The organism is Ruegeria sp. YKSD163 (assembly GCF_059612905.1).
The window spans coordinates 1-57,671 of record NZ_JBXWRM010000002.1; the positions used below are offsets into that span (position 1 = coordinate 1).

General features: G+C 61.6%; 46 protein-coding genes and 1 pseudogene (1 of these 47 running past the window's edge). 18 read left to right on the plus strand and 29 right to left on the minus strand.

All coding sequences use genetic code 11. The annotated features are described in order from the left end of the window. Nucleotides 1–87: pseudogene (locus tag AC2FNA_RS02805) on the minus strand (IS6 family transposase); the annotation flags it as partial. Here AC2FNA_RS02805 and AC2FNA_RS02810 point away from each other — a divergent pair. Next, entirely contained in the window at nucleotides 86–805 is a 720-nt protein-coding gene (locus AC2FNA_RS02810) for a plasmid partitioning protein RepB C-terminal domain-containing protein (RefSeq protein ID WP_496824319.1), read from the plus strand. The pseudogene AC2FNA_RS02805 and the gene AC2FNA_RS02810 overlap by 2 nt on opposite strands. A 286-nt stretch (nucleotides 806–1,091) precedes the next feature. On the opposite strand, the gene AC2FNA_RS02815 is transcribed toward AC2FNA_RS02810, so the two are convergent. Both AC2FNA_RS02815 and AC2FNA_RS02820 read right to left on the minus strand, forming a co-directional pair. Next, nucleotides 1,092–4,064: an SNF2-related protein gene (locus AC2FNA_RS02815; RefSeq protein WP_496824321.1), complete on the minus strand. Its 2,973-nt coding sequence runs from the start codon at nucleotides 4,062–4,064 to the stop codon at nucleotides 1,092–1,094. Then, nucleotides 4,064–7,036: a hypothetical protein gene (locus AC2FNA_RS02820; protein WP_496824323.1), complete on the minus strand. Its 2,973-nt coding sequence runs from the start codon at nucleotides 7,034–7,036 to the stop codon at nucleotides 4,064–4,066. The genes AC2FNA_RS02815 and AC2FNA_RS02820 overlap by 1 nt, the downstream gene beginning before the upstream one ends. 294 nt (nucleotides 7,037–7,330) lie before the next feature. Between AC2FNA_RS02820 and AC2FNA_RS02825 the strand changes: the two genes are divergently transcribed. From AC2FNA_RS02825 to AC2FNA_RS02840, 4 genes are read left to right on the plus strand one after another with little or no spacing between them, the layout of a single operon-like run. Continuing rightward, entirely contained in the window at nucleotides 7,331–9,541 is a 2,211-nt protein-coding gene (locus tag AC2FNA_RS02825; protein ID WP_496824325.1) for a UvrD-helicase domain-containing protein, read from the plus strand. 29 nt (nucleotides 9,542–9,570) lie between these two features. Beyond that, nucleotides 9,571–12,729 carry a helicase-related protein gene (locus AC2FNA_RS02830; RefSeq protein ID WP_496824327.1) on the plus strand — a complete coding sequence of 1,053 codons (3,159 nt, stop codon included), beginning with the start codon at nucleotides 9,571–9,573 and terminating at the stop codon, nucleotides 12,727–12,729. After that, complete coding sequence (drmB, locus tag AC2FNA_RS02835; RefSeq protein ID WP_496824329.1) at nucleotides 12,726–14,546, plus strand: DrmB family protein; 1,821 nt, start codon at nucleotides 12,726–12,728, stop codon at nucleotides 14,544–14,546. Before AC2FNA_RS02830 ends, drmB begins: the two co-directional genes overlap by 4 nt. A 2-nt stretch (nucleotides 14,547–14,548) precedes the next feature. Then, the gene (locus AC2FNA_RS02840; protein ID WP_496824330.1) at nucleotides 14,549–16,225 is read left to right on the plus strand and encodes an NERD domain-containing protein; all 1,677 of its coding nucleotides are present in this window, start codon (nucleotides 14,549–14,551) and stop codon (nucleotides 16,223–16,225) included. A 78-nt stretch (nucleotides 16,226–16,303) separates the two neighbouring features. Here the strand turns inward: AC2FNA_RS02840 and AC2FNA_RS02845 are convergent, their stop codons facing one another. Beyond that, nucleotides 16,304–17,866, minus strand: a complete 1,563-nt coding sequence (locus tag AC2FNA_RS02845) for a DNA cytosine methyltransferase (protein ID WP_496824332.1) — start codon at nucleotides 17,864–17,866, stop codon at nucleotides 16,304–16,306. 68 nt (nucleotides 17,867–17,934) lie between these two features. On the opposite strand from AC2FNA_RS02845, the gene AC2FNA_RS02850 reads away from it, so the two are divergent. Beyond that, on the plus strand, nucleotides 17,935–18,399 hold the full coding sequence (locus AC2FNA_RS02850; protein ID WP_496824333.1) for a very short patch repair endonuclease: 465 nt from the start codon (nucleotides 17,935–17,937) through the stop codon (nucleotides 18,397–18,399). On the opposite strand, the gene AC2FNA_RS02855 is transcribed toward AC2FNA_RS02850, so the two are convergent. The 13 genes from AC2FNA_RS02855 to AC2FNA_RS02915 all read right to left on the minus strand — a co-directional run bounded on the left by AC2FNA_RS02855 (nucleotide 18,360) and on the right by AC2FNA_RS02915 (nucleotide 27,925). Then, nucleotides 18,360–20,336 carry a toprim domain-containing protein gene (locus AC2FNA_RS02855; RefSeq protein ID WP_496824335.1) on the minus strand — a complete coding sequence of 659 codons (1,977 nt, stop codon included), beginning with the start codon at nucleotides 20,334–20,336 and terminating at the stop codon, nucleotides 18,360–18,362. The genes AC2FNA_RS02850 and AC2FNA_RS02855 overlap by 40 nt on opposite strands. A gap of 8 nt (nucleotides 20,337–20,344) precedes the next feature. Then, nucleotides 20,345–21,664: an ATP-dependent DNA helicase gene (locus AC2FNA_RS02860; RefSeq protein WP_496824337.1), complete on the minus strand. Its 1,320-nt coding sequence runs from the start codon at nucleotides 21,662–21,664 to the stop codon at nucleotides 20,345–20,347. After that, complete coding sequence (locus AC2FNA_RS02865) at nucleotides 21,661–22,410, minus strand: hypothetical protein (protein ID WP_496824339.1); 750 nt, start codon at nucleotides 22,408–22,410, stop codon at nucleotides 21,661–21,663. Before AC2FNA_RS02865 ends, AC2FNA_RS02860 begins: the two co-directional genes overlap by 4 nt. Then, a complete protein-coding gene (locus AC2FNA_RS02870) occupies nucleotides 22,407–23,258 on the minus strand; it encodes a hypothetical protein (protein ID WP_496824341.1) in 852 nt (283 codons plus the stop codon). Before AC2FNA_RS02870 ends, AC2FNA_RS02865 begins: the two co-directional genes overlap by 4 nt. After that, complete coding sequence (locus tag AC2FNA_RS02875) at nucleotides 23,255–23,470, minus strand: hypothetical protein (RefSeq protein WP_299365204.1); 216 nt, start codon at nucleotides 23,468–23,470, stop codon at nucleotides 23,255–23,257. The genes AC2FNA_RS02870 and AC2FNA_RS02875 overlap by 4 nt, the downstream gene beginning before the upstream one ends. A gap of 11 nt (nucleotides 23,471–23,481) precedes the next feature. Further along, nucleotides 23,482–23,709, minus strand: a complete 228-nt coding sequence (locus AC2FNA_RS02880) for a DUF6511 domain-containing protein (RefSeq protein WP_496824343.1) — start codon at nucleotides 23,707–23,709, stop codon at nucleotides 23,482–23,484. A gap of 140 nt (nucleotides 23,710–23,849) precedes the next feature. Beyond that, nucleotides 23,850–24,080, minus strand: a complete 231-nt coding sequence (locus AC2FNA_RS02885) for a hypothetical protein (RefSeq protein WP_496824345.1) — start codon at nucleotides 24,078–24,080, stop codon at nucleotides 23,850–23,852. Nucleotides 24,081–24,159: 79 nt separating this feature from the next. Continuing rightward, complete coding sequence (locus AC2FNA_RS02890) at nucleotides 24,160–24,927, minus strand: hypothetical protein (RefSeq protein WP_496824347.1); 768 nt, start codon at nucleotides 24,925–24,927, stop codon at nucleotides 24,160–24,162. 22 nt (nucleotides 24,928–24,949) lie between these two features. Next, nucleotides 24,950–25,807: an ATP-binding protein gene (locus tag AC2FNA_RS02895; protein ID WP_496824349.1), complete on the minus strand. Its 858-nt coding sequence runs from the start codon at nucleotides 25,805–25,807 to the stop codon at nucleotides 24,950–24,952. Nucleotides 25,808–25,911: 104 nt separating this feature from the next. After that, nucleotides 25,912–26,394, minus strand: a complete 483-nt coding sequence (locus tag AC2FNA_RS02900; protein ID WP_496824351.1) for a hypothetical protein — start codon at nucleotides 26,392–26,394, stop codon at nucleotides 25,912–25,914. Nucleotides 26,395–26,429: 35 nt separating this feature from the next. Continuing rightward, nucleotides 26,430–26,783 (minus strand): hypothetical protein, encoded by a 354-nt coding sequence (locus AC2FNA_RS02905; protein ID WP_496824353.1) that lies wholly within the window; start codon nucleotides 26,781–26,783, stop codon nucleotides 26,430–26,432. Beyond that, on the minus strand, nucleotides 26,777–27,043 hold the full coding sequence (locus AC2FNA_RS02910; RefSeq protein WP_496824355.1) for a helix-turn-helix transcriptional regulator: 267 nt from the start codon (nucleotides 27,041–27,043) through the stop codon (nucleotides 26,777–26,779). Before AC2FNA_RS02910 ends, AC2FNA_RS02905 begins: the two co-directional genes overlap by 7 nt. Nucleotides 27,044–27,241: 198 nt before the next feature. Then, nucleotides 27,242–27,925, minus strand: a complete 684-nt coding sequence (locus AC2FNA_RS02915; protein ID WP_496824357.1) for a hypothetical protein — start codon at nucleotides 27,923–27,925, stop codon at nucleotides 27,242–27,244. Between the two features lie 115 nt (nucleotides 27,926–28,040). Between AC2FNA_RS02915 and AC2FNA_RS02920 the strand changes: the two genes are divergently transcribed. The 11 genes from AC2FNA_RS02920 (at nucleotide 28,041) to AC2FNA_RS02970 (ending at nucleotide 42,747) form a co-directional block, all read left to right on the plus strand. After that, complete coding sequence (locus AC2FNA_RS02920; RefSeq protein WP_496824359.1) at nucleotides 28,041–28,718, plus strand: LexA family transcriptional regulator; 678 nt, start codon at nucleotides 28,041–28,043, stop codon at nucleotides 28,716–28,718. Nucleotides 28,719–28,720: 2 nt separating this feature from the next. Beyond that, complete coding sequence (locus AC2FNA_RS02925) at nucleotides 28,721–30,067, plus strand: AbiJ-related protein (RefSeq protein ID WP_496824360.1); 1,347 nt, start codon at nucleotides 28,721–28,723, stop codon at nucleotides 30,065–30,067. Nucleotides 30,068–30,382: 315 nt separating this feature from the next. Further along, nucleotides 30,383–30,835: a DUF2924 domain-containing protein gene (locus AC2FNA_RS02930; protein WP_496824362.1), complete on the plus strand. Its 453-nt coding sequence runs from the start codon at nucleotides 30,383–30,385 to the stop codon at nucleotides 30,833–30,835. Further along, a complete protein-coding gene (locus AC2FNA_RS02935; RefSeq protein WP_496824364.1) occupies nucleotides 30,832–32,142 on the plus strand; it encodes a recombinase family protein in 1,311 nt (436 codons plus the stop codon). The genes AC2FNA_RS02930 and AC2FNA_RS02935 overlap by 4 nt, the downstream gene beginning before the upstream one ends. Then, entirely contained in the window at nucleotides 32,139–32,522 is a 384-nt protein-coding gene (locus AC2FNA_RS02940) for a hypothetical protein (protein WP_496824365.1), read from the plus strand. The genes AC2FNA_RS02935 and AC2FNA_RS02940 overlap by 4 nt, the downstream gene beginning before the upstream one ends. 123 nt (nucleotides 32,523–32,645) lie before the next feature. Further along, nucleotides 32,646–34,277 (plus strand): DUF262 domain-containing protein, encoded by a 1,632-nt coding sequence (locus AC2FNA_RS02945; protein WP_496824367.1) that lies wholly within the window; start codon nucleotides 32,646–32,648, stop codon nucleotides 34,275–34,277. Further along, a complete protein-coding gene (locus AC2FNA_RS02950; protein ID WP_496824369.1) occupies nucleotides 34,274–35,821 on the plus strand; it encodes a type I restriction-modification system subunit M in 1,548 nt (515 codons plus the stop codon). The genes AC2FNA_RS02945 and AC2FNA_RS02950 overlap by 4 nt, the downstream gene beginning before the upstream one ends. After that, nucleotides 35,818–37,326 carry a type I restriction-modification system subunit M gene (locus AC2FNA_RS02955; RefSeq protein ID WP_496824371.1) on the plus strand — a complete coding sequence of 503 codons (1,509 nt, stop codon included), beginning with the start codon at nucleotides 35,818–35,820 and terminating at the stop codon, nucleotides 37,324–37,326. The genes AC2FNA_RS02950 and AC2FNA_RS02955 overlap by 4 nt, the downstream gene beginning before the upstream one ends. After that, entirely contained in the window at nucleotides 37,319–38,491 is a 1,173-nt protein-coding gene (locus tag AC2FNA_RS02960; protein ID WP_496824373.1) for a restriction endonuclease subunit S, read from the plus strand. The genes AC2FNA_RS02955 and AC2FNA_RS02960 overlap by 8 nt, the downstream gene beginning before the upstream one ends. After that, nucleotides 38,488–41,448: a type I restriction endonuclease subunit R gene (locus AC2FNA_RS02965; protein ID WP_496824375.1), complete on the plus strand. Its 2,961-nt coding sequence runs from the start codon at nucleotides 38,488–38,490 to the stop codon at nucleotides 41,446–41,448. Before AC2FNA_RS02960 ends, AC2FNA_RS02965 begins: the two co-directional genes overlap by 4 nt. A 57-nt stretch (nucleotides 41,449–41,505) precedes the next feature. Further along, complete coding sequence (locus tag AC2FNA_RS02970) at nucleotides 41,506–42,747, plus strand: hypothetical protein (protein WP_496824377.1); 1,242 nt, start codon at nucleotides 41,506–41,508, stop codon at nucleotides 42,745–42,747. A gap of 550 nt (nucleotides 42,748–43,297) precedes the next feature. Here the strand turns inward: AC2FNA_RS02970 and AC2FNA_RS02975 are convergent. The 11 genes from AC2FNA_RS02975 to AC2FNA_RS03025 all read right to left on the minus strand — a co-directional run bounded on the left by AC2FNA_RS02975 (nucleotide 43,298) and on the right by AC2FNA_RS03025 (nucleotide 55,967). Continuing rightward, entirely contained in the window at nucleotides 43,298–43,954 is a 657-nt protein-coding gene (locus tag AC2FNA_RS02975; protein ID WP_496824379.1) for a DUF3299 domain-containing protein, read from the minus strand. 20 nt (nucleotides 43,955–43,974) lie between these two features. Next, nucleotides 43,975–45,279 carry an ABC transporter permease gene (locus AC2FNA_RS02980; protein ID WP_496824381.1) on the minus strand — a complete coding sequence of 435 codons (1,305 nt, stop codon included), beginning with the start codon at nucleotides 45,277–45,279 and terminating at the stop codon, nucleotides 43,975–43,977. Next, nucleotides 45,279–45,965: an ATP-binding cassette domain-containing protein gene (locus tag AC2FNA_RS02985; RefSeq protein WP_496824383.1), complete on the minus strand. Its 687-nt coding sequence runs from the start codon at nucleotides 45,963–45,965 to the stop codon at nucleotides 45,279–45,281. Before AC2FNA_RS02985 ends, AC2FNA_RS02980 begins: the two co-directional genes overlap by 1 nt. Before the next feature lie 60 nt (nucleotides 45,966–46,025). Beyond that, on the minus strand, nucleotides 46,026–47,369 hold the full coding sequence (locus tag AC2FNA_RS02990) for a metal-dependent hydrolase family protein (protein ID WP_496824384.1): 1,344 nt from the start codon (nucleotides 47,367–47,369) through the stop codon (nucleotides 46,026–46,028). Nucleotides 47,370–47,457: 88 nt separating this feature from the next. Next, nucleotides 47,458–48,876 (minus strand): serine hydrolase domain-containing protein, encoded by a 1,419-nt coding sequence (locus AC2FNA_RS02995; RefSeq protein ID WP_496824385.1) that lies wholly within the window; start codon nucleotides 48,874–48,876, stop codon nucleotides 47,458–47,460. Between the two features lie 211 nt (nucleotides 48,877–49,087). Beyond that, nucleotides 49,088–50,086, minus strand: coding sequence for a class A beta-lactamase (bla, locus tag AC2FNA_RS03000; protein ID WP_496824387.1), 999 nt, complete (start codon nucleotides 50,084–50,086; stop codon nucleotides 49,088–49,090). Continuing rightward, nucleotides 50,083–50,214, minus strand: coding sequence for a hypothetical protein (locus tag AC2FNA_RS03005; RefSeq protein ID WP_496824389.1), 132 nt, complete (start codon nucleotides 50,212–50,214; stop codon nucleotides 50,083–50,085). Before AC2FNA_RS03005 ends, bla begins: the two co-directional genes overlap by 4 nt. Before the next feature lie 31 nt (nucleotides 50,215–50,245). After that, entirely contained in the window at nucleotides 50,246–51,835 is a 1,590-nt protein-coding gene (locus AC2FNA_RS03010) for an amidohydrolase family protein (RefSeq protein ID WP_496824391.1), read from the minus strand. A 199-nt stretch (nucleotides 51,836–52,034) separates the two neighbouring features. Then, the gene (locus tag AC2FNA_RS03015; protein ID WP_496824393.1) at nucleotides 52,035–52,700 is read right to left on the minus strand and encodes a DUF3299 domain-containing protein; all 666 of its coding nucleotides are present in this window, start codon (nucleotides 52,698–52,700) and stop codon (nucleotides 52,035–52,037) included. A gap of 31 nt (nucleotides 52,701–52,731) precedes the next feature. Continuing rightward, nucleotides 52,732–54,381: an amidohydrolase family protein gene (locus AC2FNA_RS03020; protein WP_496824395.1), complete on the minus strand. Its 1,650-nt coding sequence runs from the start codon at nucleotides 54,379–54,381 to the stop codon at nucleotides 52,732–52,734. 29 nt (nucleotides 54,382–54,410) lie between these two features. Further along, nucleotides 54,411–55,967, minus strand: coding sequence for an amidohydrolase family protein (locus AC2FNA_RS03025; protein ID WP_496824397.1), 1,557 nt, complete (start codon nucleotides 55,965–55,967; stop codon nucleotides 54,411–54,413). Nucleotides 55,968–56,143: 176 nt separating this feature from the next. Between AC2FNA_RS03025 and AC2FNA_RS03030 the strand changes: the two genes are divergently transcribed. Continuing rightward, nucleotides 56,144–57,247, plus strand: coding sequence for an AraC family transcriptional regulator (locus tag AC2FNA_RS03030; RefSeq protein ID WP_496824398.1), 1,104 nt, complete (start codon nucleotides 56,144–56,146; stop codon nucleotides 57,245–57,247). 117 nt (nucleotides 57,248–57,364) lie between these two features. On the opposite strand, the gene AC2FNA_RS03035 is transcribed toward AC2FNA_RS03030, so the two are convergent. Continuing rightward, nucleotides 57,365–57,671, minus strand: the final stretch of a protein-coding gene (locus AC2FNA_RS03035; RefSeq protein WP_496824400.1) for a mechanosensitive ion channel family protein. 716 nt of this gene lie beyond the right edge of the window; only the last 307 of its 1,023 coding nucleotides appear in the window; its start codon lies beyond the right edge, outside the window; the stop codon is at nucleotides 57,365–57,367.

Here is a 57,671-nt window from a genome sequence, read left to right on the forward strand (position 1 = left end):
AAGCGGAAACCTGATGTACAGCATAACTGCCAGGCGGATGATCTCCGGACTGGTCTTGAAATAGCGAAACGGGGATCTCGTAGCCATGCTGCAAGGCTACGAAACCGCCCTGCCCGGCTCAAGCTGGTTTCCTTTGACAGCACCCGCGGGCAAGAGCGAGGTGGAATGCCTCGTTTCCACCGACGACGAGGCCTTCACCTACAATAGACAGGTCAGCCGCCTCGCCCCGATCCAGGAACACAAGATGATCCGCAAGGCGATCGAGCGCGGCGTTCCCGAAGAGAAGATCGCGCTCGCGCTCGACCTCAACATGAGCAGCATACGACGCAAGGCGCGCCTACTGGACGGCATCTGCGAAGAAGCTGTCGCGATCCTGAAAGACAAGCCCTGCACGAATGCCGTGTTCGATGCGCTTCGCAAGATGAAGACCATGCGCCAGATCGAGGCGGCTGAACTGCTGGTCAACGCGAACAACTACTCCGTCGCCTACGTGAACGCGATCCTTGCGGGAACGCCACAGGCCCAACTGGTCGAGTCCTCCAAGCCGAAGAAGGTCAAGGGGATCACGCCCGAGGCGATGGCGCGCATGGAACAGGAACTGGCCCGCCTGCAGGAGGGGATCGCCTCGATCCAGGACACCTACGGCCAGGACCACCTGCATCTGACCGTGATCAAGGGCTATGTCGGCAAGCTGCTCGGGAACGCCCGAGTCGTACGCTACCTGGCGCAGAACCATCCCGAGTTCCTCGGCGAGTTTCAGACCATCACCGAGATCACGCCGGCCGAGGCCGCCGAGGCCGAGTAGCCGTTCGCGGCGAATAAAGGGGACCCGGACCCGATAAGCGCGGGGACCGCGGGAGACGCCGGACTGTGGGCCGGATCGAGCGCGGCGGTGGGGATGGCGGCGAACCCGCTCGGAGCCCACCAGGCCGGCTCGAGTTTTCGCCGGCTGCGCGGCCGCGCGTCATGTGGCTGCGGTCAATTCGGGGCGTGTCGGAAACAGGGCTACTCCGGCACGCCCATTTACTGCGTTTCGGGTGCGTTTTCCCAGTCAGCCAGCCGAAAAGAAGTGTTCCGCCATTGGTTAACCTTCACTCGTCGGTGATGAGCGCCAAGAGAACCGAACAAGGTTGGACCCCGCTCATGATGAGTTGCCCGGCTGCAATTTCCTGGATGAAGGTCTTCGCTTCCGAAAAGTTCAGACGGGCCATGGCCAGCGATCTTTCCAATGCTGCCACCTGACCTTGCCAAAGCTCGACTGGACCTGCTTCAGGGGGTGAAGCCTTGCGACGCTGCAAGGCCAGTTCTCTGTTCATGATTTCGGCCTGAAAATAGGTGCTTACTTGCAGCGCGAAGCCTGCAAGTTCTTGTCGAACAGTATTCAAGACCGACGCCTTGTGCCGCTCCAACTTTGAGTTGATCGCAGCCATCTGTCGAGACCGGATCAGGTTCATAACCTCTTGCTTTTCGAGAGGTACAAGCGGAGTCCTACCCTTGGCCAACGCTTTGTTGGTTGATGGGGGCATTGGCTCAAGGCACAGGTCCAAGTCATCTTCTGCCAAGTCTTGCCAATTGTCGCGCGCCTTCCACGAGCCAACACGAATGAGCTCAGCTGGTGCTGCGATCCTCACCTTGCGCTGGAGAGCGCGAAAAAGGGATTGGAGCGCATTTCGGTCTGCGGTGAGTGCTCGCCTCTGCACATCAGTCGGCGCGGATTCAAGCATCTCCTTTGCGTTTGGCGTCCACAGCGATGGAAGCAGTGTATCCGGAAACGGGTCCACCAGTGCTGCCGAAATTAGCACAAGTGGACCAATCCCTCTTGCTGGGTGACCTTCTGGCAACCTGACGCTTGCCTGTACAACCGGCTTTGCCGTCCCAAAATCCTTGAGACAAGCTGAAATGTACCCGGCAACCATGGCGTCGTGAAGCTCGGCCCCGTGGTCGAAAAAGCGGAGTGGGCGTCCCGATTTTTCACCTTCTATGGAACGCTCTCCATCGTCCGTAAAGACACTCTTCCGAGGCGGTGCAGCGATGTGCGATCGCCGATAGATGAAGGGGACGTGACCAGACATCCAGGTTTCGCGGGAAACGCCAGGGAGTGCGAAAGGGCTGTCGCCGGCGCGCCCTCGTTCCCCGACACCATGATACCAGAGAGTATTGAACCCGTAGCCGTCGACCTTGTCACGTCGGAAACCGATGTCGAAGTCGCCGGAAGCCGTGATTGTCTTCAGCCAAGCACCAATTGATCGCTCCTCTCGCCGAACTGGCGTTTCTTTCTGGCTCGCGAGTTCGGAAAGCATGGCCGGTTCCGGACAGGCTTTCTCACTCCAAAGTTCGAATTCAGCCGCCGCTTGTCGCGGTGAATGAGGATCTGCGTCCTTGAAACGAGAATTCATGCCTGTGCCGTTTCCAGAGAGTGGACCGACGGAAGGAGCCGCCTTTCGCCTGATGGCAGCACGTCCGAGCACTGTCTGCAGCTCAGCCAGTTCAGAGGGTGAAAGCGGTGGCAGCGGACTGTCGAACACGCCCAGCGCTGCCACCGTGTCGGCGATTGCCGCTTCTTGAGAACCTTCAATCAGGATGCGCCAGATGTCGATGATGCGCCTTGATCGTTTGCGATCGCCAGCGGGGCCAAGACGATCGACACGACCGATCAGCTGGTCTATGCCGTCGATTTCCCACGGAAGGGAAAAGAAAATTATCCCTTGCGCTACGTGATGGAGGTTCAGCCCAGCCTGGACCCAGTCGCCTACAAGCAGAAGTCGGTTCTCGCGGGACAACAAGGGTGCAAGTGTTTCCTGGATTTCGCGAAGGTTGGTCACCCCTTCCACTTCGGTAGCTGCGGGGCGCCGCAGCACTGAGATTCCATCTGCAAGGAAAGGGAAGTATCTTGGAAGTGCCGCACGCAGCATGTCGATGGTTGGATTGTCTCCGCAGACAATGATGAATGCGCGATCCTCATCGTGACACCATTGCTCCGAGAGGATGTCGAGCAAGGCTTCCAGTCTGCTATCGCCCGGATCTTCAAGAGACTTGACGCGAGCAGCTTCTGCCATCTGAGCTAGGGCACCTCCCCGTGTTGCAAGTTCCGTGAGTACCGTTCTTGCAGCTCTTGCGCTCCGTTGAAGGGCTCGCGCAGCTGTCCAGGCGGGACCCTGGATGCCTTCGGCGGGGTCCGCGCCCTCAAGGACCATCGCAGCTATCTCATGCCGCATTCGTTCGGACTCAAGGGGTTGCAGCCGAACTTCGTGATTGCGTCGTTGCGGCAAATACTCATTCCATTCGGATCGACCGTTCCTAATGATCCGACGTGACGCTCCCGACTGCAGGAACGCTCGGGTCCAGTCGTCTGGACCATCCGATCCGTTCAGAGATGCAATCGCTGCTTCCTCACGGTCTTGCAGCATATCGGCTACACTGCGACCTTCCATCCTGGCAAGTGCAGCAGCCTCCGGCTCAATCATCCGCAAGATCGGTTCGCGCCAGGCAGGATCGCCGAGTCTCGGAGTCGCGGATAGAACAAGAACTTGCCGGAACTCGTCCGCTGCTTGCGATATGGCCTGAATCGCGTCTCGCGGCATCGTTTGGGGCTCGTCAACGATCAAGAGATCGAACACAGCAGGATCCGCGCTTATTGTTCGCGTGCCCTGTCCAGGACGTGTCATCAGATCGCGCGGGCGCGCCAGCGTGACTGGCGACAGTTCGTCGTGAGTGCCATCTCCGATCGAACCGGCGATAGCAGGCATCACGTGGCCTCGGATCCAGCATTCCTCCTGCCACTGCGCCAACAGATTGTCTGGTGCAATCACGAGGGATCGGTGTGCCGTATCTTGCCAGCGCAGGGCATTCACGATCATCAATGCCTGCACTGTCTTGCCGAGTCCCACCTCGTCCGAAATCAAGTGACGAATGTGGGCGTCTCCAAGGACCCGGCGCACAGTTGCAATCTGGTAGGGCAAGGGATCAGCGGCGACCCCGAGGGCGCCACCCAGACCAATATCGAGAGCGGAAACCCTTCGCCGCAACGCCTGAACGCAATTCACGAATCTTAGGTAGTGGTCCATCAGATGGCACTCTCGATCGGCAGGTCTCCAAGCGCGAGTTTGCGTCGAAGCGCAACGTAGCGAACGGCTCTACTGGTTCGGACATCCGAAAGCCCCTTTGCCACGAACTCTCGCCAACCTTCGGTTTCCACCATGGCCTTAGGCGAAAGCCATAGCTGCAACATGGTTCGGATTTCAGAACGTCCGAGCCAACGGAGCCCGGGTCGTCTGGAGGCGTCAACATGGGTAGAGTCAAGAAGATCGACCAGGTCGTCCTCCGTAAGCTCGCCATAAAAGGGCTTGATAAGTGCCGACCACCTCGCCTCCGGCAGAATGAACGGGCGGAACATCGGAAGCAGCGGGATTTCGCGCGAGCGTTCCAGCGCATCGCGCCACGAGTCTGCGGGACGGGCCATGTCCACGTCGTCGAAGGCTTCAATACCTTCCGCTTCCAATTTCTGTCTCAAGTCTTCATACGCATCGATCACCGCAAGATCGAGTTCTCCTGCCAGATCTTCAGTCCACTGCAACAGCGCTTCCGGAATGTCCGGTACAGCCTCTTGAAGGCGGACGACCAATCGCTCTCGCAGAAACTCCCGATCGCGGGCAGTCTCAATGTTCGGCAAGTCCTCGCCGGAGACCAAGCCAAGGGCGTCGGCACAACGAAGTAGCGCGCCATGCGGGGAAAGAATCGAAAGGTCGATACCTGCTTCCAACCTGCGCCATCTCGCTCCGCAAAGCTGTTCGATCAACGCGGCTTCAAGCTCCTCGACCACCGACCATCGTTGCCAGTTTCCGAGAAGGTCATTCGCTTCTGCAAGTTGCCACGCAACATTCGCGCGGGCCAATTCGATGATTCCAACGCCCTTCTCACTCGACGTCGGTTCCCGAAGTAATGCAGGAAGTGAAACTCTCCTGCGATCTCCCAGGCCAAGCCGAGTGGACTCCGATCCAGAAAGAATCAGGCCCGCCGTCAGCGCCTCGTGGTCGGCCGCATCCGGCAGTACCAGCCGGGTTTCTCCCGAGCTGCGGTCACCTTCTGCCCCGAGAAGAGGCGCAACGACCGTCGCAGTGATCGAAGGGATCGCTCCTGCGTCATCGCCGCTCCTTGTCCACTCGCGCGTTTCCCCGTCATAACGTATCTCGCGGCGTACCGGTGGAAGCGAAAACACCTTCTCCAGAAGACCCTCGGCTTCGACATGCAGTCGCAAGCCGTTTTCGTTTGCTCGCTGCCCAGCCAACTTTGTCTGGATTTCATGCAGCACCGGAGAACGTCCCGTTAACCTCGCCGGAAGGCGGTCGATCACACCTTGAGCCACGAGCGCCGGCTCGTTCGGGGAAACCACTCGAATGCGGATCGGAACAGCCTCAAGCGCAAGGGGAGCAGTCACTCTGATCTCAAGTCGGCCTGTCTCGAGATCGGAGGCATTTGCGTTGGCCGGCAACAATTTCACCATGGCCGGTTCTATGTCCGGCGGCTCCACTACTTCGAACTCCAGCCTGTCGAGTTCTCGACCCTCGGCCGGTTCGATCAGATGAAGACCAACGTCCGGTCTGATTGCCTTCCATTCGGTGCCGCCGATACTCAGAGGATCGCCTGAGGTCACCGCCCCATCTAGAAGGAATTCAGCGTCCGCCACGCCCCACTGCGATACCAGAACTGGAAAGTCATCAATGAACCTGCTTGAAGCCCCGGGCGCAGGCAATCCAGAAATCCGCAGAGTTGGAACGCGGTCCGCTATCACAAACCCGCGGCGACGCAAGAACTCGATATCCGAGGGGTTGGATGTTTCGAGGGTCCGCGTTTCGACGCTACCGTCCTCACCTGCATGAATGAGCTGCAGAATCCTGGAATCGGGTTGAAGCTTTTCGCCTGGAAAAACGGCGTTAGCTGCAAGGCCATTGGACTCGACAGCGAAATACTCCGGTTCAAGCGGCTGCAAACGTTCCAGAGTGGTCTTTGCAATGCCCTCATCAAGATCGACAGCGTCGCCGCGGCGCAACGGAGATATCGGGAAAGGAGCAATATTCTTTAGGACGATTTCACCACCGGCAAGGAATGCGCGAAGCGAGATCACATGAATCCCATCAACCGCCCGTATGCGGTCACCATGTATGCGCAAAGCGGCGATCACTTCATCTCGCAGCTGGGCCGGCAACGTTGGCCCACGAATGCCCAGATGTCTTGGCTCGCCGTCCCTCAGCGCAAGAACATAGCGGGATGCCGCAATCTGGGTTAGGCGTGCCGTTCTTCTTGCGACCGTCTTCCTTGCCTCGGTGATTGCTCGAAGCGCACCCCAATCCTTTCGGATATCCTGATCAACTCTCGCGAGAAGGCTCCCAGACAGCCAGCCTTCCGACTCGGGGTCAAGTAGCCTGCGCATGACCTCGAGGGCAACATCCCTTTGAAGGAGCCAGTTCTCGAAGCGACGACTTGCATGCCCCGCCGCAAGCGCTCTCAGGTAGTCGAGCAGCCGGTCCGTATCATCGGCTGAGACTCCTGCTCTGACAGCACGTCTGAGGGCGTCTGTAAGCTGGGGCTGAATCTCAAGAGGCACCACCGAGTTGCCGATAGGCCATGAGATATGAGGGAAATGGCGTTCCCAGGTGCTGTCTCCTGGTCGCGCGAGGCGAAACTTGTTGTGTCCGAGTTCGAACAGCCGAGACAGACCGGAACGGAATGCAGGCCCCGCATCTACCCCGAGTTCTTGAGCGAGTACCGGCCAGAAATCGGTTCCGGTGCCGCGGTATCGGTACCCCACCTCCGTTGCGATCACCAGCAACGGAAGATAGTTCCACGCCCACACTGCTCCCGCGAGTTGCGGATCCTCCTCAATCAGTCGCGAGACCGTCCTTCTCAGTGCTTCCAGCGCTGGCTCGTCAAGCCCGTGCTCGATAGCAAATACCGGCAGTTGGCCTCGTGTCTGAGCAAGGTCGACAAAGCGCTCGGCAAGTGCCCGATGTTGGTCGGTCAGCAAATTCGCACCATGCATCTTTCCATCCGGGTTCGTACAACATCGCGGAACACGATCACCGCAGAGACCGTCCGCGGAAACCATCTCAAGGTTGACTACTAACTATCTGAACGTCAATCATAATTGGGAGAGTGTTGAGAGAGGTGCCGTGTGACGTCTGAAACTGCGTTTGCGCCCGGCCGGTACGTGCCAGACGTACCGACCAACGGCAGCACAAGTGCGATCGCGGATCTGGTCCGGCGCATAGTCCATGCGCGCCGTGGCCTCAGCCGCGCCGAAGTTGTGAATTGGGTTTTGCAGTTCCTCGATGACATGGACCGCGTTGACGCCACCGTCCGGGTAGCCGGAGTGATCGACATGCTGTGCGAGTTGAGGGACATTGGCTACGGCACGATGCGCGACGAGCCAGTTCTGGTCAGCCTGCCGGAGCGTCGGGTTGCACTGCCTGACGGAACGATCGTAGCCCTCGGCGATCATGGTATCTCCGTCGGAACTGGCTCCGAAAAACTGTTTCCGGAAGTCACTGGAGGCGCGACCGAGAGTCTGGTCGAGGTTCTTGCGTCATTTGATGAACCCGTGTCGCTGATTGGCCACAAGGCAATTGAGCCCATCGGGCACCGGACTGGAAACGGCAAGATGCCTGCTGCACTGCGCAGGGCACTTTCGCTCTGCGGAACCTTCGATCCAGTCGAACAGAAATGGTCGATAAGTGAAGAGAACGCCTCCTTCCTGAATGAATGGTTCGGCCTCGCCCCCCTCGATTCTTCGGATCTGGACTCTGTGCCCGATGAGACCCAGCTTCGCGTGGCGAAGGCTCCTGCCGGACTGAGAATGGTGGTTGAGGCTGGCCCCGGGAGCGGCAAGACCCATGTGGCCTGTGAACGTGTTATCTCCCTGGTGGAGGCAGAGGGTCTCGCCCCTTCGCGTATACTGCTACTCAGCTTCACGCGTATCGCGGTCGCAGAGCTTCGAGACCGGATCGGTCGCCGCCTTGGTGAATTACCTAACGCCGCCGCGCTGCAGGTCAGGACATTCGACTCTTTCGCGGCGCGTCTGCTTGCAAATGCTGGTTTGAGTACTTCAGGCGGCCATGATGCCGGCATTCGGGCTGCGACAAGACTGATGCGATCGGACAACCCACTCGTTGCAGATGCACTTGGTCAGCTGGAACACGTAATCATTGATGAAGCGCAGGATCTCGTCGGCGACCGCAAGGAAATGTGCGAGGCGCTTCTTGCGTTGCTCGATCCCGCCTGCGGTGTAACCGTCTTCGGGGATTTTGCACAATCGATCTACGGCTACCAGCGCAGGGGCACTACAGGTTCCACATTGCTCGCAGAAATCGCGACGCGTGCCGATTTCACTTGCGATCAGCTTGTGCGCGACCACCGCACCCGGACGGAAGCCTTGAAGGAAATGTTCTCCTCAGTTCGCGAAACATTGAGAGGGGATCCGGTAGGTTCACGGGAGGGCTACTTTCATGTTCGCGAGCAGATCAGAAGTGCTGCGGTTGAAAATGACATCACGGGGTTTGCTTTCCATCCGTCTACAACAGGCGGCCTGATCCTGACACGAAGCCGTCGAGGCCTGTTCACGGCTGCCGAACAAATGCGCACTGCCGGCAGAAGCTTCCGGCTCCGTCTGCCCGACCGCCCACCAAGGATTGAGGCATGGATCGGCGCGCTTCTGGGGGGCCTTCCGGCCTCGACCCGTATGTCGCAGAATGACTTTCGTTCCCTCCATGAGTCACTGAGCCCGGCGCCATGGCGGAGCGTTGAGGATTGCTGGGAGATCCTGCTCGACCTGGATGCTTCGGGTCGAGACTTGATTTCTGTTGGCAACATCGCCGAAGGTCTGGAGGATCCCCCCCTCGAGCTCCTCAGCGACCATGAGGGAAGCTCGGGACCCTTGCTCTCGACGATCCATGCGATCAAGGGCAGAGAAGCCGAAAGGGTCATGCTCCTGCTCATGCGGGCACCGTACGGCGACCGCGTTAACTGGGCGGAGGAAGCCCGCACCTTGTATGTCGGAGCAACCCGCGCAAGCACGGAACTGCGGACAGGGTGGATCAGCCCAAGAAAATTCTACAAGATCGGGGACCCGGAGCGCTATTGGGCTGCGCATCCCGATCACAGGATGATCGAGATCGGACTTGAGGGAGATCTCGTCGACTGGGCCGAGTTCGTGCGTTCGGGCCATGTCGTCAATGAGGCGGAAGCAATCTCGTGCATTTGGCGTGCATCGATCAATGAACCGAGAGTGGCGGCCTATCCTGATAAAGACGGAAGTCTGGTTCTGAGGATCGGAGATCAGGACGGAGCTGCGATCGGGTGCCTGTCGCATGACTTCATCGACTTGATCCAGGCTCTACGAAAGGTCGATCGGGATTCCACGCTTCCAGAGGTCGTCGCGGGAATTTCTGTCGTTGGAGCGACTACAGTTGTTGTGTCCGGGCGGTCCGGAGAAGCCCCGAGCCTTGCGCTCATGCCACTGCTTGGCGGCTTTGGCAGCATTCCTCGCTGAGCGATAATTCTGGTGTCTGGAGAACGTAAATGATTGATGCGCGTGACACGCTCCTCGAACGGATGAAGGTCGATCTCATCGGCCCGGAGGAGCCGAATGAACTGATCTCGGATCGGCCGACTGATCGATATCTGACCGGAATCCTGTTCCCGCCTCGTACGACGATTTCGCCGGAAGACGACGACGAAGCGAGCGATGCTGACGATGCGGATGCGGTGGGAACCGCGCTGGATGGGGTCAAGGCAGCCTCAGCATTCCGACCAAGTTCGGCTGGTCTTTCCTTTGCCATCCGACCGAGCGGTTCGGCGCCCAGACTGCGGGTTCGGGTGGATGGGGCTCGTTACAGGCCCGAAAGCGCGGCCGATGATAGCGCCAGTTCATCCAGGAAGCGGGTGCAGAGCTGGCGGCGAGATCCTCAATTCGCCGAGGTTTCACTTGAACTCGCGGAACTGAGCGAGCAAGCGGCCCCCGTGATCAGCCTTGCGGGCAGCGGGCTTGCCGGAACGTCCTTGCACTGCCGCATCGCCCCTTGGGGTGACATTCTGCTCGTGACGCTTGCGGTGACAAACGACGCAAGGCCAACCGAAGCAAGAAGTCGCGCAGCCAACGAGGAAGCCGCGCTTTTTCAGTTTTCGCTGAGTGTAGAATGCGAAGCTGAATGCAAATTCGTTCCAAAGCCGGACAGGGCCGGATTGGCGAGCGACGAAGACGATGCCCTGGCGTCTGCCTTGCTGTATCGGGACGTCCAGCAATTCGCAGTGGGTCACACCTGTTCCGCGATGTGGGACGAGCCCGTTGATGGGACGGTATGTCAGGTGAGGACCAGCTGGTTTCCGGAAGCCACCGTCCATGTCGTCAGCGCAGAAGGCGATATCGAGTTTAGGCAGGGCGACGCTCGATTGCCGCTTGCGGCGTCATGGCTTGCATCCGAAGACGCCCCCAGTCTCGTCGCAGGGCTGAAATCGTTCGTTGCCGCCTACACAAAATGGGTTGCGAGGATGGAAGGTGCAGCGCTTGACATGCCGCAGGAGCACGTCAAGCAGGCGCAAGTGCATATGCGGCGCTGCAGAACTGCTGAACAACGGATGCGATCTGGTATTGCGCTCCTGGAGTCATCACCCGAGGTGCTGACCGCGTTCAGGCTCGCGAACACCGCTCTTGCGCTTCAGTACTCATGGCGCATCAATCCACAACCCCCCGAACTGATCTGGCGCCCGTTTCAGCTCGGTTTCGCGCTCCTGTGTCTGGAGTCGATTGCGAACCCCGATTCCTGCGATCGCGAGACTATGGATCTGCTTTGGTTTCCGACCGGTGGTGGAAAGACCGAGGCCTACCTTCTTCTGACAGCTTTCACGATCTTCCTGCGTCGTCTCCGCGCAGCGGGGAACCCGAGCGGCGCGGGCGTGACAACGTTCATGCGCTACACCCTCAGACTTCTGACCATCCAGCAGTTCGAGCGCGCAGCTGCTTTGATCTGTGCCTGCGAGATGGTCAGGCGCGGCAAGGTCGAACTGCGAAATGTCAACCTGCCTGCACACTTCGCTACGGATATGCCAATTTCCCTCGGACTTTGGGTCGGAGAAGGTGCCACACCAAACACGGTTTTGCAGGCGGAGCAGGTACTCGGTACGGAGGCGGAAAGCTCGCCGGCTCAGTTGCGCAGTTGCCCATGCTGTCGTGAAGTCCTCGACTGGAAGATCTCGTCGGACAAGAGCCGTGTGGAGGTACGCTGCCTGACGAAGTCATGTGACGTGGGGCAGGAATTGGCATTGCTCCCGATCTGGACCGTTGACGAGGATGTCTATCGAGAGCGGCCGACATTGTTGATCGCCACAGTCGACAAGTACGCGCAGATCACGAGAAATCAGAACACTGGTTGCCTTTTCGGCATCGGAACGGCGGCGGATTCCCCAGAGTTGGTGATCCAGGACGAACTGCATCTGATATCTGGCCCCTTGGGCAGCCTGGCTGGACTATATGAGACCGCGATCGATGAATTGTGTCGCTCAGGTGCGGGCATAAGGGCAAAGATCATCGGGTCAACGGCAACAATCCGCAGAGCAGAAGACCAGATAAAGGCCCTGTTTGACCGCAGATCCTTTCAGTTTCCCCCGCCTGGGCTCGATCACACCAATTCTGGTTTTGCGATCGAAAATCGTGACGTGCCGGGCCGTCGCTATGTTGGCATCTCGACGGTCGGTCGCTCGGCCAAATTCACTCAACAGGCTGTCGCGGCATCTTTGCTTCAGGCGGCTACCGACGCCACGTTACCGGAAGACAGACGCGACGGATACTGGACCCTCGTCAATTACTTTAATTCGCTCAGGGAGCTGGGTGGCGCACTCGTTCTAATGCGTGACGACGTTGCGCGCAGTATCCAGGATTACGCCGCACGCAGACCGGGTGAGGCCGAACGCGACGCGGGGATGCAGATCGAACTCACCAGCCGCGTCCGTTCCAGCGACATTCCGAAATACCTCAAGGATCTGGAGCGTAACTGGAGCGATCCCGACCACGTCGATATCGTTCTGGCGAGCAACATGATCTCGGTGGGGATGGATGTTTCTCGTCTGGGCCTGATGGTAGTAAATGGTCAGCCAAAAACGATTGCCGAGTACATTCAGGCCACTAGCCGGGTTGGCAGAAGCCAGCAGGCGCCCGGACTTGTGATCACCTTGTTCAATGCTGCCAAGTCCCGCGATCGCAGCCGGTACGAGACCTTTGCCAGTTGGCATCGCAGTCTATACCGTGATGTAGAAGCTACGAGCGTAACGCCCTTCGCCCCGCGAGCGCGCGACCGAGCACTTCATGCTCCATATGTCGCAATGGTGCGCCATCTGGTTGACGGAATGGAGAATCCGGGTGCGATCGAACACCATCAAAAAGAAGCAGAAACACTTCTGGAAACCGTAATCGCCCGCATCGAGCGGATTGATCCGGTGGAGGCAGATGCTGCGCGTGCGCAACTCAACTCGTTCCTTGACGACTGGTTCGACCGGCACGGCCTGAAGGACTATTGGCAAGACTACGGAGAAGCTCTTCTGACTTCGGCAGAAGCAGCAGCGGAGCGTGGAAACAAGGCGCGCTTTGCTGGGCAGAAGCCTACTCCGAACTCACTGCGTTCCGTTGAGGCTTCGGCATCGTATGTTCTTTTGGAAGGTGGATCGGACAGGGGGGCCGTACAATGAAATCAATCGGCAAAATTCGCCGGAGTCAGGTTCTGACAGGCAATGGCCCCGGCGCGATCATCGACTTCAGGGGCGAGAACGGCGCTCCTGTCTCCGTGGTTTCGGCTGGCCTTGAGGCCTGGGATCAACTGGCAATCAAGAAGGGGCTTCTGAACGATCAAAGAATTCATCATGAGCCACTCCAGGCGAGGCTCCAGGTGAACGGGTTCAGGTTACCTCCTGTCGGAGATGAAAAAGTCGGAAGGGAAAAGCGACCACGCCTCTTGCCCGCCTACAGGTTCCCGGATTGGCATGTCTGTCCGAAATGCAACCTCCTGCAGCGTAGCCGCTTCTGGAGTTCCGAGATCGGGAAACCCGAGCTGTGGTGCACTTCCTGCAGTTCCGGGCGAGGCAAGCGCATCAAGAAGGTATATGCAGTACCTGTCCGATTCATCGTGACGTGCCCGGCTGGCCATCTTCAGGACTTTCCCTGGATGTCATGGCCGAAGCATGCAGACTCCTGCTCCCGAAAGAAGCCTCTCAAGCTCATAGGGGAAGGCGCCGGGTTGAAGGGGCTCAAGGTGCATTGCACCGAATGCAAGTCCGAACGCGACCTCGATGGTGCTTTGTCCCCTGGCGCGATGGGCAAGATATCATGCGACGGCAGGTCACCGTGGCTCAGGAAGCAGCCAGAACCCTGCAACCATCAGCCAGTTGGGATTCAGCGTGGTGCATCGAACGCATATTTCCCCGTAATTGAGTCCGCGCTTGACGTTCCGCCATTCGGTGGTTCCTTCCGGGATATGCTGGAGGATTTCTGGCCGGACATCATTGCGCTGGACGACAGGGCGCAGCTTCCCGACTTCGTACGGAAGCGAATCCTTCCCTTGTGGCCTGAGCCTGACACGAAGCCGGAAGATCTGACTGCACGAATCCTGACCCTGCTGACAATGCTCGACAATAAGACCGGTGACCTGCGTCCCAACGAGCACCTGATGCTTTGCTCGGGCGGCCCGGACGGAGAAGAGTTCCCGGAGTTCCAGATCTCGCCTCAGGTGATCCCGAGCGATCTGAAGGGCGTCCTGGACCGTGTAGTCTCTGTCGAGAGGTTGCGCGAAGTGCGAGCTCTCAAGGCATTCACTCGTCTCAGCCCGGTGGAGGCCGCCGACAACAGCGCTTTCGTGGCTCCACTGTCCGAGAAGAAGTTGAACTGGCTTCCGGCAATCGAGGTCCGCGGGGAAGGCATATTCATCAACTTCGACGAGACAGCCGTACGTTCCTGGGAGAACGACCCGAACGTAGTCGACAGGGCTGCAAAAGCGCATCAGGCCGCCGAGCGTGCGTGGCAAGACCACAATGGCAGCGATCGCCCTTTTCCCATGACAATCTCGGCGAGGTTGCTCCTGATACACACAACCGCCCACGCACTGTCGGAGCGCCTGTCACTCGACAGCGGGTACTCGACTGCATCCATCCGAGAGAGGCTGTACGTCTCGCCAGGTCCCGGCGGAATGTGCGGATTTCTTCTCTACACATCCGCACCGGACTCCGATGGAACACTGGGCGGATTGTCACGAAAGGGACGCACCAGCGAGATTGGCCCGATCCTGCTCGCCGCACTGCGGGATTTGGAGTGGTGCTCGTCGGATCCGCTATGCAGCAGCGGCATCCTCTCTCTCTCAGAAGGATCTGGATCCTCGGCCTGTCACTGCTGCACCTTCCTTCCAGAAACCTCGTGCGAGCATTTCAACCGCCACCTTGATCGCGGCATGCTGGTCGGAACACCGGCGAACCCTGAACTTGGTTTCTTCCGCAAGCTTCTGGATGGAAGGTCCTGAAGATGGCCCGCATGTATCCAAGGGAATTGCCGCGTCATGTTCTTGAAAATCCGAAACTGTCTTCGGAGGTCCGCGTCTACGAACGCATAAGGGACAAACTGCCAGGAGACTACAACTGCTACTATTCGCGCTCATGGCATGAAGCAGATCGCGACGGTGCCGAGTTCGACGGAGAAGCGGATTTCATAGTCGCGCATGCGGAGCACGGGTTGCTGTTTATCGAGGTAAAGGGCGGGAGGGTGAGCTGCCGCGAAGCCGACGGACAGTGGATCAGTGAGGACCGTGACGGGTTCAAGTTCCGGATCAAGAATCCTTTGTCACAGGCACGTAGAAGCAAGCACCATTTCCTGAAGCGCCTCAATGCAAGTCGGGCGCTGAGCGGTCGTTTTGTCAGAGCACGCCACGGCGCCATCCTTCCAGGCAGTGCCCGACCTAGACGAGCGCTGGCACCAGATGCGCCGCTCGAGATCATCGCGTTCGGGGACGACATGGAAACCCTTGATCGCTGGATTGTCCGTCGGATGACGGAAGGCGACGTCCATCGCGAAAGCGCTTTGGGATTGGATGGCCTGAGAGCGCTGGAAGAGCTTCTTGCCAGCCATTTCGAACTCAGGGCCCACATCGGACTAAGCCTCGCCGACGATGCCAGAACCATCGAGCGACTGACGAGCGAACAGGCGTGGATCCTCGACTCGTTCGCGGATAACAAGGAAATGGCGATTTCGGGCGGTGCAGGCAGTGGCAAGACAGTACTGGCCCTCGAAAAGGGCATAAGATCAGCTGCCGAAGGCCGCCGGACACTTCTGACTTGCTATAACGCGCCACTTGCGAGCCACCTTCGCTCGGTTTGTCAGGGTCATGATGGGCTTATTGTGGCAAGCTTCCATTCTCTTTGCAGAACACTTGCTCAGAGGGCGGGGGTAGAACTACCCTCGGATGATGATGAACTCTTGTTCGACCATCTTCTTCCCGAGGCACTTGTCGAAGCTATCAGCAAGCAGCCTGACCTCAGCTTTGATACGGTCATCGTCGATGAGGGACAGGACTTTCAGGATTCGTGGCTGCATGCCTTGCGCCTCACTATCAGGGACCCTGAAACCGGAGGCTTCTACGTTTTCTACGACGACAATCAGCGGCTGTATTCTCCTGAGAATAGTTTCATCGATGCGCTCCCCGCGTCGTCCATCGCTCTGACAAGAAATCTTCGGAACACGCGACGCATTCATGCCTTGATGGCGAAGTGGTATCATGGGCGGCGAAGCATTCCGGCGGGCCCGGAAGGTGAGCCGATTGGAACCATCGCGTGTCGCACCGTCGAATTGGCTCCTTCGCGCCTGAACGAACGGATTGCACAATTGCTGCGTTCCAATCAGGTCGCGCCAGGGCAAATTGCTGTTCTCTCGGGTACTGGTGATGCCTTGGCTGCTTTTTCCGAAAAGATCGCCGGCACGCCGACCTGTCGTGCTGATGATGTCCGGCCTGACCACATCGTTCTTGACACGGTCCGACGTTTCAAGGGGCTGTCACGTCCTTGCGTCTTCCTTGTCGGAATCGAAGGTCTGACGGACCCGGAATTGATCTACGTTGCAACCAGCCGCGCAAATGTTTTTCTGGAGCTTGTCGGAACTGCTGAGGACATCACCCGCCTCAAGCAGGAGGCTGAGGCATCTGGATCGTAGGGGAGTTTAGAAACAGCTTGGCTTGCTCCGGCGTCGACGCAATCTCTATATGCAGCACAGGGATCGAAACAGCTCATTTCATTGATGAATGCCATCTATTGAACTGCTGCCTGTAATGCCGTTCAAGACGACTTGTGCGATCTGTCGTGCCAGGAAGGGTGGCACGGCATTCCCTACCTGAACGTACTGTTGTGTTCGATTGCCGAGGAATAGGTAATCATCCGGGAATGTCTGCAAGCGCGCGGCCTCGCGTACAGTCAAGCTTCGGCACTGCATCGGATCCGGGTGGATAAAGTAATGGCCGTCCTTGGAAATGTGGCTCGTAACCGTCGTTGCTGCTTGACCTGCCAGCTGAACCCGGAAACGGTCATTGAAGACGCCACTGTGCCAGTTGCGATGATCAGGGCTTAGCGCGAACGGGAAGTCTGTGGCCTTCGGGCTGTAACCTCGGACGGACCCGAACACCGAGGCGAAAAGGTAACGGCCGAGATCCGACGCCATATGCCCCCGTGTCTCGTGCTGCGCTATCGCGCCAAGTTCCGGACGTTCGAGCCAGGCCAGCAGTTCATCGTTAGAACTGCCGTAGCTCTCGGGAAGACGTGTCTCCTGCCGACTGTCGGGGCCTTCCCCCTCAATGCGCCTTGCGACCGAACTGAAAGCCTCGCAAAGTTGTTCGCTTTCCTTGCTTCGATGGATGCGCGCCAGCAGTTTCGCGGCATCGATGACCTCGCGCTTCCAGTCCGCCGTACTGTCTTTCCCGCGGCTGATGCCGCTGCGCAAGGAAGGCATCGTTCCTATCGCGTCAGTGACCGTTCGCGCCGGTCTGGAGACAGCGATGCTGGCAGCTGCTGCCTTGCTCGCCAGATCAGAACGGATGCCGATGATGATTACCCGGTGACGCCGTTGCGGAACCCCGAATTCTTCGGCCCGAACTATGAAGTCTGACGGTCGCGTAGCGTCCTGCAGTCTGGCTTGACCATCTTCGACACGGATGGCCCGCAGTTCGTACTGATGGCCATGGCCGGTACCGAGCGATGAGAGATCCTCCATCAGCATCTCGAACACGAGACGGCTCTCCACTGTCGAAGAGAGCATACCCTTGACGTTCTCCATCACGAAGGCGGCCGGCCGAAGTTTGTCGAGCACCCTGATGTACTCGCGGAAAAGATAGTGCCGTTCATCCTCTTCCGGCACATAGCCGACCTTGCCCCTCGACCGGGCGCGTCCCACGAGGGAATAGGCCTGACACGGCGGGCCCCCAATCAGGATCGTGTCGTCGTACTTGTTCTTCAGCGTTTCGATGGCGGCATCGATCGTTGTTGCTGCCGCCTCAGTGCCCAGTTCGAGCGCGCGCGCCTCTTCGACTGCGTGCTGCCACGCCGATTCATCTATTTCTGACCAGTCCGGTTCGGGCAAATCCCCGGCGTGGAAATCGATGAACTGTTTCGGCAGGGCTCCGTTGCGCGCCCGGCACTCGCGCAAGAACGCGCGCAGCGTCAGTGTCTGGTGGGCCGACGCCTCCTTCTCGACGGAGATGCCGATCCGGAATGGCGTCGTGCCGTCACAGACAAGTGAAGCGAACCCCTCGCCAAGTCCGCCAGGTCCGGCGAACAGATCAACAATGCCGAAAGTGGAAGGCAAATCAGGCTCCTGACGAACTCCATTCAGCCGGTGTATACTAGGTTCAGAGGCGAAAACCAGGACGCATTGTGACTGATATCGTGGATCAGCAGACCCGGTCCCGCATGATGGCAGGGATCAGGGGAAAGGACACGAAGCCCGAGCTAGCGCTAAGGCGGGCGTTGCACGCGCGTGGTTTCCGATTCCGGCTCCATTCGAAGGCGGTCCACGGTCGACCGGACCTCGTTCTGCCAAAGTATCGCGCCGTCGTCTTCGTGCATGGCTGTTTCTGGCATCGCCACGAGGGCTGCCGCTACACCACCACACCATCGACCCGCGAAGAGTTCTGGCAGGCCAAGTTCACTGCGAATGTGGCTAGGGACGCAGCTGTTCGCGGGAAGCTTCTGAAAGCAGGGTGGCGCGTTGCGACGGTCTGGGAATGCGGGCTCCGGAAGCCTGATCAGGTTGCCGCTTCGGTCAATCTCTTGGCGGCATGGCTGGTTTCTGATGCCGATCAGATCGAAATCGGCGCGAACAGTACGCAGGCGTTCTGACACATGCCTTCGTGCCTACGCATCGTCACCCGATCTTGCAGCCCCAAAAGGACGTCTGCTCTGCCGCGAAATACCCGTCCTGCGCGCGGAAGCTGCCCTGCAGCTCGACCGTGTCGCCGGCGGCCAGCACCACCATTGTCTGGAGCCAAAGCGCGGTCGCCTCGGAGACATGCGAACTGGTGACTTCGCCGCGTGATCCGCGGATCTCGGTCGTGCCATTCAGCAGGAGCCGCCCGCTCATGCGTGCCGAGGTGCTGGCGTTGACCTTGAAGAGCAACGTTGCGCCGAAGAGATAGGTGCCGTCTGCCGGTGCCACGAAGCGGTTGTTCGCGGCGTCGAACGTCCCCTGGTCGTTGTAATCGGTGTTGTTGATGCCGATTGTCGTCCAGCTGCAGCCATTCGGCGGTGCGGATGTCGTCGGCGTCCTCCCAGGGGCGCTGGAGCGATGCGGTGGCGCAATCCCACGGCAAAGGCTGGCGCACGACGATCTCCTGCCCGAATTCGTCGAAGGCGAGCACGCCCGCGAAGGCAGGATCTGAGGTCAGCGCGACGATGACATTGGCCTCGTTGCGCTCAGGCGCGCCGGCGAGATCGAGCCTGAGGCGCCTGAACCAGGCGGGCTTCGGGATAGGCGCGTTTGGGTCACCGGTGGCGTTCACGCGGCGGCGGAGCTCTGCCAGCTGCTGGGTCAGGACCGAGATGCCGATGCCGGTTGCGGACTTGATCCGCGCGATGACCTGCCGCTCGGGCAGCGGATCGAGCTTCGCCAGCGAGATGCGCCCGAGCAGCATGGACAGGGCTTCGAACTCGGGCGGATTGGTCAGCGCCTCGGCCACGGCGATCAGGGTCGCGGGATCGTCGGCGGATGCGACGATGGGGTTGGCCGCCTCTGGCTCGACCGGATCCGTGGCCTGCGGCTCCGCTGCAGTTTCCGTGTCGCGCGTGTAATCCTCGGCACGGGCGCAACGCTGCAGATCGTCGTTGAAATCGTCGCCGTGGAGCGGGGCGACGATCTCATTCGGGATGTTGGCGCGGTTCAGACGGTCCGAGAGCGTCGCTGCCGCCTGGCGGCCGGCGTCCCCGGCATCTGCGTAGATGGTGACGCGCCGGGTGCCCTCAGGCCACTGGAACCGCGCCAGACCGTCGGCCGACAGCGCCGCCCAGACCGACATGCCAAAGAGTGCGTGGGCGGCGAGCGCCGTCTCGATCCCCTCGGCGATGCCGATGTGGCCGTCCGCGGGCATCGGGAACAGCCGGACGACGGCATCCTTCACGCTGCCGAGCATCTTCTTGCCCGGAGGCGCCTTGGCGCTGCCGTCCTCGAGAAGGAAGGTGCGGTGTATGCCCGGCGCGCGATGCCCGTCCGGCAGCCGCAGGATCGCGATGAGGCCGGGCCAGCCACGGCAGCTGTCGAAGTCCGGAAGATCGGGGTGGAACAGCAGGTCGGGCGAGCCGGAATCCGACAACCCGCGGGCGCGGAGGTAGGTCTCGCCCGGCGTGCCCGCGAGCGGCACCGCCCCGCCGACAAGACGCGCGATCTCGGCCGAGTGGTCGGGACGTGTGCGCATGGGCGACTTCGGCGCGGGACGCGGCGCCGGATGGTCCATCCCCGCGAGCCGCGCTGCCTCGTCGAAGAGCGACCCGTCACAAAGACCGGTCGCCTGAGCGATCAGGTCGATGGGGCCGGCCCGCTCGCCGGTGGCATAGTCGAAGCCCCAGCCGGCATAGGGGCCGTCGAGATGGATGGTGCAGGAGCCTTCCTTCTGCGGCGGCCGCCCGGAAAGGTCTGCGCAGCGCAGGGAACGACGGTCCCGAGCCAGCCTGGCCTCGGGGAACAGCCCCGGCAGCCAGTCGGCGGCCGTGCAGGCGAGCCGCTCTTTCACCGCCGCGAGATCGTGCCGGGTCTTCGGGACCGCGATGTCGTTGAGGTCGATCATCGCACCCCTCAGGCCAGGAGGACGAGACCGCGCTCGGCCCGGGTGATGGCAGTGTAGAGCCAGCGGCGGCGGTCGATCTCGCTGCGGCCCAGCCCGTCGTCCCAGACGATCACGTTCTCCCACTGCGAGCCCTGCGCCTTGTGGGCGGTGATCGCCCAGCCGAAGGTCGCCTCGGTCAGCAGGCGCTTTTCCTTGTAGTCGCGGTCATGGCGCTTGTCGTCGTAGGCGACGTGGTCCTCGAAATGCCCCTTGTAGATGCGCAGCCGGCCCGGACGCCCGTCCTCATACGGCTCGCCGATGTGGCGCCCGTCCTCGTCATGGACGACGGCCGAGAAGTAGAGGCTGCCCTCGTCGACGATGTCCTCGAGCGTCACGAACATCCCGTTGATCAGCCCCAGATCGTTCTGGTTCTTCAGGCAGATGATCTTTTCGGCCGGTCCCGTGGGCAGCCAGGTCCCGCCGAGACCGGCCGCCGCGCGCATGGCATTGTTGATCTGCAGACGCGTGGCGTTCAGCCCGCAGATCAGCTGGCCGCCGCGCAGCGCCTGTTCCGGCGTGATGTCGCCCTTGCGGAGCTTGGCGACATGATCGTCGTAGACGCCGAAGCCGATGGGTTCCCCCATCCGCGCCATGGTTGCGAGGCGGATGATCGCGCTCTCGGCGGCCTGGCGGTGGATCTCGGTCAGCATCACGTCTGGCTCGTCGCGGGTGAAGGCGCCTTCGCCCCGGATCGGCGGCAACTGACCGGGATCTCCGAGGACGAGGATCGGCTTGCCGAAGCTCATCAGGTCGCGCGCCATCTCCTCGCCGACCATCGAGACCTCGTCCAGCACGATGAGCCGCGCGTCGGCGGCGTCGCTCTGCTGGTTCAGGGCAAAGCGCGGATGCTTCATCGCGGAAAGCCCCTGGCGCATCGCCTCGATCGCGGCATCGGCCGTGGTGCGCGCGAACCCGGTCAGACGGAGCGCGTCGCGTTCGGCCACCGCGATCTTCCGGGCGGCTTCCTCGATTTCCTCCTCGGTCGACTCGATCACCGAGTAGATCAGGCTGTGGATGGTGCGCGCAGGCGTGCCCTTGCGGCTCAGCACCAGCGCGGCCTTGCCGGTGAAGGTGGCGGTGACGACGCCGGGCACGCAGTGGCCGTCCTTCGCGCTGCGGTGTGGCGAGAGGCCGAGCTCGTCGAGCGCGAACTTCAGCACGGTGGTCTTGCCGGACCCGGCATAGCCGAACAGGCGGAACACCTGCTGCTGCTCCGTGCGGGTCTCGAACCACTCCTTGATCTCGCGGATCGCGGCGGCCTGCGGGGCGGATGGGGTGAACTCGGTCATGAATGGGGTGCCTCCACTACGTAATCCTTGACGATCCCGCCGCGGGTCGGATCGCCCACTTCGCACTGGCGGACGAAGATCCGGCGCCCGTCGGCGAGCTGCCGCCAGTGACCGCGGCGGATGTGCCAGCGCGGGCTGGCGTGACTGCCGCCCTGCTGCGGCGTCGCCGCGCGCAGGCGCTCCGGATCGATGGCGACCTGCCGCCAGACCCATCCGCGTACGCCCTCGCGGGACAGGCGGGACCGTTTCGCGAGCGACACCTTGCGGTCGCGGATTTCAGGTGAGGCGCCGAGGATGGTCAGCGCGCGCCAGACGATGCCGGCGGCGACTTCGCCGTGACCGCGGACCGTCTCGTCGCTCCGCTCGGCCGGGTTGCCCTCGATCTCCGCCTTGCCGCCCGGATGCATCCAGACCCGCACCAGGCAATCCGTCCAGCCGCGCGGCGCCCGCTTGCGCATGAGGAACGTGGCCTCGACGATGTCGCCGTCGGCGCGGGCGCAGACGATCAGGCCCGACGGAGACGCGCGCTGCTCGCGGACCTCGAAGATCACGGACGGATGCGGCAGCCGAAGCGGACCGGTAAAGACCCGAGTCATCGCGCGGTCGACGATATCGCCATCGAAGGCGGCCTGATCGTCGAAGAAGTAGATCGGCGCGAACTCCGGCGCTCCGAGCAGGTCGGAGCACCAGAACCGCTCGCGATGCGCCCGCACGATCCGCTTGAGCTCATAGGCGTCGGGGATCATGGCCGGGGCTCCGCCCGTTCACGGCTGAAACGCTCCACTGGAGCGTTTCCGGAACGCCGCTCACCCCAGCACCGGCCCGCCCATGCGCAGGGCGCGTGCCACTTGCCGGCCGCCATGCCGCCGCGGCACAGGACTGCGGTGGGCTCGGCGGCGGCGCGCGGCAGCCATTCCCCGGCCTCGGAGGCCCGCACGACGGCGACGGCGCGGTCCGACATTTCCTGCGCGAGATGCGCATCGAACGGCACGAGCTCGGCGTGCAATTCCATCGTGTCGCGGTTGAGCGCGGTGAAGAGCGCCGCGGCCGGCAGGTCCATATAGGCCTGATAGAGCGTGATCTGGGCGGCATAGACCGGCCGCGCGAGGCTGACGCCGCGCTTGACCACGTCCTTCCAGCTGGCCGCGCCGAGCGCCTTGTTCTCCCAGAGCGCGGGATAGTCCATCGCGACCGGGCCCGACACCAAGCAGCCGTCGATATGGCCCTTGAAGCGCCCGCCGAGGGCCTCAAACCCGAACTGGCGGCCGTCGGGGCGCTCGGTCCGCAGGTCGAACCCGGCGATCCGGAACCAGCCCGCAACGATGTCCTCGGCCCGGTGGCCCGCCTCGAAGATGCGCAGCGTGCGCGGCGCGAACTCCTGGCCCTCGTCTTTCGGCACCGCGAGGAAGTCGTACTGGATCTGGCGCAGGCAGTCGCGGCCGAGACCCGAGGAGCTGACGTAGGTGCGCGGACGCTCGGCGCGGTGGCGCGCGGACAGCGCCGTGTCGATGGCGGCGGACACGGCTTGCGCGATGGGCGGGCGCGGCGCGCCTGCGTCATAGAGGAAGCCCGAGCCATGGTTCAGGTCGATCATCGCTCGCGCTCCCAGAACCCGCCAGCCTGCGCGATGCAGGTCAGCTTGTGGAACTGCGCGTCCGTCAGCCGGGCGCTCTCGCCGAACCGCGCCAGCTTCTCGCGGAGGCTGTCGCAGAACTCGATCTCGAAGTCGGTGACGGCGTTCTCGGTGGCCGCCTCGAGCAAAGGCTTCCAGCTGCAGGACGCGGTGTCGTCGTTCAGGTCGATCATCGCATGCCCCCTCAGAACGGAATGGGGTCGTCGAGGACCGTGCCCGTGCGCTCCTTGCGCGCGGCCTGGTCCTGCATGCTGTCGATGTAGCCGGTGACGGCCGCCTCGATGAGGCGGTCGATGTCCTCGGCGCTGCGGTGGAAGAAGGGCTCCATGAGCCCGAGGTCGGTGAGCGCTTCGGCGAAGAGCGTCCGCGCATCGCGGATCGCACGGGCCTCGCGCACGGTCTTGTCGATCATGCCGTTGTTCCTTTGGGCGATGGCGCTGCCCACGTCCTGACAGCGGCGCGAGCAGAAGCGGTGGTAGGGGTGGCGATCCCAGCGGAGGCCGTGGCAGTAGCCGAAGCCGCGCGCCTCGCGGGCGCAGACGGCGCAGAGCGCTACCCGAGTAAGAAGCTCCCGATCGGGTCCTCGGGCGGCCAACCCGCCCTCTTGAGCTTTTGGGACTGGAGCACGATCCAGCGCGAGGTCGCGTTGCTGGCCATGGCTTCGAGGTCGCCGAGGCCGAGGCTTGCGATGGGGGCGTGCACTTTTCCTCGGGCCTCGAGCCATCGTCCGATCTCCAGCGCAGCCTCGCGCGTCACATGCGCCTGCCATTCATCCAGGGTCATCGGCCCGGCCGGATCGCGCCGGGCCTCAGGCAGAGGCGAAGGCCGGATTGACCTCCGCCGCCGCGTTGCCGACCGTGCGTCATCCATTGAGCCACGCGGGCATGCCGGTCGCCGGCGCCCCGCTCGGCGGGGACGCAGCCGGTTGCTGAGCGGGTGGCTGCGGCGCGGTCGCCTGCGGCGCGGGCGCCTGAGCGCCCCAGGCCGGAGCCGCCGCCGGAGCTTGCGGTTGCGCCCCCCATGCCGGCGTGGGAGCCTGCCAGGCTGCTGCCTGCGCGCTCGCGGCCTTGCGCGGCGGGGCGTTGACGGGCTCCGGGGGCACGGTTTCGCCGCGCATGATCGCGGCATGTTGCAGCTCGTCGGGCAGAACGACGTTCGCGATCCGGTTCTGGTCGCGGTATTGCGGGTTTGAGGCGGGCTCCACCATGATCCGAGCGGCGAAGACGATGCCGTCGAGATGCTTGAGCCCGGGCAGCACGCGCTTGGCCTTGGCGTCGGGGCTCTCGTCCCTGGGATCGAGCCCGAGAGCGCTGTCGACCATCGCCCGAAAGGTGGATTTCGAGATCTTCCAGCCGATCGACTGGCCCTTCTCGTCGACCTTGCCGCCCGCGACGGTGAAACTCTGCCAGAACTTCCGCCGGGCATGCGGCCCCTCGAGGATGGTGAACTCGCAGTCCAGCATCTTCGCGTCGCTTGACTGCGAGGCCTTCAGGAGCTTGGCGTCCATCGCGGTAGAGCCGTCGACGCCGCCGGGGCGCACGGTCAGGCGGACCTTGGCGAAGGTGCCGTCGGGGATCAGCTCGCCGATGGGGGCCATCTGCGGCTGGGCGTCGTTGAGATCGTAGCTCATGGGTCTGTCCTTTGCGTCTGGATCAGGAAGGGGTGGCGGTGTGGGCGGGGGCGCGGCCGTCGATCTTCGCGACCAGCGCGCCGAGATCGGGCGCTTCGGTCACATCGAGGCGGCCGGAGCGGTCCTTGGCGGGAAGGCCCCAAGGGTTGCCCGAGCGGCAGACGAGGCGACGTTCGGCGGATGTTTCGTCGAGGGTCCAGTCGCCCTTGGCGTCGCGGCCGAAGAGCTGCATTGAGACGACCTGGTCGACGATGCCCGGCAGCTCGCGCCCGGCCTTCGTGCCCTCCATCTGCGGTTGCCAGGTCGTCGCGCCGAACTCGTCGGTGACCTTTTCCAGCACCCCGACGAAGATCACTGTCTTGCCGCGGGCGTGTTGGAGGTGCTTCAGCGCCTGGATCACCTCGCGCCCCAGGAGCCCGTAGGCGCCGCGGACATCGGGCTTGCCGGTCCGCTCGGAAAAGGCCTCAGGCTGCTGGCGGGCATAGGCCATGGCCTGCCGCGTCAGGTCGGTGATCGAGTCGACAAAGACGATCCGCTTCCGGGCGAGAAAATCCTCGATGCCGGTGCCGAGATACTGCTGCTGCAACCAGGCGTGATACTCGGCGCCGTACCAGGACTTCGGATGCTGGGCCGGATCGTGCCCGCCGATCAGCACGGCGAGGTCGCGGAAATCGGTGAAGCTGCGTACCGGGATCGAGTCCCCGCGCCAGTCCTGCACCGACTTCATGCCGGCCTCGAGGTCGAGGCACACCGTCTCCTCGGCCGGCAGGGATTTCAGGAGCGTTGTCTTGCCGACGCCGGGCGGGCCGAAGATGGCGAGGGACGTCTTGTTCTCGGCGGCCGAGAGCCGTTCGTCGGCGGTGATGATGCGGAAGGCCATGGGGTTCTCCGGGTGTTGCGTTCAGGGTGCGCGGCGGCGGGGGTGACCGGGTGCCGAAGGGGAACCTGCCCGGCGTTGCCGACCGGGCGTCCCGCCGCCGCGCGTCACCGGTCTCGAGCCTCGAGCCGGAAGACGGGTTTGCCGTTGGTCTCGCTGCGCGCGTCCGCGAAGCCCTCGCGCATCGCCCCGGGCCAGGCGCCGAAGCGCCGCTCGGGCACGCGATAGGCGATCTCGAGATACTCGGTCGGGTCGTCGCCGGCGGCGCGGATGCGCTCGGCCATCTCCGCCAGCCGGTCCTGATCCCACGTGACCTTTTTGGGCAGGTCCGCGACGATCACGACGCCCTCGTCCTCGACCCGTACGGTGCCGCTGGTCTTGCCCTGAGCGGCCCGTTCCGCCGCGGCGGCGGCCTCGTAGCGCTGCGCAATGCCGGCCTCGAGCCGGTCGCGCAGCCGCTTCACGCGAGCGGTCTCGGCGAGCGCCGTCGTCTGCAGATCCAGCAGCATCCCGGGCGGCAGCGCCGCGATGTCGCCGAGGGCGAGCCCTTCGAGGTCGTCGAAACGGGGTGCGTTGTCAGCGTGCGGCATGGCGGGAACTCCGTTGGAAGGGAATGGCAGGGCCATCACGCGGCGCGCTCTTCGAGAAGCAGCGCCGAGAGCGAGGTGTTGGCGGCCTTGGGTCTCGGGCGGGCGACGGCGATGTAGGCGAAGCGATCCGGGCCCACGCGCTCCTGCACGAGGTGAACGAGGCCCTTCTCGAAGGCGCCCAGCGCGGCCTGGCCGAGGTCAGCGAGTTGCCGCCGCTCGGGCTCCGGCAGGGTCGAGATCACCGGAGTGACGTCGATCCCGAGGAAACCGCGGTGATATTCGAGCCGCGCACCGGCTTCGGCCTGCGCGATCCAGGCGTAGAGCTCGACATCGCTGACCCGCGGCGCCGCCACGCGGGCGCCGATCGGGGTTGCGGCGACCATCAGCATACCCGTGCGGCCCGCCCGGGGTCCGCGATCAGCCGACGCGGCGAATGACCGACGCGCGCGACCGCCTCGCTGATCTTCAAGGCGCGCTGAAGCTGGCTCTGCTCGAAGGCTTCGATATCGGTGAGCCGGTAAAGTACGCGCCCGCCGAGTTTGAGGAAGGCCGGCCCCTGGCCGTTGTAGCGCCAGCGTTCCAGCGTCCGGTGGGAGATCCCCCAGCGCCGGGCCAGCTCCTTCTGGTTCAGGCAATGCCTCTGCAGCATCGGTGTCTCCTCTCGTTGTCGAGGAGACCATGCGAAATTCCGCTGTGGGATGTCGTCAGGATCGGCGGGGGATGCGGAGGGGGATCAGTCGGCCCTTGCGGGACTGGCGTTTGGCCGCTGGCGGGGGGCCTTCATCCCCCACCATCCCTCACTCATCCCCCTCCCGATCCCACGGTGGACCGGGCGGAAGGGGCTCGCTTAGTCGAGATTCAGACGGTAGCCGCCACGCCGGTCGGAGCGGATCAGATTCCGCCAGTCCTTCTGCGACTTGAAGACGTCGGCCATGCGCAGGCTCTTCGAGCCGGCGCGGGATAGGATCGCCTTGCCGTTCTGCCAGGGCGCCCCGGCCTGTGCCGCCTCGTGCAGCGCACGCACGACTTCCGCCTGGATCGGGCCGAGCTTGAACCGACAGCCGTTGCAGCGAACCTCGAGATAGTCGGCCGAGTGGATGAAGGTCGCCTCTTCCATCGACTGCCCGCCCGGCGAGAACCCGGTCTCGATCTCGAAACGGTCGCGTTCATCGCGCCTTAGAAGGAGGTCGCCGATCATGACGAGGACGGGCTTCGCGTCGCCCCAGGTCTCCGCGTAGTCGGCCTTCGACGTCCGAAAGCTCTCGAGATGGACCTCGCCGCACCGGAAGAGCTGGAAGACATCGCGGGCGTGGAGATCGAGCAGACCGCTGTAATGGCTCTGTTCCCGCGGCACTCGGTAGGGTTCTCCGTCGGCGGCTTCTTCGTAGTCGCCAAATTCGATCGGCACGCCGAACACGCGCACCGACAATCGGAGCTTGTCGTTCTCAGCAAGGTAGATCAGGTCCGCTTCCGTGATCTGCCAGCGCTCGAGGATCTCGGGGAGCGTGAAGTACGATTTGTCGATGTGCATTCACTGCCCTCCGCGCCGATTCCCATGCAAGATGTTTACCTTATGTTCTTATTCGCTTGACGGGCTCCGATCAATCCGATTTTATCCTATTTCATCCACAGATGGGTGGGATGACATGACCGAGCACCACACGCTTTCCGACCGCCTCAGAGCCCGGGCCAATCAGCTCGGCATCAGCCCCGCCCACGTCGCCGAGATGGCCGGCGTGAACCGCTCCTTCGTCTACGACATCCTGCGCGGCCGCTCCGCCCGCCCCGGCATCGACCGGCTGGCCGAGGTCGCCCGCGTGCTGAAGGTGGACCGCGACTGGCTGATCCACGGTATCGGCGAGGTCGAGGGAACGCCCCCCTTCGTGGACAATCCCGACGATGCCTTCGTGGCCATCGCGCACGCCACCCCGCGCCCCGCGATGGGCGGTGGCGCGGTCGTCACCGAGGACGGCGACACCCCCGGCCGCGTCTACCACTTTCGCCGCTCGTGGATCCGGAACAGCCTGAAGGCCAGCCCGTCGCAGCTGCGCATCATGCATGTCGAGGGCGACAGCATGGCGCCGACGCTGCTGAGCGGCGACGCGGTGCTGGTCGACATGACCCGCCGCGCACCCAACCCGCCCGGCATCTTCGTGCTGGACGACGGGATGGGACTGGTCGCCAAGCGACTCGAGCACATCCCGAACAGCGACCCGCCTGCGATTCGCGTGATCTCCGACAACAAGCACTATCCCGAATACGAAAGAACAGCCGACGAGATCCATATCGTTGGCCGCATCCGCTGGTTCGCACGGGAGATATAGCAGTGGCCACTGAAGAGGATTTGGATGATCTTCTCGAGCTGGCGGGCTGCTGCTTTCGGGATGCCATGCGGGCCGTCGATATCGAGGCGTTCTTCTCCAGACGCGACATCCCAGTTGCAGAAGGGACCAGCAAGAAGACGGTTGCCCAGAATACACTTGCAAGCCTTCCACCAACAAAGGCGCTGGTGCTGGTCCTCGAGTTTGCGCGAGAACGGCGCGATATCGGCCTACAGGACCGGGTGTACCTCCTGCAGGACAAGGACCAGCCGGAGATCTCCGCGATCACTCGCGACCGGGTGGCCGATCGCCTTGGTGCCGGGATCCATGGACAAGGCGTTCGTCCGGAAGTGATCGAGGGGCTGTTCGATCTGAGTTCGCCTGCCGACTTCTTCGATGGCCCCACCAAAATCGAAAAGATCAGACAACACGCGACTGGCGCGGACCCGTTGTGGAACGCGAAGGAGGTCTTCGAAGTCATCGGAGCAATAACATGTCCTTCGAGGAGGTTTGCGCAGCTGATCGAGACCGCTCTGGATCCCCGGTTTCGTGATGCTGACGACCAGGCTGCGCTGGCAGCGGACTTGACCCGCATACTGCAATTCGATGGTTACTTGGTTGCTCAGACAGGAGAGGTCTCGGGCCGCGCAACATTCTCGGTACGCCCCGTTCGCCGCGGCGTCGACGGGCGGCCGAAGAACCTGATCTTCGCTTCCAACGGACCAAAACCGAGGCTCGGGTTCTCGGATGCGATCGACAACGAAGTCGTCGTGCTCGAGCATGCCGACAGCTGCCTCGTTTATGAGCGCCCCATCGGCAATGGACTGTCATGGCTCGACCTCGTCCGTTGGTGGATGGATCAGAGAGGGATCGCCGACCTCGCCGAAGCACGCACCAGCCTCGGGCGGCGTTTACTTGCCTCGCTTGACGACGGGCCTGAGCAGGAGTTCTTCAAGGCGTACTTTCGCAATTTCGCTGAACGACTTGAAGACCGGCTGCCGGCGCTCATCCCGCAGGTCTACCTGCACTATGATCCGGAGATCGCGAGGCGTCTCGCTGACAAACGCGTTCTATTCCGGCAGCGCATGGACTTCCTGATGCTGTTGCCGGGCCGACAGAGGATCGTCCTCGAGATAGACGGCAAGCACCACTACGCGAAAGGCGAGCGCGCCGATCCCGGCCTGTACGCCGAAATGGTTGCGGCTGATCGCAGCCTGCGACTTCGCGGCTACGAGGTGTTTCGGTTCGGGGGCTCGGAATTCTCTCAGCCGAAGGGATCGATGCAGGAAGCTGTCGACAAGCTTGTGACGTCATTCTTCGATCAGCTGTTCGATGCCCATCGGCTAGGATAGCACATCCCAAGAAAACCGCAGGGCTACGCAGCTTTCCCCTAAGCATCTGAAAGTAATTGTTTTTGGGGTGCGTGCGGGTAGCGTTTCTCCCATGCGAAACGCGCCGACATATCCGCGGCTGGGCTCGAACCCGCTGCCGCCCGACCAGATGACCCCCGCCGAACGCCGCGCCGAGCTGTGCGTCCTGCTGGCGCTTGGGTGGGTCCGGTTGCGGCTGCGAGAACGGGGCGAAGCTTCTGACGATAATGGAGAAATTCGCCTACACTCTCCAGCCGACCAATGCCGTCATGCAACTCCAACTCACCGGAGAACCGCATGACGACCCACGATCCCATCCCCGCGCGCCTGGCCGCGCTGAAGACGTCCACGACGCCGGAGCTGAAGGCGCAGTGGCGTGACCTGTTCGACAGCGAACCGCCGCCGTTCAACCGACGCTACCTGGAGAGCCGGCTGGCCTATCGGATCCAGGAGCTGGCCTATGGCGGGCTGAAGCCCGAGACCGTCCGGCGGCTTGAACGGCTTGGCGAGGAACTGGACGGTGGCGACCGGAAGAAGAGCCGCATCCGCGCCGACGCCATGCCCATCGCCGGCACCCGGCTGATCCGCGAGTGGCAGGGCGTGGAGCAGGTCGTGACCGTCACATCGGACGGCTTCGAGTGGCAGGGCCGCCCCTACAGGTCGCTGTCGGCTATCGCCCGCGCCATCACCGGCACACGCTGGAACGGCTGGGTCTTCTTCGGGCTGAAGAATCGGAGGGCACGGACATGACGAAGCCGATCGTCCGGAAACTGCGCTGCGCCGTCTATACCCGGAAGTCCTCCGAGGAAGGGCTAGAGCAGGAATTCAACAGCCTCCACGCCCAGCGGGAGGCCTGCGAGGCGTTCATCGCCAGCCAGCGGTCCGAGGGCTGGGTGCTGGTCCGTGATCAGTATGACGACGGCGGCATCTCCGGCGGCACGCTGGAGCGGCCGGGCCTGCAGCGCCTGCTGGAGGACATAGAGGACGGCCTGATCGACGTGGTGGTGGTCTACAAGATCGACCGTCTCAGCCGATCGCTGGCCGACTTCGCCAAGCTGGTCGAGGTCTTCGACCGCAACGGGGTGACCTTCGTCTCCGTCACGCAGTCCTTCAACACGACCACGTCGATGGGCCGGCTGACGCTCAACATCCTGCTCTCCTTCGCCCAGTTCGAACGTGAGGTCACGGCCGAGCGCATCCGCGACAAGTTTGCGGCGAGCCGCAAGAAGGGCATGTGGATGGGCGGGGTGCCGCCCTACGGCTATCGGGTCGAGAACCGGAAGCTCGTCGTCGATGAGGAGCACGCCGAGCACGTCCGCTGGATGTTCACCCGCTTCCTCGAGATCGGATCCGGGACGGAACTGGCACGCGAGGTCGCGAAGCGCGGTATCCGCACGCCGCGCGGCAACCGCATCGACAAGAAGTACCTCTACCGGATGCTGAACAACCGCGCCTATATCGGCGTGGCGGTCCACAAGGGCGAGAGCTACCCCGGAGAGCACGACGCGATCATCGACTGCGAAACGTGGGACCGCGTCCACGCCATCCTGCAGGAAAGCCCCCGCAAGCGCGCTGCCCGCACCCGCGCCGACACGCCCGCGCTGCTGAAGGGGCTGCTGTTCGGCCCGGATGGGGCCTCCTTCTCTCCGACGCACACCCGCAAGGGCGAAAGGCTCTACCGCTACTATGTCAGCCAGACTGTGCTGAAGCACGGCGCGGGAGCTTGTCCGGTCGGGCGCGTACCCGCGGGCGAGATCGAGGCCGCCGTCATCGAACAGTTGCGGGCGGTATTTCGCCAGCCCGAGATCGTGGCGGGGACGTGGAAAACAGCACGCGTCCACGTCGACGACGTCACCGAGGCCGACGCCCGGACGGCACTGCAACAGCTTGATCCGCTATGGGACGAGCTATTCCCTGCCGAACAGGCGCGCATCGTGGCGCTGTTGGTCGAGCGCGTGGACATCGGCACGGACGGGCTCAACGTCCGGCTGCGCGTCGACGGGCTCAGCGGTCTGGCCCGCGAGATGCTGGCCGGCGACATCGGAGAAGCTGCATGACCCGCGGGGCTCCGATCCCGGAGACGGTCACGCTCCACGTTCCATTTCGCGTCGTGAAGCGTGGTGGCCGGAAGGAGATGCAGATGCCCGAGGGCTCCACGCAACCGCGGCGGACAGACAACACGCTGGTCAAAGCGCTGGCGCGCGCGTTCCGTTGGAAGCGCATGCTGGAGTCGGGCGAATACGCCACCATCGCCGAACTGGCGGAACGCGAAGGGATTGCGCCCTCATACATGACCCGCGTCCTGAGGCTCACGCTGCTCGCGCCTGACATCGTTGAGGCGATCCTGGACGGAAAGCAGGAGCCGAAGATGACGCTCGCGCGGGCGCTGGAGCCGTTTCCGGTCGACTGGTCGGACCAGCGCGCTTGCCCCCTGTAATCACTGGGATTCGGCTTGTGTCAGCACGGCAGGCGCTCTTACAGTGCCCCCAAGAAGAGCGACGGCTCTGACAGCAATTCTGTATTGCCGGTCGCCGGGGACTTATTGAGGGATCACGGGCGCATGGAAGCCGCGGAAAGAACTATTAGCCAGATCTTGACCGAGGAAATCCGCTACGAGATTCCGCCCTACCAAAGGCCCTATTCTTGGGAGAAGGGCAATGTGGAACAGCTCCTTGAAGATGTATGGGAGGCATACGAAGCCAAAGACGAGGAGTATTTCATAGGCTCTCTCATCACAATCGAACGGGAAAAGGGGCGGCGTTACGATGTTGTCGACGGTCAGCAGCGGCTCACAACACTGAACCTTGTCTTTGCAAAACTTCGCGATGCGGTTGATGAACCTGCAAGATCGGAACTTGGGCGCCGGGTGCTCCCACGGAATGCTCTCACCGGCGAGGAAGAGAGCCCCCGGCTGACCCTAAGACAGCGCGACCAGAACTTCTTTCGCCGCCATGTCCTGTCGAGCAAAGAGATTTCGCCGGCAATTCGCGCCGAGATAGTCAAGGAACAGGACGCCCCGAAACAGCGCATCGTTGAGAATCTCGATGCAATCGACGAATTCATCAGTCGCCACGATCAGAAGACCCTGAAACTCTTTGCAAACTATCTGCTCACGAAGGTCTATGTGGTCTTTGTGACCACGTCTTCCTGGCAGTCGGCGTATCGTCTGTTCAATGTGCTGAACGCCCGTGGGATGGCGCTCTCCAATGCCGACCTGATCAAGAACATGCTCTTCGCACGGCTCGGCGGAGATGCAAAGCGAAGCGAAGAACTGGAGGAAGCTTGGCTCAATCTAGAAGAGCAGATCGGCATCGACCGCCTGGACCAGTTCCTTGGACACCACAGAAGTTCGATCGTTGCCTTGAAGGCGCGCAAGTCACTTCATGAAGAATACGAGCCGATGGTCCAGGCTGCGGAATCATCGTTTGCATTTCTCGATGCCCTCAATGCGTCGGCGAAGAACTACCTTCGGATTCTGCATAATGATTTCGAAGGCGCAGCTACACGAAGATCAGTGCGGTCGCTCCTTCGAGTCGGGTTTGAGGAGTGGATACCGCCTCTTCTGGCTTTCCTGAATGATCCAATAGACGATCTGTCAGAGCAAGAATTCATCGACCTGCTCGAGCGGATCACCTATCAGAACTGGATTCGTCGACTGGCGTTCACAGCGAGACTGACGGTCTATTTCCAGCTGATCAACGCGATACGTGCGCGGAAATCGGCTTACGATCTGAAGGCGGTTTTTCACCAGAACGCGCAAAACGAAGAGTTCCTGTCATTGCTCGATGGTGAGGTCTACGGGAAGCCTTTCGCTCAGGCACTTCTTCTAAGGCTCGAGGAAGCGCACCAGGATGAGTCAGTTACAAAGGACTACAGTGGACGCATCACGATCGAGCATGTGTTACCGCAGGCTCTGAAGGATCCCTATTGGCGTGATCGGTTTTCCGAAGACGATCACCGCCGCTGGCTTCACCGGCTTGGAAATCTCGCGTTGCTGGCAGGATCCAAGAACTACAAAGCGCAATATTTCGACTTCGACCGAAAGAAGAAGATCTACTCTGATCGAAATAGCAAGGTCTCGTTCGACACAACGAAACAGATACTCGACCAGGTCGAATGGCAGTCCGAAGCCATTGCCGCTCGGCAAACAGAAATGGTTGCAGCCGCGAAGTCCATTTGGGTGATTGAATGAGTGCGGACACGATTGAAATCGGCAGTGGAGTCCGCCCGGGAAGGTCGACGGGTCTGGCGGAACTCAAATCGGCCCTCTGGGACGCAGCCAATACGCTGCGGGGTTCGGCTGTCGATCGGACCGACTGGAAGGGCTACATCCTCCCGCTCCTGTTTTTCAAACGCATCTCTGATGTCTGGGATGAGGAGACTACTGAGGCGCAGGAGATCTACGGCGAGGCGGATCCTTCGCTGTTCCCGGAAATCCACCGCTTCGTCGTTCCAGAAGGCTGTCACTGGAATGACGTTCGCGAGACCGCGACGAATGTCGGGGCCGCGCTTCACCGAGCTATGCAGGAGATCGAGCGGGCCAACCCAGACACGCTCTTCCGCGTTTTCGGCACCGCCGACTGGGGCAACAAGGAGAAGTTTTCGGACGAACTGCTCAAGGATCTGATCGAGGGCTTCTCGGACATCGGGCTCGGCAACAAGGCGGTCAGCACGGATGTCCTCGGCGACGCCTACGAGTACCTGATCGGCAAGTTCGCCGACGTGACTCGCCGCAACAAGGCCGGAGAGTTCTACACCCCGCGCAGCGTCGTGCGGATGATGGTTGAGATACTCGATCCCCAGGAAGGTGAGAGTATCTATGACCCCGCCTGCGGAACGGGCGGCATGCTGCTCGGCGCGATTGAGCACGTCATACGCAAGGGCGGCGACCCGCGGACCTTCTATGGCAAGATCTACGGTCAGGAGAAGAACCTCACCACGTCCGCCATCGCTCGGATGAACCTGGTCCTGCACGGGATCGAGGATTTCAAGATCGCTCGAGAGGACACGCTTCGCAGCCCCGCCTTCACGGATTCGAGCACGAGCGGCATCGCCACGTTCGACTGCGTCATCGCGAACCCGCCATTTTCGCTGAAGGAATGGGGGCGCGAGCTATGGGAGGCCGATCCTTGGGGACGCGCCCAATACGGCATCCCGCCCGAGAGCTACGGGGACTATGCCTTCGTCCAGCACATGATCTCGTCGATGGCGCCGACCGGGAACAGCCGGATGGCCGTCGTCCTGCCGCAGGGCGCCCTGTTCCGGAAGTCGGCCGAGGGGACGATCCGTCAGGCGCTGCTCGAGAACGACATGATCGAGGCCGTGATCGGCCTGGCGCCGAACCTGTTCTACGGCACCCAGCTTGCCGGCTGCGTGGTGGTGCTCCGGCGCAAGAAGCCGGCCGAACGCAAGAACAAGATCCTGATTATCGACGCCTCCAGCCTGTTCCGCAAAGGCCGCGCGCAGAACTTCCTCGACCAGGAGCACAGCGACCAGATCGTTGCCTGGTATCGCGCCTTCGAGGATGTCGAGGATCGTGCGAAGGTCGCCACCATCGACGAGATCAAGAAGGAAGGCTGGACGCTCAACATCTCCCGCTACGTGCTGCCGCCCATCGGCGAGGACATCCCCCCGCTGCCCGATGCCGTCGATGCCTTCAAGACGGCCCTTGCTGACGCGCGTGCGGCCGAGGATCACCTGCGGAAGGTGCTGACAGAGGGGGGCTGGCTGCAATGACCGAACACCTCTCCCAACGCGAACTCGAAAGCTATCTCTGGGGCGCGGCGACGCTGCTCCGCGGCCTTGTCGATGCCAGCGACTACAAGCAGTACATCTTCCCGCTGATGTTCTTCAAACGCCTCTCTGATGTCTGGGACGAGGATTACCAGGAGGCGCTCGACGACACCGACGACGAAGGCTACGCGACCGCCACAGCCAACGACCGCTTCGTCATCCCCGAGGGCGCGCACTGGAACGATGTGCGCAGCGCGCCGAAGGATGTCGGACGGGCGCTCCTCTCGGCCTTTCTCGCCATCGAGGCGGCGAACCCCGAGCGGCTGCAGGGCGTCTTCGGCAACGCGCCCTGGACCGACAAGGGCCAGATGCCCGACGCCACGCTCAAGAACCTGATCGAGCACTTCTCGAAGCACGACCTGACGCTCGCCGCCGTGCCCGAGGACGAGCTTGGCAATGGCTACGAATACCTCATCAAGAAGTTCGCCGATGACAGCGGCCACACCGCGCAGGAGTTCTACACCAACCGCACGCTGGTCCATCTGATGGCCCAGATGCTCGAGCCAAAATCGGGCGAGAGCATCTACGACCCGACCTGCGGCACCGGCGGCATGCTGATCTCCTGCCTCGCCGAGGTGAAGCGGCGCGGCGGCGAAACGCGCACTATGGGCCTTTACGGGCAGGAGCTCATCACCATCACCGCCGCCATTGCCCGGATGAACCTCGTCATCCACGGCGTGTCGGACTTCCAGATCTCCAGCGGCAACACGCTGGCCGCCCCCGCCTTTGCGCAAGGCGACGAACTGCGCACCTTCGACGTGGTCCTCGCCAATCCGCCCTATTCCATCAAGAAATGGAACCGCGGCGCGTGGGAGAAGGATGTCTGGGGGCGCAACTTCCTCGGCACCCCGCCGCAGGGGCGCGCGGACTACGCCTTCTTCCAGCACATCCTGAAGGCCATGGACCCCGAAACCGGGCGCTGCGCGATCCTGTTCCCGCATGGCGTGCTCTTCCGCAACGAAGAGGCCGAGATGCGGCGCAAGCTGATCGAGGCGGATCTGGTGGAATGCGTGCTCGGTCTCGGGCCGGGGCTGTTCTACAACTCGCCGATGGAGGCCTGCGTCATCGTCTGCCGCAGCCGCAAACCGGCCGAGCGGCAGGGACGGATCCTCTTCATCGACGCGGTGGCCGAGATCGCGCGCGAGCGGGCGCAGAGCTTCCTGCGTGACGCGCATCAGGACCGCATCTTCGCGGCCTATCAGGCGTTCGAGGACGCGCCCGGTTTTGCCGCCGTGGTCAGCAATGCCGATGTGCTGGCGGCGGAGGGGAACCTGTCCATCGCCCGCTATGTGAAAAAGCCAAAAGCGGAAGTCGCCACAGAGGACGCCGTTTCGCTGGCTTTGGCCTGGGGCAATTTCGATGCCGAGGGGCGGGAGTTCTGGACCGGCATGGATGGGCTGGTCGACATGCTCGACGGGCTTGCCCCGGCGGAGGACGCCGATGCTTGAGCGCCCGTCAAAACTCGTCTCCTACCGCTTCGATCAACTGGCGGACCAGATCAACAAGCGCGTCATGCCGGATGAGGCCAACGTGGAGCGCTATGTCGGGCTGGAACACCTTGATCCTGACAGCCTGCGCATCCGCCGATGGGGCGACACCAGCGAGGTCGAGTCCACCAAGCTGCTGTTTCAGCCGGGTGACATCATCTTCGGCAAGCGCCGGGTCTATCAGCGCAAGGTGGCGGTGGCGGATTTTGAGGGAATCTGCTCGGCACACGCCATGGTGCTGCGGGCGAAGTCTGAGACCGTGCTGCCGGAGTTTCTTCCGTTCTTCATGCAGAGTGATCTGTTCATGGAGCGGGCGCTCAGCATCTCGGTCGGCTCGCTCTCGCCCACGATCAACTGGAAGGCGCTGGCGAAGGAAGAATTCCTGCTGCCGCCGATTCAGGAGCAGGCTCGGTTGGTTGAGGCACTTCTTTCGGCGCAGAATACTGCTGAAACGCTCCTACGCCTGATTGACGCGACACGAATTGCGCAAATCGCGGCGTTTGAAGAACTTCTCAGTCACGCCAAAGCGGTTCCTACCGAGATCGGTAGCATCATCACCTCGTCTCCGCGAAACGGCTATTCTGCTGTAGCGGCGTCAGCGCCAACCGGTCTCTGGGTTCTCGCGCTGAGCGCAATCTCTAAATCCGGCTATCGGCCCAACCAATTCAAGCCAGTCGAGCCGAGCCCAGAAACTACGGCGGCAATCATCAAGAAGGGTGACCTTGTCGTCTCCCGCTCCAACACTCGTGACCTCGTCGGTTTGCCTATGGTGTTTCCAGAAGACAGAGAAGATGTCTCATACCCCGACACCATGATGCGTATCTCGGTCGATCCGAAGGAGGTCAGCACAGAGTTCCTCGAACTGTGCTTGCGCACACCGAAATGCCGGAGGCAGGTGCAGAGTTATGCGGCTGGCACCAGCTCCAGCATGTTGAAGATCAACGGGTCAAACCTTCGGAAGGTTGAGTTGCCGATTGTCAAATTTGAAACCCAGATCTCAATACTCTCGTCCGTAAGAAGATTTTCAACGATGCTCATGGATGCGGAAAAGCGCTTTGACGCCGCACGAAGCTTGCAGTCATGGCTTGCAAATGATGCAGTTAAGAAACGGGACGGCGTGCCATGACCTTCAACGAAGCCAACACCGTCGAAGCCTTCATCCGTGACCGCCTCGCGGGCAGCACCGGTTCATCCACAGTCGCCCCCGGCCTCGCCCGGCAGGGTGGCGCAATCTCAGGCCTCGGCTGGCATTTCGTCGGCCCCGCCGACCTGCCGCGCCAGTCGCAGGAGACGCTGGTCGAACCCTGGCTGCGCGACGCCCTGATCCGCCTGAACCCCGACATCGCCGCCAACCCGTCCCGCGTGGACGACGTGCTCTACCGTCTGCGCGCCATCGTCATGAGCGCGCGCTCGGACGGGTTGGTGAAGGCCAATGAGGAATTCGCCGCCTGGATGCTCGGCGAACGCTCCATGCCCTTCGGCGCCGACGGCCAGCATGTCACCATCCGCCTGGTCGACTTCGACGACATCGAACAGAACAGCTTCGTCGTCACCCAGCAATTCACCTTCCGCGCCGGCAAGACCGAAAAGCGCGCCGATCTGGTGCTGCTGGTCAACGGCCTGCCGCTCGTCCTTATCGAGGCCAAGACGCCGGTCCGCTCCAGCCAGAGCTGGCTCGACGCCGCGCTCCAGGTGCATGACGACTACGAACAGAATGTGCCGGAGCTGTTCGTGCCGAACGTCTTTTCGGTCGGGACCGAGGGGAAGGAATACCGCTACGGCTCCGTCCGCATGCCCGTCGACCTCTGGGGCCCGTGGCGCACGGATGACGATGTTCTGCAATCGATGGGAGAGGTTGAGAAGGCCGTCACCGACATGCTGCGCCCGGCGATGGTACTGGACCTGCTCGCCAACTTCACCGCCTTTGCTACGCAGAAGGGCAAGCAGCGCATCAAGATCATCGCCCGCTATCAGCAGGTCGAAGGCGTCAACAAGATCGTCGAGCGCGTCGTCGCGGGCCAAGTGCGCAAGGGTCTGATCTGGCACTTCCAGGGCTCCGGCAAGTCGCTGCTGATGCTGTTCGCCTCCAAGAAGCTGCGCCTACACCCGGCTTTGAAGAACCCGACGGTACTGGTGGTGGTTGACCGCATCGACCTCGACAGCCAGATCGCCGGCACCTTCTATGCCGCCGACATGGCCAACCTGGTGCGCACAGACAGCCGCAAGGAGCTGTCCGAGTTGCTGGCCAAGGACGTGCGCAAGGTCGTGATCACCACGATCCACAAGTTCGCCGAGGCGGACGGCGTACTGAACGACCGCGACAACATCATCGTCATGGTCGACGAGGCGCACCGCACACAGGAAGGCGACCTTGGCCGCAAGATGCGCGAGGCGCTGCCGAACGCGTTCCTCTTCGGCCTGACCGGCACGCCAATCAACCGCGCCGACCGCAACACCTTCTACGCCTTCGGCGCCGAGATCGACGAGAACGGCTACATGAGCCGCTACGGGCTCAACGACTCGATCCGTGACGGCGCGACCAAGGAGCTTCATTTCGAGCCGCGGCTGGTGGACCTGCACATCGACCAGCAGGCGATTGAGGAAGCCTACGCCGAGTTGACCGAGGGCCTCACGGACGAGGACAGGGACAAGCTCGGCCGCGCCGCCGCGAAGATGTCTATCCTCGTGAAAGCGCCAGAGCGCATCGGCGCGATCTGCGCCGACATCGCGCAGCATTTCCAGACGAAGGTGCAGCCGAACGGTTTCGGGGCTCAGGTGGTGACCTTCGACCGCGAGAGCTGCCTTCTCTACAAGCAGGAACTCGACAAGCACCTGCCACCGGAAATCTCCGACATCGTCATGTCGGTCAACAGCGGCGAAGAAGAATATGCCGCCTACCGGCGCGACAGGGATGCCGAGGAAAAGCTTCGCGACCGATTCCGAGACCCGAAGGACCCGCTGAAGATCATCATCGTGACATCAAAGCTGCTAACCGGATTCGACGCCCCGATTCTGCAGACGATGTACCTGGACAAGCCGCTGCGCGACCACACGCTGCTCCAGGCGATTTGTCGGACGAACCGCCCCTACAGCGTGCAGAAGACTCACGGGCTGATCGTCGACTATCTCGGGATCTTTGACGACGTCGCGCAGGCCCTGAAATTCGATGAGAAAGGCGTCCAGAAGGCGGTCTCCAACATCGCCGAACTCGCCGCGATGCTGCCATCGGCAATCCAGAAATGCCTGGAGTACTTCGCCGGCGTCGACCGCACCCTCACCGGCTACGAGGGCCTGATCGCGGCGCAGGACTGCCTGCCAAACGATGAGCGCCGCGACGCCTTTGCATCGGACTTCAGCGTGCTGAGCCGCATCTGGGAGGCGCTGTCGCCTGACCCGATCCTGACACCATTCGAGAAGGACTATCGCTGGCTGGCACAGGTCTATGAGTCGCTCAAGCCGTCGACGGGCACGGGGCGGCTGCTCTGGCACCGCCTCGGGGCCAAGACGATCGAGCTGATCCACGAAAATGTACATGTCGATGCCGTTCGGGACGACCTCGACACGCTGGTTATGGACGCAGAACTACTGGAGGCAGTTCTCGGCAATCCAGACCCCGAGAAGAAAGCCAAGGAAATCTCGGTCAAGCTGACGGGCCGGCTGCGCAAGCACGCCGGGAACCCTAAATACAAGGCGCTAGCCGAGCGATTGGAAGACCTCAAGAACCGCCACCAGCAGGGGCTCCTTCTCAGCATCGACTTTCTGAAAGAGCTTCTCGCGCTCGCCAAGGACGTCGTGAAGATGGAACGCGAGACGCCGGTCGAGGAAGACATCGACCGCGGCAAGGCCGCCCTCACGGAACTCTTCGAGGAAGCGAAAAACGGAGAGACGCCGATCATGGTCAAACGCGTCGTGGACGACATCGATGAGATCGTCCGCGCGGTGCGCTTCGATGGCTGGCAGGCCACCCATGCTGGGGAGCGGGAGGTTAAGAAGGCGCTTCGTCAGACCCTCTTCAAGTACAAGCTCCACCAGGACGCAGAGCTTTTCGACCGAGCCTACGGCTACATTCGGGAGTACTACTGAGCAATGGGGGGAGACGAGCGCACATTCACTGTCGCAACGGATGACGCTGTCATATCCATGATTCAAAGTGCGAAGCGACGGCTCGTGGTTATCGCGCCGGCATTATCCAAGGCCGTTGCGAACGCCCTTGCGGCGCGTTTTGACGAGCTGGCTGAACTGGACATTCGGGTAATCGTCGATGCCGACGCTGAGGTTTACCGGCTCGGCTTCGGAGAACGAGAAGCTCTCCAGGTGATCCGTGATGCCGCATCTCGAAGCTTGCTTGACTTGCGGGAACAGCCGGGTGTCCGGATTGGCGTCATCATCTCTGATGACGACACGATGGTATTTGCGCCAGTCTCGAAGAATATCGAAGCCGGATCTGACTCGGTGGAGAAACCCAATGCGATCGTCTTGCGCGGTGCTCCGTCCGAGAGCTTGGCTCGGGCTGCGGGAGCTGAGCGGTCAGACGACAGTCCTGCTGGTGAAATCGGTGATGCCGCGCTGGACCCGAAAAAGGTTGAAGCGATGCAGGCCGATCTCGAGCGCAACCCGCCGGCGAAGTTCGACATCGCGCGCCGATTGAATGTTTTCACCTCGCGTGTGGTCTACGTCGAATTTGAGATCAAGAACTTCGCCCTAGGGCGTAAAGGGATGCCGCTTCCCGACGATTTCAAGACAGCCACCACCAAGGCGCTCCAAGCGCAGATCTCAAGCCGACTACGTGCGCCAATGGCTGAAATCGGTGCAGTCGAAGTCGTCGTCGGAGAGGGAGACAATGCGACCACCGAGAAGATCGACGACGAGTGGCTGCGGAAAGAACGAAAGAGGATCGAAGATCTCTATACCTTTCAGATTGACAATTTTGGTCGCGTTATCCTGCGGGAGGACCGGCAATCATTCGATGATGCCGTGAGAGCATTCACGACCGTAGTCGAGCGTTACCATGAAAAAGTCCGAGAAGCGCTCAATGAGCACCGCAAGACCTTCCGCGAGAACTTCGTGGCTGAGTTTCTCCCGAGATGGAAGGCAGCACCGCCGGCCTACATGACCCGCTGGGGGAATAAGGCCGACGAGAACAGCCTGCGCAACGAGCTCGATAACCGTGCCAACGAGGTCTTCTCCGAGATGTTGAATTTCGACCCGCCGTCGGTTCGACTAGTAGAGAAGAACATCTCGCCGAAGAATGTTGAGGATCCGCGGTTCATCGACAGGCTGAAGACCATCATGGAGCGAAGACGCGTCCCGAAAGAGATCATAGAGTCATTGTTCGCCACGGGCGGTGCTGCCCCAGAACAGCCGGACCTCCTAAAGGAGTAGGGAGCGCTATCAAGGACCAGCCGCCAGCCGAATGTGCCACCGGGAAGTTCGACACCAGTTCCTTTCGACCGAAAGCGACTACCATCGAAGTGCTTAGGCGCGCGCTCAGTTAAACACTTTCTTTTCAGCAGCTTAGAAAGCTATTCACCAAATCGGCGCAGTCATGAGGTCCGGAGAATATCGGCCCTGAGAGAACGCTTTCAGGCCACCCGTGCCGGGGCCAGTGCTCAGCCCGACCCGCATAACCCTCGAAAACAACGGAAAAATCCGGCGGCAGCCGGATCGGGAGAACGCTTTCGCGGGGGCAAGTGGCGGAGGGGATGGGTCTGGCGTCGAACCCTCTCTATCACTTAAGCCATTGATTTTAATATATTTATAAGACTGCTTCTCAAGCAGCGGGTGTTGCGGACGTACTCGTCTGGCACCGCAGGTTGCCTTCTTGGGGGGCATTATCCGACCCATCTCAATCCGATGTCTCGTGGATGCGACGCTTTCGCCGCCACGTGTCGTCCGCCATGCCAAGACACCGATCGGCCCAATGCATCGGCGTTCATCCGCCGTACCTCTCGACCAGCAGCGGCTGCATCGAATAGCTGACAGAAACCGGAGCCTGTCCGTCGACATAGCCAACCGTCTGAACCGAACTCTGGGCGACCATGGTCCCGGTGATCCATACCGGGGTGAAGAGACCGCTAACCTCGATGCCCTCGGGATACACGACATGGACGATCTGGTTGGCGGGCGGCGGCGGAGTATGGATACAGGCGCCGACTGTGGGCACGAGAAGAAACTCGACAACCTTGCGACCCTTAAATTCCAGAGGGAGAACATAGCCCGGCAGGCGGACGCTCATGCCAACGAGGTCTTCGTTCACCTTGGTGGCCGCAGCTTCACGTTCTTCCATGATCGCGAGGCGCGCGGCGAACAACCCGTCGACATCGAGACCGTCCTCGGCCAATTGTTTGCGCAACGCTTGCGCTTCGGCGCGAGCTTCAGCGTAATCACTCCGCTCCGCCCGTGCTTCGAACCGCAGGATCTGGCGCAAGCTGTCCATCTGGTCATCGGTGAGGTTCTCGAACGGGTTCTCAATCACGGTGGCCGGAGGTGCAAGCGTATCCCACGAGATTTCCTGAGGTTCAGTCGCCTGTGCGAGACCCGGAGAAACGGCAAGCGAGAATATCAAGACGAAGCGGGCGAACATGGTCATGGAGGAATCCCCTTCATTTATCATAGCCGAACCGACAGCCCGTCGGCCAGCGTCATGCGGTAGACCCGGACGGCCGGGATGAGCGAGGCGAGGAGCCCGGCCCAGAAGATGACGAAAAGGGTGGCCAATTCGCGCGCACCGAAGACATTCAATCCCAACCTCAGACCGAAACGGGCAGACAGGATCGGGTCGGTCACGAACGTGGCCACCGTGAGCAGAACAAGGCCGAGGATCAGCCCCGCCGCGGTGAGGATGGCAGCCTCGGCGACGATTAGCATAAAGATGCGGGTAGGCGTGGCACCAACAGACCGCAGTATCGCGAATTCGCGGCGGCGGGTGTCGAGGGTCGCAGAGAGCATGACCACCATGCCGATCATTCCTGCCAAAGCCACGGCCCACGCCATCAGTCGCATCGCGCGCTCGGCTGTCCCGGTAATCCCCCAGAGCTCGGCGAGCGCGACCGCCGGGAGGACTGCGCTCAACGCATCGGTGGGGCGTTCGTTGATGGCCCGCTGCAGACCGAGGACATTCGTCCGATCGATCAGCCCAACGTAGACAGCATTGATCCGGTCCGGTTCGTGACTGTGTTTGGCCTCCGTGCCCTCGTGTTCGCCATGATCGTCATGCCCGTCATGATCGTCGGTGGGCATGGCGGCCGGGTCGAGGGGGTCGGCAGCAGGTGCGTCTTCTTCCGCATGCAGGGCGTCGAACCCTTCGAGCGTGACAAAGACCATCCGGTCGACGGCGGTACCCGTCGGCGCGAGTACACCCGATATCGTGAAGGGCGCGTCGTCGTGCAGGTCGAAGGAAACCTCGCCCGCGCCGTGGGCGTTGACGATCACCGCACCGGGGGCATAGTCGAACCGCGCCGCAACCTCGGCCCCGACCACGGCGGCATCCGCCCCGTCACCGGTAAGGATCGTGCCTGCGGCGAGGGTCAGAGGCTGACCGCCAGAGTGCTGGAAATGCTCGAAATACGATGCATCCGTCCCGATCACCGGATAGCCGCGATGATTGTCTCCCATCTGGATCGGAACCGCCCAGGCCACCTCGGGCCGATCTTCCAGCCACTCGAAGCTGTCCCATGTCATGCCCGTCCCGGTGCCTCCGACGCCGAAGACGGTAGCCATCAGGATCTGCACCGGATTGCCGCGCGGCGCCACGATCAGGTCGATCCCGGACGCGGAGTTGGCAAAGCTGTCGCGCGCGCCGTCCCTGAGCCGCTCGACACCGAGGATCAGCGCGACGCTGAGGCTGATGGCCAGCACGGTCAGGCCGGCCACGAAGCGGCGGTTCCACAGGCTGCGCAAGCTGAAAACCAGCATCAGGCCGCGCCCCCGTTGAGGGCCAGGAAATCAACACTGCGGTCGAAATGATGCTCCAGGCTGCGGTCATGGCTGACGAAGAGCAGCGCGCTGCCCGCTTCGGCGCATTCCCTCGCCAGCAGATCGACAAAGACCGCCTTCGCCGCCTCATCGAGCGCCGAGGTCGGCTCGTCCGCCAGGATCAGGTCCGGCTTGCCGATCAGCGCGCGCGCGGCGGCGACACGCTGTTGTTGGCCCACGCTGAGTTCGTTGGCTGGCTTGGATACCAGGGACGGATCCGACAGGCCCAATTCGTCAAGCAGATGTCGGGCCGTTCCCGCAGGATCCTCACCCGCACGCTTGCGGCGACGCTGCGAGAATGTGCAGGGCAGAAGTACATTTTCGAGCGCGCTCAGCCACGGAACGAGATTGAACACCTGAAAGATCATGCCGATATGGTCCACCCGGAACCGGTCCCGCGCACCACCGCGCAGGGCGCCAATATCCTGTTCCGCCAGGCGGATGACCCCCTTCGGCACATCGACCACCCCCGCGATCGCGGACAGCAAGGTCGATTTCCCGCAGCCGCTCGGTCCATGAAGAAACAGGCTCTGGCCGGACGCCAGAGACAGCGCGCCAATCTCCAGCGTGCTGCGCTCCGCGCTCGGCCATCGGTAGACAAGCCGTTCAATCCGCAATGGGTTCATACACCGGCATCCTGGCAATGAAGCTGCCCGCCAAGATTTCGCGGCGGGCGGCCTACTTCACTAAAGCGTGTTCTTGTAGATCACACCGTCCTTCATGATGATTTTCAGGTTATCAACGTTGGTTACCGCTTTCAGGTCTTCAAGCGGATTGCCGTCAACCAGCAGAAGGTCAGCGTAACCGCCCACTGCAACCGTGCCAAGAGTGCCTTCCTGATAGGGGTTGCGCATATCGCCGCTCAACGCGAACAATTCGCCAGCAGTACTCGTCGCCATCCGCAGGATCTCGACAGGCTCGAACCAGGGCAGCAAACGCTCCATCTGCTGCGTTTGTTTGGCGAGCTCTTCTTCGGGAAGGAAGAACAGGTCGGTCCCGTATGTCACCTTCAGATCGGGGAAATTCTTGATGGCTTTGTAGACCCGTTCTGTACCCTGACAGACCAGCGCAAGCTTGGAGTTCGAGAAATCATCCAACTGCGGCTCGCTGCAGACTGTGAAGGGCTGGGTACTTAGGAAAACGCCTTCGTCGGACATCCGCTGCAAGGTCGCGTCATCAAGGAGCTGGCCGTGCCCAACGTCCTTGATCCCCGCGTCAATCGCCCGGTTGATGGCGGAAGGGTGATACCCGTGAACGGTGACATAGGTGCCCCAATCGCCAGACGTATCCACGGCCGCCTTGATTTCATCAAAGGTGAATTGATTGCCCAGAAGAGGGTCCGCAGGGGACGCGTATCCCCCGCCGATCGCCAGTTTGACATGGGATGCGCCGTTTTTCAGGTTTTCGCGCACTGCTGCGAGCACCTGATCCACGCCATCCACATTATAGGCATGGCCCTGCCTTTCCCAATCGGGCGTCGTGCCGCCGAATTGAACATGGGGCTCGTTGCCGAACCGGAAGTCGAAATGCCCGGCGGTCTGGCCGATCAAAGCCCCCGGCGTATAGATCCTCGGGCCGGGAATAAGGCCTTCGTCAATGGCGGCCTTCAGACCGAAGACATTGCCGCCCATATCGCGAACGCTTGTGATGCCACGCATCAACATGCCTTCGGCGTCCACAGTCGCGCGGATGTAGCCATAGGAAGCGTGACCCGTCAGCATTCGCATCTGAGAGATAGAGGAATAGGCCAGATGGGTATGTGTGTCGGACAGGCCCGGCATCAGCGTGCGTCCGCTTCCGTCGATCACCGTGCCACCCGCAATCGCCAACGGTTCGGTCGACACTGCGGTGATCAGGTTGTCCGTCACCACCACATTGGCGTTTTCGATCAGGGCTTCGTTCACGCCGTCAAAGACGTTGACGTTGGTGAACAGGATCGGCCCGGAGGCGTCCTGAGCAACCACCGGCAGGGCGACGCTGACGGCAACGGCAAGCGTCGCGGCCAAGGTCTTTAGATTTAGTTTCCTCATCGGACTTCTCCTGTTGTCGATGCAGCGCGTTCGGTGGAGAGTTCAATCTGCGCTGTGCGGGATCGACCCTCCACCGAATTCGTGGCTCTTACTCAGCTGGTTTGTCGAACACAGACCCGGAGAGGTCGAATTCATCGACCGCCCCGTCGCCCCGAATGAAGATCCGGTGGTTGAACCGCACGAAGTTGAGTTCGCCAGACGGATCTTCGAGCAATTCACCAAGGGCGCCCTCATTCGGGCCTTCGGTGATGATGAAATAACCCTCGGCCGTGTTGGCCACATTGGCAGGCGCGGGATCTGCTCCGCTGGTCAATGCGGAGAACTGGACAAACACATATTTGTCGCCCTCTTTGCGGATCTCGATGTTTTGGGAATTCCCCTTGAAGACGCCGACGAAGGGATCGAGCACAGACGGATCAACGCCCGCTGCGACCGGAGAGTCGGCCTCGATTCCCGTGAAGGCTTTGACCATTTTGTCCGCAATCTTACTGTAGGCTTCGACTCCGCGATCGCTGTGGACCATGATCACCACCGCAAAGTCGTGTTCCGGTATCAGCTTCAGAAAAGACCGCGTGCCGGGCCAATTCCCTCCGTGGAAGGGGCTGGTGACGCCGTCGTAGTCGTGGACGAACCATGTCAGTCCGGTAAACTCGCCGGCCGCAGCTTCGACTGCCGGCGCATGGGCATAGTCCAGCGATTCCATGGACAACAGCTGGTTCCCGGTGGCGTCCTTGCCGTCCAGCTGAAAGCGGGCGTATTTCAGCATGTCGGTAACCGTAGACCGGATTCCGCCGGAGGCAGCGGACTCTCTTATCAACGGAATGTAGTACGGCTTGAGATCACTGATGCTGCCTTCGCCGTAGATCGGCGGATGACCCCATGCATAATCTTTGGCCGGCGGGGTGGGGTCGTAGTTGAAGGATGTCGACTCCATGCCTAGCGGAGTCAACAGGTTCTCTTCGATCAGGGTCTCGATCGGCTTTCCGCCGACATGCGACACCACATGGGTCGCGAAGGTGATACTGGTGTTGTTGTACATCCAGGTTTGACCGAACGGATAGATCTGCTCGACGTAAGCCGCCTGGAGCATGACCTTCTCGCTGATCGACCCACCCGGAGGAACAGGAAGGAACCCATGGTCGCCATACCAGCCAGCGTGATGGTGGAACAGGTCAACGACCCGGGCTTTCGACGTCGCGTCGGGATCCGCGACCCTCCACCACGGCAGGAGGTCGACGACACGCGTGTTCAAATCCAGTTTGCCCTCTTCGGACAGCTTCATGGCCGTTGTCGAAAGGAAGGTTTTTGTCACCGAGCCGATTTGGAATTGCGTATCAGTGGTAACAAGCTCTCCTGTGGTGACGTTCGTGACACCGAGTCCGGCGCCGTAGGCGTTGGGGCCATGGATGACCCCGATACCAAGTCCCGGGATTTTCAGTTCCTTGATCAGTTCAGAGGCTTCGGCGAGCACCGCATCAAAGGTCGCCTGGCCCTCTTCCTGTGTCATGGCCTGCTGTGCGAGTGCCGGTGTGACGCACAGTAGCGACGAAACAAGCAAAGCAGGTAGCGGTTTCATTAGGTTCTTCACTGGGTTTTTCCTTTGCATTGGAGTCTTCGCCAGATTTCCCCTGGCGGGATAACGATGGCTCTTCCCGGAAGGTTCTGTCTTCGCAGTGCAGGATCGCACAGGCAGAGCGTGCACGGCGAAGTTTCCCCGTTTACTGCTTCGCCATCTGCCCGAGGTAGAAGTAGTCGAACAGCGACCGAGCGACCTCGGCGATGGCACGATCCCTGTCCGCCTCGGATGTCTCGCTGCTCTTGGTGAACACGGCGATTGCGAACCGACGACCGTCGGGGAGCGTGATATAGCCGACGTCATTGGCCACGCCCCCGATGGTCCCGGTCTTGTGCGCCACGGGCGTTCCTCTCGGCAGCAGCCCCTTGAGCCGGCCAGCGCCGGTGCGCGTGCGCGACATGACATCAATCAGGAAGTCGCGGCTCTCGGCGCTCATCGCCATGCCACTGTCGATGGCAAGCAGGAGTTGCAGCATCGCAAGCGGCGTTGCGTGGTCGCGGGGATCCGCCTCGAAGTCCAGATTGCGGTCACTGACGATTGTTGCAAGCTCCGGGTTGGTCTTGAAGGCCTCTATGGCGACTTTCATCGTGGCCGGTCCCGGCAGGCCATAGAATTCGCCGATGATCTCGCCAGTCGTCCGATCGACCCTGAAATCGGTGATCCCGAGCCTGCGCAGGTTTTCGGTCACGGCCGCGGCGCCGCCAGCCAGCCCGATCAAGGTGTCGGTCGCCGTGTTGTCGCTCTCCGTGATCATGATCTCCATCAGGTTCGCCACCGAAAGCTGAAGCCCGGGGTGCACGAAGGTGTCGCTCAGCGCAGCGTCGCCGATCATCATCATGTCGGGTGTGATTTCGACCATCTGGTCGAGGCTGAGTACCCCCCTGTCCACGTGGTCCATTATCGCAACGGCGATCGCAACCTTATAGGTGCTGGCCATGGCGAAGGTTTCATCGCCATTCAACGCGATAACCTCGTCGCCGCCGATTTCCTGCGCCGCAAAGCCGAGGCGCCCGACATGCTTCGCCGCGAATTGCTCGATCGCGGCGGCAACGGGCTGCCCGTCTGATGTCTGGGCATAAGCCTGGCCGAGGGTCGCCGCTGCAGAAACCGCGAGAGCCATGATGGTGTTGCCAAGTTTCATTTCAGATATCTCCTTTCTGAGAGATTGGTATCGGAATTGTCCCGTTCTGCGTTGATACCCAGAATCACGCAGCCTGCGCGCAAGACCTGGGCGGGGGACAGCCAGGAGTCGGAGATCAAAAACAGCATGATCCCGTCTCCTCGCCTGGATGCGCCGCGATCAATTGCCACCGTCCGCCGGGATGCCCGTGAAGTCGCTGGGCATCCCGGTCGAGAATTCGGCATTCCAGGCCTCTACCGAGACCGGCACGAAGCGCGGCTTGTCTTCAGGGTCAAACCGGATCGGCTGACCGGCGAAAACAGGCAGCACCTTGTCGTCACGCAACGCGACCTGACCGTTAACGATCACGGCTTTCATGCCCGTTGACGGCACGGCACCCTTCTCGTAGGTCGAATTGTCCGTGAAGCGTTCGGGATCGAACACCACGATATCGGCGACCATGCCGGTCTGGATGCGGCCACGTTCCTGCATCGCCTTCAGACCCGTATCGCCCAGATGCTTGGCCGCGTTGTAGCTGAGGATCGATATCAGCTGCATCATCGGGATGTTGTTTTCCCGACCGAGCCGGATCGTTGCGCCCCGGGCGCCCGCCGCGCGGGGATGGGTGTTGCCGAGCTGGTCCAGCGAGATATCCCACGGGCCGAAGTACGGTTCGGGCGGAAGCGCGTCGCTGCCCACGGTGACGCCCTTCAGCGTTAGCCATTTCGGCGCATCTTCCGCGGGCATCTTGAACACGACGATCGGCTTGGTCGGATTGGCGGCCATGTCGGTCTTGAATGACTCCAGGGTGTAGTACTCGTTCGTGACCGGATCCAGCACGGTATCCTCATAGCGGTTGCCCAACTGCTCGACCCAGCTGTCCGGCTGCAGGAACGACGCATTCAACGTAGTGGATCCGGCAGCGTAGGGATAGATTTCACCCCAGATGTTGTGGCCCTGTTCCTGAAGCTCAACAATCATTTGCTGGGCAAGCCGCCAGCCGGGGTTGTTGAAGTGAAGAACGATCGCCGGGGCACCCAGTGTCAGGGCATTGGCGATGAGTTCCTGCGCACCGTTGTTCTCGGTCGTGTCGGTGCCAAGCGTATAGCGTGTATGCGCGCCAGTCGGGCGGCCATAACGGGCGCCAACCTTCTGCACCTCGAACATCTCGCGGGAAGAGACGCCCTCCCGCATATAGCCCACGGTGCTGCCGATGCCGGGCGCGCCCGCCATCAGACCCTTGTCGATCTCTTCGAGAATGGCGTTGCCCTGTTCCAGGGTCGGGCGCGTCACGCTCCAACCCGGTTTCTTGCGGGTTTCCAAGGCGGCAATCGGACCCTCTATCAGGAAATCGCCCTCTGCCCCGTCGAGCACCACCGCGCGGGCCAGTTCGTGGCTGACCGCGCAGCCATAGTTGGCGTGGGCCACACCGGCACGCGCCTCGTACCAGTCAGCAATATATGATCCTGCACAGCCAGCCTCGAAATCCATGCTGCTGGTCAATCCGTCGCGCAACCCGACCCGGTAGCCGATTGGTGTCTGCCAATGAAAATGGGTATCGATGAAGCCCGGCGCCACGATATGGCCAGTGGCATCCACCGTCTCGGTGCCCGTCAGGGGTTCCTTGCTGATCGCAACGATGCGCCCGTCCTTCACGCCGACATTGGCGAAGTCATCGAACAGGGTTTCGGGATCCATGACCCGACCGTTGTTGATCACCAGATCATAGTCTTGTGCCAAGGCCGGAACGGCACACATGACGCTTAGCAAGAAGGTCCCGGTCAATAGGTGTCTTTGCGTCTTCATTTGTGACTCCATCTCGATTTCGGTTTCTATTGATGGCTTTATTACCAGCCGGGCGATCGTCTTGAATGCGCCCTTGGCGAATTCCTGTTTCCCGGACGCCGCGCCGCCCGGCTTCGCCAACAGTTCCTACATTCCAAAGAAAAAGGGCCGGGCCATTCCCATCTCATCGCTCCGGCAACTCGACGAATTCAGCCTCCAAGGTCCAGCCGCTCAGCATGCGCGACTCGCCGTCGAGGATGAAAATAGTATCATCGCTTGGCTCGACGCGCAGCAGCCCCGACACCCGAACCGGCAGATACAGCGACCCGACCTGTTGATCCGCGCGTAGTCTGACCCTGACGAGTTGGTTCGGCGGTGGCGGCGGAAGGTGGCTGCACATTCCGACCTGCGGCACCAGATAGCCGAACCCGCTGCCATCCGCGTCTGGCGGTGCAGGGATGATATAGCCCGAGATCGAGACCTCGACGCCGTCGAAAATGGGGTTCGTGGCAATGCGGGCGATCTGCCGCTTCTTGGCGACGTCCCATCGCTGCTCAAGCAGCGCTTCCACATCGTGACCGTTCGCTTCAAGCACTTCCCGCGCGGCGGTGCGGCGGGCTTCCAGACGCGTGCGGGTCTCAGCATCAAGATCAGTGCCGGCGAGCTTCTCGTCCGACTGAACCAACAGTTTCAATTTGTTCATCATTTCGACCCCCAACGCTGCGTAAGGGTCGTCAAAGGCCACCGCCAACGGATCAGCCAGGTCGGAAAACTCGATCGATTCCGGCTCTGCCGTGACTTGAGTGGCGGCCAATAAGGCCGCCACAAAGACAGAGATCAAAAACCGCATGTTTCCGCCTCTTTGCTTGGATGCGTCATGATCAGTTGCCACCGTCCGCGGGGAAGGCGCCCGTGAAGTCACTGGGCATCCCGGTCGAGAATTCGGCATTCCACGCTTCTAACGAGACCGGCACGAAGCGTGGCTTGTCTTCGGGTTCAAACTGTATCGGCTGACCGGCGAAGACAGGAAGCAGCACATCGTCCCGCACGGTAACCTGACCGTTAACGATCACGGCTTTCATGCCCGTCGACGGGATGGCACCCTGCTCATAGGTGGAATTGTCCGTGAAGGTTTCGGGGTCAAAGACCACGATATCGGCGACCATCCCGGTCTGGATGCGACCGCGTTCCTGCATCGCCTTCAGGCCGGTATCGCCCAGATGCTTGGCGGCGTTGTAGCTGAGGATCGACATCAGCTGCATCATCGGGATGTTGTTTTCCCGACCGAGTCGGATCGTGGCTCCTCGGGATCCGGCGGTTCGGGGGTGTGTGCCGCCCAGCTGGTCCATCGGGAAATCCCACGGGGCGTCGTACGGCTTTGCACCAACCCCATCGCTGGCCATGGTCACGCCCTTCAGCGTCAGCCATTTTGCCTGGTCTTCGGCGGGCATCTTGAATACGACGACCGGCCTGGTCGGTTCGGATGCGATGGTCGCCTTGTAGGTCTCGAGGGTATAGTACTCATTCGTGACCGGATCCAGAATGGTTTCCTCATAGCGGTTGCCCAGATCGTCGACCCAGCTTTGGGGCTCCAGAAACTCCGCATTGATCGTGGTGGAGCCTGCAGCATAGGGATAGATTTCCCCCCAGATGTTGAAGCCCCTTTCCTGCAACCCTGAAATCAATTCGTGTGTCACGCGCCAACCGGGGTTGTTGAAGTGCAGGACAATCGCAGGCGCGCCGAGCGCGATTGCGTTTGCGATCAGTTCCTGCGCGCCGTTGACCTCGGTCGTGTCGTTGCCAAGCGTATAGCGTGTATGTGAGCCAGTCGGGCGGCCATAGCGTGCGCCAACCTTCTGCACCTCGAACAACTCGCGGGAAGAGATGCCCGCTCTCATATAGCCCGTGGTGCTGCCAATGCCGGGTGCGCCCGCCATCAGACCCTTGTCAATCTCTTCGAGAATCGCGTTGCCCTGTTCCAGGGTCGGGCGCGTCACGCTCCAGCCTGTTTTCGCCCGAGTTGTGTAAGAGGCTACGGGACCGTTTATCAGGTACTCGGCGCCGTCTGACCCGTCGAGCACCATCGCCCGGGCGAATTCGTGGCTGACCGCGCAGCCATAGTTGGCCTGGGTCACACCCGCACGCGCCTCATACCAGGCGGCGACATAGGATCCCGCACAGCCCATCTCGAAATCCATGCTGCTGGTCAACCCGTCGCGCAACCCGAGGGAATATCCGATCGGCATCTGAAAGTGGAAATGCGTGTCGATGAAGCCCGGCGCCACGATATGGCCGGTCGCATCAATGGTCTCGGCACCCGTCAGCGGGTCCTTGCTGATCGCAACGATGCGCCCGTCCTTCACGCCGACATTGGCGATGTCGTCGAACAGCGTTTCCGGGTCGATGACCCGGCCGTTGTTGACAACCAGATCATAGTCTTGCGCGAAGGCCGCTGAAACGGTCAGCAGCCCGGCAATAAGTGTTGTTGTCAAAATGGTTGTTTTTGCTTTCATGGAGTGTTCCTCATCCACAGGTTGCTTTCTATCCGTTTGGAAGAGTTTCAGTTCACCACCGTATTACGGATCGCCCTGCCATTGGGAGCGTCCAGCACCAGCTCGCCATCGCGCACCGAGAAGCCGCCGTTCACGATCACGGTTTGCACGCCCACGGTCGGTCGATTGGCGTTCTCGAAGGTAGCCAGGTCAGAGACCGTGGCGGGATCGAAGACAACGATATCAGCGTCCATGCCCACTTGAAGCCGACCCTTGGTGCGCATTTGCGGCACGCTGTCTTCCAGGGTCTGCGCGGGCAGCAGCGACATCTTGCGGATCGCTTCGGAAAGCGACAATACCCCGCGTTCGCGCACATAGGACCGCAGGATCTTGGTATACGTGCCGGTTGACCGCGGATGGCTGAACACATTGTCGGGCAACGGCCATTCATCGCCTTCGTATAGCAGAATGTTGCCGTTTTCATCGAAATAGGACCAGAGCACGGAATCCGAGGCGATCGCTGTCGCGGGATTCGTCACCGAAACGTCCAGCAAAGAGAGGGCCGCGGGATCTTCCTCGTCCAGGAAATGCCAGACGATGAAGGTGCCGGGCTTGTTGGCCTGATAGTCAGCCAGTTCGTCCTCGGTCATCCGATCCGCGCCAAGCTGGAAGTTGTTGGCGGTCGAGTCCATCCGGTCGCGCCAATCCGGGCCGCTGAACATGGCCGCGCCAACCACGGTGCTGGCTGCGCCGTAAGGATAGGCCTCGGTCGTGACCTTGATGCCCTGGGCCTGCGCCTTTTCCACCAGCGCCATCGTGGCCTTGATGTCCGACAGCGAGGTCGAATTGATGTGGCACAGATGCATGTGCGCGCCGGTGATGGCGGCGAGGCTGATCAGCTCCTGGATCGCCTCGAACGAGCTTTGCGGCTCGGTGTTGCTGGCATAGCGCACATGGGTATAGGTCGGGACATTGTATTTCTTGGCCAGTTCGGCCAGCGCGTAATACTCTTTGTGTCCAAAACCCGGCGCATAGCCAGAGTTGACGCCGATACCGAGCGCACCGTCCTTCAGGCCCTGTTCGAGCAGAGACATGATGCGCACGGATTGTTCCGGGCTGGCGATGTCCTGCTTCCAGTCGGTGCGGCCCTGCGCATCCGTGAAAAACGCCGCCGTGGCCAAGGGATCGGTATCGCTGAAGGTCGCAATCCGGCTGTGGGTCCAGCCTGCGGACGCGCCATAGTTCATCGGCAGTTTCTTCGTGGCCTGATCCTCATACCAGTCGCTGACCGGCACAATGCCGGATTCAAGCTCCAGCGCCGTGGTGACGCCCTCGATGACCTGCATCCGGTAGTCGCCGATGTTCTGGCCATGGGAATGCAGATCGATGAAGCCCGGAGATACGACGTGGCCGGTGGCGTCGATCACCACATCACCCGCCAGCGGAAATTCACTGATCGCCACGATCCTGTCGCCCTCGATGCCGACGTTGCGAATGGCATCGAGACCGGTTTCAGGGTCGATGACGCGACCGCCCGCTATGACGATGTCATTCGCCAGCACGGCCGTAGTCGACAACAGCAGAGCCACCATCGTGGCGGCTCCCAAAGTCCTTGTTCGTAGCATTGACAGGCTCCTGGGCTGACGGAGGTCACGGGCGCCGAGCACGTGACGCCAGAATCTGTTCGTGACTAGCCTGAAAGCTACACTGCCCGCGAGGTCAGGTCTTTGCATCTCATGCCAGCGGTGGCACAATCCAGTCGCGTGGGGTAATCCGTTGAAAGATGAGACAAAGGGTCCGGATGAGCAAACCATCTACACCGAAGTTCACCCGGGCAGTGTTGATGTTGTTCCCGCTCGCCAAGGCATTCACCTTGCGGGGCGGCGATATCGAAGCTTTGCTTGCCCGCAACAGGATTCCGCTCTGCGCGCTGACCGATCCCGCAATGCTGATTGAGGCGGCCGCCCTTTATGCGGCCATGGAGGACATGGCCGAAACGCTCGGCGACCCACATTTTTGCGCAACGGTGGCCATCGAAACCGCCCGGAAGGGGACGCCCGGGCTCCGGGACGCGGCGCGCCAGGCTCGCACCTTGGGAGATTTCCTCTCCCAAGTGGTGGTGGAAGTTTCGAAGCAAGTCGACAATGTAAAGTATTCCTTATTCGTTTCACCCGACGTTGCAAGCTTGGAGGTTCAGCGCACGATCAGGGTGTCGAAGCCATCAAGTCAAGTGGATGTTGTCAGCGTCGCCTTCTACGTGACCGTGATCAGGCTGGGTATCGGTGACACTTTCAACCCCAATGACATCCTCGTCACTGTGCCGAGCACCGCAGGTCTTCCGCCGGGGTTTCTGCCGAAACAGGCGCTTATCACATCCCAGATCGACGGCTTGAGGATTTCATTTCCGCCGCAATGGCTTTGGGCTCTATTCTCGCTGGACTGGGACCCTGTGGAAGCGCCACGAGGGGAATTCGCGGCCGACGGCACCAATGCCGGCGAATCAACCCTTTGCTATCTTCGCAGCATGCTTGCGGATAACATCGCGCACCACGATCCATCTCTTGATGGATTTGCCGCGCTCTGTGGCTTGCATCCTCGTCGTGTACAGCGCATCTTGCAGGCAGAGGGCACCTCCTTCAGCCAGATGAAAGACGACGTGCGCCAGAGCGTCAGCGAAGACCTCCTCTCGCACACAACGCTACCCATCTCGCAAATCGCCCTTCAGGTAGGCCTCTCCGGCCCGGCCGCCTTCGACAGGGCATTCAGGCGATGGACCGGCAAGACGCCCACAGGTTTTCGGGCCGAGTCTGCTGCAGACATGCAGACCTTATTGCCCGGGTCGCAGATTAGTGATGCGGATCCAACACCGGCAGCGAACCGTAGTGGAGTGTCCCAAACGCGGTGACGGTGCCGATCATGACCGTCAGGGCGTTTTATCGCCCGGTCCTCTCTTTCGCCCGGCCTCTGACATCAGGTGGAAGAAAATGCGGCGGTCACAGTAGCAACCAGGGGCGCCGTCGCTTTACAGTCGACTGGCAGAGTGCTTCCGTTCGAACCTTATATCCTGAACCTCGGCCGTCACCTGCAAGCCTGCGCCGCTTAAGACCTTGTGGATGTTGAAAAAAAGCTCTTCGCGCCCGGCAAAGCTCGCCATGTAGCCGTCAAAGTGCACCCAAAGCGAATAGCGGTAGGGGAGTGACGAAGCGTCGGCCAGCCGGATCACCGGTGCCGGGCGTGACAGGAGTGCGTCGCATCGGCATGCCGCCTCCCCCAGAAGGGACTTCACGCGCTCCGGGTTCTCGTCACCCGAAACGATGATTGTAAACGTG

Coding starts and splice junctions, on each gene's coding strand:
- AC2FNA_RS02815 (WP_496824321.1), bottom strand. CDS start 4,064: ATGGACCACTACCTAAGATTCGTGAATTGCGTTCAGGCGTTGCGGCGA.
- AC2FNA_RS02995 (WP_496824385.1), bottom strand. CDS start 48,876: ATGACACAGGAAGAGGGCCAGGCGACCTTTGATGCGGTGCTCGCCGAA.
- AC2FNA_RS02875 (WP_299365204.1), bottom strand. CDS start 23,470: ATGATCGACCTGAACGACGACACCGCGTCCTGCAGCTGGAAGCCTTTG.
- drmB (WP_496824329.1), top strand. CDS start 12,726: ATGAAATCAATCGGCAAAATTCGCCGGAGTCAGGTTCTGACAGGCAAT.
- AC2FNA_RS02915 (WP_496824357.1), bottom strand. CDS start 27,925: ATGCACATCGACAAATCGTACTTCACGCTCCCCGAGATCCTCGAGCGC.
- AC2FNA_RS02955 (WP_496824371.1), top strand. CDS start 35,818: ATGACCGAACACCTCTCCCAACGCGAACTCGAAAGCTATCTCTGGGGC.
- AC2FNA_RS02870 (WP_496824341.1), bottom strand. CDS start 23,258: ATGATCGACCTGAACCATGGCTCGGGCTTCCTCTATGACGCAGGCGCG.
- AC2FNA_RS02980 (WP_496824381.1), bottom strand. CDS start 45,279: ATGCTGGTTTTCAGCTTGCGCAGCCTGTGGAACCGCCGCTTCGTGGCC.
- AC2FNA_RS02950 (WP_496824369.1), top strand. CDS start 34,274: ATGAGTGCGGACACGATTGAAATCGGCAGTGGAGTCCGCCCGGGAAGG.
- AC2FNA_RS02930 (WP_496824362.1), top strand. CDS start 30,383: ATGACGACCCACGATCCCATCCCCGCGCGCCTGGCCGCGCTGAAGACG.
- AC2FNA_RS02920 (WP_496824359.1), top strand. CDS start 28,041: ATGACCGAGCACCACACGCTTTCCGACCGCCTCAGAGCCCGGGCCAAT.
- AC2FNA_RS03030 (WP_496824398.1), top strand. CDS start 56,144: ATGAGCAAACCATCTACACCGAAGTTCACCCGGGCAGTGTTGATGTTG.
- AC2FNA_RS02900 (WP_496824351.1), bottom strand. CDS start 26,394: ATGCCGCACGCTGACAACGCACCCCGTTTCGACGACCTCGAAGGGCTC.
- AC2FNA_RS02840 (WP_496824330.1), top strand. CDS start 14,549: ATGGCCCGCATGTATCCAAGGGAATTGCCGCGTCATGTTCTTGAAAAT.
- AC2FNA_RS02910 (WP_496824355.1), bottom strand. CDS start 27,043: ATGCTGCAGAGGCATTGCCTGAACCAGAAGGAGCTGGCCCGGCGCTGG.
- AC2FNA_RS02810 (WP_496824319.1), top strand. CDS start 86: ATGCTGCAAGGCTACGAAACCGCCCTGCCCGGCTCAAGCTGGTTTCCT.
- AC2FNA_RS02975 (WP_496824379.1), bottom strand. CDS start 43,954: ATGACCATGTTCGCCCGCTTCGTCTTGATATTCTCGCTTGCCGTTTCT.
- AC2FNA_RS02865 (WP_496824339.1), bottom strand. CDS start 22,410: ATGATCCCCGACGCCTATGAGCTCAAGCGGATCGTGCGGGCGCATCGC.
- AC2FNA_RS02990 (WP_496824384.1), bottom strand. CDS start 47,369: ATGAGGAAACTAAATCTAAAGACCTTGGCCGCGACGCTTGCCGTTGCC.
- bla (WP_496824387.1), bottom strand. CDS start 50,086: ATGAAACTTGGCAACACCATCATGGCTCTCGCGGTTTCTGCAGCGGCG.
- AC2FNA_RS02860 (WP_496824337.1), bottom strand. CDS start 21,664: ATGACCGAGTTCACCCCATCCGCCCCGCAGGCCGCCGCGATCCGCGAG.
- AC2FNA_RS02945 (WP_496824367.1), top strand. CDS start 32,646: ATGGAAGCCGCGGAAAGAACTATTAGCCAGATCTTGACCGAGGAAATC.
- AC2FNA_RS02890 (WP_496824347.1), bottom strand. CDS start 24,927: ATGAGCTACGATCTCAACGACGCCCAGCCGCAGATGGCCCCCATCGGC.
- AC2FNA_RS02830 (WP_496824327.1), top strand. CDS start 9,571: ATGATTGATGCGCGTGACACGCTCCTCGAACGGATGAAGGTCGATCTC.
- AC2FNA_RS02940 (WP_496824365.1), top strand. CDS start 32,139: ATGACCCGCGGGGCTCCGATCCCGGAGACGGTCACGCTCCACGTTCCA.
- AC2FNA_RS02820 (WP_496824323.1), bottom strand. CDS start 7,036: ATGCATGGTGCGAATTTGCTGACCGACCAACATCGGGCACTTGCCGAG.
- AC2FNA_RS02935 (WP_496824364.1), top strand. CDS start 30,832: ATGACGAAGCCGATCGTCCGGAAACTGCGCTGCGCCGTCTATACCCGG.
- AC2FNA_RS03025 (WP_496824397.1), bottom strand. CDS start 55,967: ATGCTACGAACAAGGACTTTGGGAGCCGCCACGATGGTGGCTCTGCTG.
- AC2FNA_RS02965 (WP_496824375.1), top strand. CDS start 38,488: ATGACCTTCAACGAAGCCAACACCGTCGAAGCCTTCATCCGTGACCGC.
- AC2FNA_RS02960 (WP_496824373.1), top strand. CDS start 37,319: ATGCTTGAGCGCCCGTCAAAACTCGTCTCCTACCGCTTCGATCAACTG.
- AC2FNA_RS02985 (WP_496824383.1), bottom strand. CDS start 45,965: ATGAACCCATTGCGGATTGAACGGCTTGTCTACCGATGGCCGAGCGCG.
- AC2FNA_RS03005 (WP_496824389.1), bottom strand. CDS start 50,214: ATGCTGTTTTTGATCTCCGACTCCTGGCTGTCCCCCGCCCAGGTCTTG.
- AC2FNA_RS02905 (WP_496824353.1), bottom strand. CDS start 26,783: ATGCTGATGGTCGCCGCAACCCCGATCGGCGCCCGCGTGGCGGCGCCG.
- AC2FNA_RS02895 (WP_496824349.1), bottom strand. CDS start 25,807: ATGGCCTTCCGCATCATCACCGCCGACGAACGGCTCTCGGCCGCCGAG.
- AC2FNA_RS02970 (WP_496824377.1), top strand. CDS start 41,506: ATGATTCAAAGTGCGAAGCGACGGCTCGTGGTTATCGCGCCGGCATTA.
- AC2FNA_RS02880 (WP_496824343.1), bottom strand. CDS start 23,709: ATGATCGACAAGACCGTGCGCGAGGCCCGTGCGATCCGCGATGCGCGG.
- AC2FNA_RS02855 (WP_496824335.1), bottom strand. CDS start 20,336: ATGATCGACCTCAACGACATCGCGGTCCCGAAGACCCGGCACGATCTC.
- AC2FNA_RS03015 (WP_496824393.1), bottom strand. CDS start 52,700: ATGCGGTTTTTGATCTCTGTCTTTGTGGCGGCCTTATTGGCCGCCACT.
- AC2FNA_RS02825 (WP_496824325.1), top strand. CDS start 7,331: ATGGACCGCGTTGACGCCACCGTCCGGGTAGCCGGAGTGATCGACATG.
- AC2FNA_RS02885 (WP_496824345.1), bottom strand. CDS start 24,080: ATGACCCTGGATGAATGGCAGGCGCATGTGACGCGCGAGGCTGCGCTG.